The sequence below is a fragment of the Stenotrophomonas sp. PD6 genome, from assembly GCF_049199305.1.
GTDB lineage: Bacteria > Pseudomonadota > Gammaproteobacteria > Xanthomonadales > Xanthomonadaceae > Stenotrophomonas.
Map to the genome: position 1 here is coordinate 1 of NZ_JBLZQD010000005.1, position 57,350 is coordinate 57,350.

The 57,350-nt window shown below is 62.7% G+C and carries 51 protein-coding genes (1 of these 51 running past the window's edge); 33 read left to right on the top strand and 18 right to left on the bottom strand.

Annotated features, from left to right (window positions below; genetic code table 11):
• The first annotated feature begins 119 nt into the window (after window positions 1-119).
• The 7 genes from ACOZHM_RS09435 to hglS all read left to right on the top strand — a co-directional run bounded on the left by ACOZHM_RS09435 (window position 120) and on the right by hglS (window position 6,833).
• The gene (locus tag ACOZHM_RS09435; RefSeq protein WP_421568989.1) at window positions 120-1,748 is read left to right on the top strand and encodes a serine hydrolase; all 1,629 of its coding nucleotides are present in this window, start codon (window positions 120-122) and stop codon (window positions 1,746-1,748) included.
• Window positions 1,702-2,433, top strand: coding sequence for a M15 family metallopeptidase (locus tag ACOZHM_RS09440; protein WP_421568990.1), 732 nt, complete (start codon window positions 1,702-1,704; stop codon window positions 2,431-2,433). Before ACOZHM_RS09435 ends, ACOZHM_RS09440 begins: the two co-directional genes overlap by 47 nt.
• A gap of 66 nt (window positions 2,434-2,499) precedes the next feature.
• A complete protein-coding gene (locus ACOZHM_RS09445; RefSeq protein ID WP_421568991.1) occupies window positions 2,500-2,877 on the top strand; it encodes a hypothetical protein in 378 nt (125 codons plus the stop codon).
• Between the two features lie 220 nt (window positions 2,878-3,097).
• Window positions 3,098-3,517, top strand: coding sequence for an EF-hand domain-containing protein (locus tag ACOZHM_RS09450; protein ID WP_421568992.1), 420 nt, complete (start codon window positions 3,098-3,100; stop codon window positions 3,515-3,517).
• A 171-nt stretch (window positions 3,518-3,688) separates the two neighbouring features.
• On the top strand, window positions 3,689-4,438 hold the full coding sequence (locus tag ACOZHM_RS09455) for an HAD family hydrolase (RefSeq protein ID WP_421568993.1): 750 nt from the start codon (window positions 3,689-3,691) through the stop codon (window positions 4,436-4,438).
• A gap of 4 nt (window positions 4,439-4,442) precedes the next feature.
• Window positions 4,443-4,997: a hypothetical protein gene (locus tag ACOZHM_RS09460; RefSeq protein WP_421568994.1), complete on the top strand. Its 555-nt coding sequence runs from the start codon at window positions 4,443-4,445 to the stop codon at window positions 4,995-4,997.
• 471 nt (window positions 4,998-5,468) lie between these two features.
• Window positions 5,469-6,833: a 2-oxoadipate dioxygenase/decarboxylase HglS gene (hglS, locus tag ACOZHM_RS09465; protein WP_421568995.1), complete on the top strand. Its 1,365-nt coding sequence runs from the start codon at window positions 5,469-5,471 to the stop codon at window positions 6,831-6,833.
• A 67-nt stretch (window positions 6,834-6,900) separates the two neighbouring features.
• Here the strand turns inward: hglS and ACOZHM_RS09470 are convergent, their stop codons facing one another.
• Entirely contained in the window at window positions 6,901-8,415 is a 1,515-nt protein-coding gene (locus ACOZHM_RS09470) for an acetyl-CoA hydrolase/transferase family protein (protein WP_421568996.1), read from the bottom strand.
• 271 nt (window positions 8,416-8,686) lie between these two features.
• On the opposite strand from ACOZHM_RS09470, the gene glnE reads away from it, so the two are divergent.
• Entirely contained in the window at window positions 8,687-11,506 is a 2,820-nt protein-coding gene (gene glnE / locus ACOZHM_RS09475; RefSeq protein ID WP_421568997.1) for a bifunctional [glutamate--ammonia ligase]-adenylyl-L-tyrosine phosphorylase/[glutamate--ammonia-ligase] adenylyltransferase, read from the top strand.
• Between the two features lie 139 nt (window positions 11,507-11,645).
• Here glnE and ACOZHM_RS09480 read toward each other — a convergent pair whose 3' ends face one another.
• The 5 genes from ACOZHM_RS09480 to ACOZHM_RS09500 all read right to left on the bottom strand — a co-directional run bounded on the left by ACOZHM_RS09480 (window position 11,646) and on the right by ACOZHM_RS09500 (window position 15,183).
• Complete coding sequence (locus ACOZHM_RS09480) at window positions 11,646-12,200, bottom strand: queuosine precursor transporter (RefSeq protein ID WP_421568998.1); 555 nt, start codon at window positions 12,198-12,200, stop codon at window positions 11,646-11,648.
• 77 nt (window positions 12,201-12,277) lie between these two features.
• A complete protein-coding gene (locus ACOZHM_RS09485; protein ID WP_421568999.1) occupies window positions 12,278-12,793 on the bottom strand; it encodes a hypothetical protein in 516 nt (171 codons plus the stop codon).
• 31 nt (window positions 12,794-12,824) lie between these two features.
• Window positions 12,825-13,697 (bottom strand): DUF2145 domain-containing protein, encoded by an 873-nt coding sequence (locus ACOZHM_RS09490; protein WP_421569000.1) that lies wholly within the window; start codon window positions 13,695-13,697, stop codon window positions 12,825-12,827.
• Between the two features lie 226 nt (window positions 13,698-13,923).
• Window positions 13,924-14,142 carry a hypothetical protein gene (locus ACOZHM_RS09495; protein ID WP_421569001.1) on the bottom strand — a complete coding sequence of 73 codons (219 nt, stop codon included), beginning with the start codon at window positions 14,140-14,142 and terminating at the stop codon, window positions 13,924-13,926.
• Between the two features lie 69 nt (window positions 14,143-14,211).
• Window positions 14,212-15,183 (bottom strand): mitochondrial fission ELM1 family protein, encoded by a 972-nt coding sequence (locus tag ACOZHM_RS09500; RefSeq protein ID WP_421569002.1) that lies wholly within the window; start codon window positions 15,181-15,183, stop codon window positions 14,212-14,214.
• 142 nt (window positions 15,184-15,325) lie between these two features.
• Here ACOZHM_RS09500 and ACOZHM_RS09505 point away from each other — a divergent pair, with 142 nt between their 5' ends.
• The gene (locus ACOZHM_RS09505) at window positions 15,326-15,916 is read left to right on the top strand and encodes a malonic semialdehyde reductase (protein ID WP_421569003.1); all 591 of its coding nucleotides are present in this window, start codon (window positions 15,326-15,328) and stop codon (window positions 15,914-15,916) included.
• Between the two features lie 87 nt (window positions 15,917-16,003).
• Window positions 16,004-16,711: a YceI family protein gene (locus tag ACOZHM_RS09510; protein ID WP_421569004.1), complete on the top strand. Its 708-nt coding sequence runs from the start codon at window positions 16,004-16,006 to the stop codon at window positions 16,709-16,711.
• A gap of 155 nt (window positions 16,712-16,866) precedes the next feature.
• Here the strand turns inward: ACOZHM_RS09510 and ACOZHM_RS09515 are convergent, their stop codons facing one another.
• From ACOZHM_RS09515 to ACOZHM_RS09525, 3 genes are all read right to left on the bottom strand, one after another.
• On the bottom strand, window positions 16,867-17,295 hold the full coding sequence (locus tag ACOZHM_RS09515) for a hypothetical protein (RefSeq protein WP_421569005.1): 429 nt from the start codon (window positions 17,293-17,295) through the stop codon (window positions 16,867-16,869).
• Between the two features lie 88 nt (window positions 17,296-17,383).
• Window positions 17,384-18,178 carry a siderophore-interacting protein gene (locus tag ACOZHM_RS09520; RefSeq protein ID WP_421569006.1) on the bottom strand — a complete coding sequence of 265 codons (795 nt, stop codon included), beginning with the start codon at window positions 18,176-18,178 and terminating at the stop codon, window positions 17,384-17,386.
• A gap of 78 nt (window positions 18,179-18,256) precedes the next feature.
• On the bottom strand, window positions 18,257-18,769 hold the full coding sequence (locus ACOZHM_RS09525) for a helix-turn-helix transcriptional regulator (protein ID WP_421569007.1): 513 nt from the start codon (window positions 18,767-18,769) through the stop codon (window positions 18,257-18,259).
• 494 nt (window positions 18,770-19,263) lie between these two features.
• Here ACOZHM_RS09525 and aceE point away from each other — a divergent pair, with 494 nt between their 5' ends.
• From aceE to ACOZHM_RS09550, 5 genes are all read left to right on the top strand, one after another.
• On the top strand, window positions 19,264-21,951 hold the full coding sequence (aceE, locus tag ACOZHM_RS09530) for a pyruvate dehydrogenase (acetyl-transferring), homodimeric type (protein WP_421569008.1): 2,688 nt from the start codon (window positions 19,264-19,266) through the stop codon (window positions 21,949-21,951).
• Between the two features lie 336 nt (window positions 21,952-22,287).
• Window positions 22,288-23,331: a hypothetical protein gene (locus ACOZHM_RS09535; RefSeq protein ID WP_421569009.1), complete on the top strand. Its 1,044-nt coding sequence runs from the start codon at window positions 22,288-22,290 to the stop codon at window positions 23,329-23,331.
• On the top strand, window positions 23,328-28,526 hold the full coding sequence (locus tag ACOZHM_RS09540; protein ID WP_421569010.1) for a DEAD/DEAH box helicase: 5,199 nt from the start codon (window positions 23,328-23,330) through the stop codon (window positions 28,524-28,526). Before ACOZHM_RS09535 ends, ACOZHM_RS09540 begins: the two co-directional genes overlap by 4 nt.
• Before the next feature lie 53 nt (window positions 28,527-28,579).
• Window positions 28,580-29,734, top strand: a complete 1,155-nt coding sequence (locus ACOZHM_RS09545) for a Druantia anti-phage system protein DruA (RefSeq protein ID WP_421569011.1) — start codon at window positions 28,580-28,582, stop codon at window positions 29,732-29,734.
• Between the two features lie 1,451 nt (window positions 29,735-31,185).
• Window positions 31,186-33,735: a hypothetical protein gene (locus ACOZHM_RS09550; protein WP_421569012.1), complete on the top strand. Its 2,550-nt coding sequence runs from the start codon at window positions 31,186-31,188 to the stop codon at window positions 33,733-33,735.
• An 87-nt stretch (window positions 33,736-33,822) separates the two neighbouring features.
• On the opposite strand, the gene ACOZHM_RS09555 is transcribed toward ACOZHM_RS09550, so the two are convergent.
• Together ACOZHM_RS09555 and ACOZHM_RS09560 are read right to left on the bottom strand one after the other, a co-directional pair.
• Window positions 33,823-34,584: an HNH endonuclease gene (locus ACOZHM_RS09555; protein ID WP_421569013.1), complete on the bottom strand. Its 762-nt coding sequence runs from the start codon at window positions 34,582-34,584 to the stop codon at window positions 33,823-33,825.
• A gap of 101 nt (window positions 34,585-34,685) precedes the next feature.
• Entirely contained in the window at window positions 34,686-34,886 is a 201-nt protein-coding gene (locus ACOZHM_RS09560; RefSeq protein ID WP_421569014.1) for a hypothetical protein, read from the bottom strand.
• Between the two features lie 826 nt (window positions 34,887-35,712).
• On the opposite strand from ACOZHM_RS09560, the gene ACOZHM_RS09565 reads away from it, so the two are divergent.
• The 7 genes from ACOZHM_RS09565 (at window position 35,713) to ACOZHM_RS09595 (ending at window position 43,239) form a co-directional block, all read left to right on the top strand.
• Window positions 35,713-36,045 carry a hypothetical protein gene (locus tag ACOZHM_RS09565; RefSeq protein WP_421569015.1) on the top strand — a complete coding sequence of 111 codons (333 nt, stop codon included), beginning with the start codon at window positions 35,713-35,715 and terminating at the stop codon, window positions 36,043-36,045.
• Between the two features lie 247 nt (window positions 36,046-36,292).
• Window positions 36,293-37,894 (top strand): hypothetical protein, encoded by a 1,602-nt coding sequence (locus ACOZHM_RS09570; RefSeq protein WP_421569016.1) that lies wholly within the window; start codon window positions 36,293-36,295, stop codon window positions 37,892-37,894.
• Between the two features lie 262 nt (window positions 37,895-38,156).
• A complete protein-coding gene (locus ACOZHM_RS09575; protein ID WP_421569017.1) occupies window positions 38,157-38,657 on the top strand; it encodes a hypothetical protein in 501 nt (166 codons plus the stop codon).
• An 11-nt stretch (window positions 38,658-38,668) separates the two neighbouring features.
• Window positions 38,669-41,665, top strand: coding sequence for an XVIPCD domain-containing protein (locus ACOZHM_RS09580; RefSeq protein ID WP_421569018.1), 2,997 nt, complete (start codon window positions 38,669-38,671; stop codon window positions 41,663-41,665).
• A gap of 5 nt (window positions 41,666-41,670) precedes the next feature.
• Window positions 41,671-42,090, top strand: a complete 420-nt coding sequence (locus ACOZHM_RS09585; RefSeq protein ID WP_421569019.1) for a hypothetical protein — start codon at window positions 41,671-41,673, stop codon at window positions 42,088-42,090.
• Window positions 42,087-42,683, top strand: a complete 597-nt coding sequence (locus ACOZHM_RS09590; RefSeq protein ID WP_421569020.1) for a zeta toxin family protein — start codon at window positions 42,087-42,089, stop codon at window positions 42,681-42,683. Before ACOZHM_RS09585 ends, ACOZHM_RS09590 begins: the two co-directional genes overlap by 4 nt.
• A 190-nt stretch (window positions 42,684-42,873) precedes the next feature.
• Window positions 42,874-43,239, top strand: coding sequence for an XVIPCD domain-containing protein (locus ACOZHM_RS09595; RefSeq protein WP_421569021.1), 366 nt, complete (start codon window positions 42,874-42,876; stop codon window positions 43,237-43,239).
• 30 nt (window positions 43,240-43,269) lie between these two features.
• Here the strand turns inward: ACOZHM_RS09595 and ACOZHM_RS09600 are convergent, their stop codons facing one another.
• Window positions 43,270-43,485 (bottom strand): hypothetical protein, encoded by a 216-nt coding sequence (locus ACOZHM_RS09600; protein ID WP_421569022.1) that lies wholly within the window; start codon window positions 43,483-43,485, stop codon window positions 43,270-43,272.
• A 214-nt stretch (window positions 43,486-43,699) separates the two neighbouring features.
• Here ACOZHM_RS09600 and ACOZHM_RS09605 point away from each other — a divergent pair, with 214 nt between their 5' ends.
• From ACOZHM_RS09605 to ACOZHM_RS09620, 4 genes are all read left to right on the top strand, one after another.
• Complete coding sequence (locus ACOZHM_RS09605) at window positions 43,700-44,005, top strand: antitoxin VbhA family protein (protein WP_421569023.1); 306 nt, start codon at window positions 43,700-43,702, stop codon at window positions 44,003-44,005.
• Complete coding sequence (locus ACOZHM_RS09610) at window positions 43,998-44,642, top strand: Fic family protein (RefSeq protein WP_421569024.1); 645 nt, start codon at window positions 43,998-44,000, stop codon at window positions 44,640-44,642. Before ACOZHM_RS09605 ends, ACOZHM_RS09610 begins: the two co-directional genes overlap by 8 nt.
• 144 nt (window positions 44,643-44,786) lie before the next feature.
• Window positions 44,787-45,929 (top strand): YncE family protein, encoded by a 1,143-nt coding sequence (locus ACOZHM_RS09615; RefSeq protein WP_421569025.1) that lies wholly within the window; start codon window positions 44,787-44,789, stop codon window positions 45,927-45,929.
• Window positions 45,930-46,048: 119 nt separating this feature from the next.
• A complete protein-coding gene (locus tag ACOZHM_RS09620) occupies window positions 46,049-47,032 on the top strand; it encodes an HNH endonuclease (protein WP_421569026.1) in 984 nt (327 codons plus the stop codon).
• Here the strand turns inward: ACOZHM_RS09620 and ACOZHM_RS09625 are convergent.
• The 3 genes from ACOZHM_RS09625 to ACOZHM_RS09635 all read right to left on the bottom strand — a co-directional run bounded on the left by ACOZHM_RS09625 (window position 47,029) and on the right by ACOZHM_RS09635 (window position 50,023).
• On the bottom strand, window positions 47,029-47,889 hold the full coding sequence (locus ACOZHM_RS09625; protein WP_421569027.1) for a DUF6216 family protein: 861 nt from the start codon (window positions 47,887-47,889) through the stop codon (window positions 47,029-47,031). The genes ACOZHM_RS09620 and ACOZHM_RS09625 overlap by 4 nt on opposite strands.
• Before the next feature lie 52 nt (window positions 47,890-47,941).
• Entirely contained in the window at window positions 47,942-48,919 is a 978-nt protein-coding gene (locus ACOZHM_RS09630; protein ID WP_421569028.1) for a hypothetical protein, read from the bottom strand.
• A gap of 114 nt (window positions 48,920-49,033) precedes the next feature.
• Window positions 49,034-50,023, bottom strand: coding sequence for an MDR family oxidoreductase (locus ACOZHM_RS09635; RefSeq protein WP_421569200.1), 990 nt, complete (start codon window positions 50,021-50,023; stop codon window positions 49,034-49,036).
• A gap of 107 nt (window positions 50,024-50,130) precedes the next feature.
• Here ACOZHM_RS09635 and ACOZHM_RS09640 point away from each other — a divergent pair, with 107 nt between their 5' ends.
• The 5 genes from ACOZHM_RS09640 (at window position 50,131) to ACOZHM_RS09660 (ending at window position 53,407) form a co-directional block, all read left to right on the top strand.
• Window positions 50,131-50,478 carry a winged helix-turn-helix transcriptional regulator gene (locus tag ACOZHM_RS09640; protein ID WP_421569029.1) on the top strand — a complete coding sequence of 116 codons (348 nt, stop codon included), beginning with the start codon at window positions 50,131-50,133 and terminating at the stop codon, window positions 50,476-50,478.
• A gap of 116 nt (window positions 50,479-50,594) precedes the next feature.
• Window positions 50,595-51,248: a hypothetical protein gene (locus ACOZHM_RS09645; RefSeq protein WP_421569030.1), complete on the top strand. Its 654-nt coding sequence runs from the start codon at window positions 50,595-50,597 to the stop codon at window positions 51,246-51,248.
• Window positions 51,249-51,251: 3 nt separating this feature from the next.
• A complete protein-coding gene (locus ACOZHM_RS09650) occupies window positions 51,252-52,202 on the top strand; it encodes an XVIPCD domain-containing protein (protein ID WP_421569031.1) in 951 nt (316 codons plus the stop codon).
• Between the two features lie 146 nt (window positions 52,203-52,348).
• Window positions 52,349-53,161 carry an alpha/beta fold hydrolase gene (locus ACOZHM_RS09655; RefSeq protein WP_421569032.1) on the top strand — a complete coding sequence of 271 codons (813 nt, stop codon included), beginning with the start codon at window positions 52,349-52,351 and terminating at the stop codon, window positions 53,159-53,161.
• A gap of 69 nt (window positions 53,162-53,230) precedes the next feature.
• Window positions 53,231-53,407, top strand: a complete 177-nt coding sequence (locus ACOZHM_RS09660) for a hypothetical protein (RefSeq protein WP_421569033.1) — start codon at window positions 53,231-53,233, stop codon at window positions 53,405-53,407.
• 60 nt (window positions 53,408-53,467) lie between these two features.
• Here ACOZHM_RS09660 and ACOZHM_RS09665 read toward each other — a convergent pair whose 3' ends face one another.
• The 3 genes from ACOZHM_RS09665 to ACOZHM_RS09675 form a co-directional block, all read right to left on the bottom strand.
• Window positions 53,468-54,397, bottom strand: coding sequence for a GAF domain-containing protein (locus ACOZHM_RS09665; RefSeq protein WP_421569034.1), 930 nt, complete (start codon window positions 54,395-54,397; stop codon window positions 53,468-53,470).
• Window positions 54,398-54,513: 116 nt separating this feature from the next.
• Window positions 54,514-55,356, bottom strand: a complete 843-nt coding sequence (locus ACOZHM_RS09670) for a class I SAM-dependent methyltransferase (protein WP_421569035.1) — start codon at window positions 55,354-55,356, stop codon at window positions 54,514-54,516.
• An 85-nt stretch (window positions 55,357-55,441) separates the two neighbouring features.
• The gene (locus ACOZHM_RS09675) at window positions 55,442-55,825 is read right to left on the bottom strand and encodes a hypothetical protein (RefSeq protein WP_421569036.1); all 384 of its coding nucleotides are present in this window, start codon (window positions 55,823-55,825) and stop codon (window positions 55,442-55,444) included.
• Between the two features lie 149 nt (window positions 55,826-55,974).
• On the opposite strand from ACOZHM_RS09675, the gene ACOZHM_RS09680 reads away from it, so the two are divergent.
• Entirely contained in the window at window positions 55,975-56,790 is an 816-nt protein-coding gene (locus ACOZHM_RS09680) for a hypothetical protein (protein ID WP_421569037.1), read from the top strand.
• A gap of 115 nt (window positions 56,791-56,905) precedes the next feature.
• Window positions 56,906-57,350, top strand: the 5' portion of a protein-coding gene (locus tag ACOZHM_RS09685) for an REP-associated tyrosine transposase (RefSeq protein WP_421569038.1). 41 nt of this gene lie beyond the right edge of the window; only the first 445 of its 486 coding nucleotides appear in the window; its start codon is at window positions 56,906-56,908; its stop codon lies beyond the right edge, outside the window.

The window sequence follows — 57,350 nt, forward strand, 5'->3', positions numbered from 1 at the left end:
CCCCCCGCGGCGCTGCACATTTTCCGGCCCCCGCCCCCCCCGGCGCCGGGGGGGGGGGGGGGGGGGGGGGGGGGGGGGCCCCCCCCGCGCCCCCCCCCCCCGAGCCCGGCTTCCAGCCCATGTTCGACCAGGCCCGGCAGCACTACGCGCTGCCGGGCCTGGCGATGGCCGTGGTGGACGACGGCCGCGTGGTCTATACGCACACCGCCGGCGAACGCCGCGCGGGCAGCGGCGAACCCATCGACGCCGACACCCTCTTCAAGATCGCCTCCAACAGCAAGGCGATGACCGCCGCGGTATTGGCGCGCCTGGTCGACCGCGGCCTGCTGCGCTGGGACGACCCGGTCCGCAAGTTCCTGCCGCAGTTCCGCATGTACGACCCGTGGGTGGGCGAGCACATGCAGGTGCGCGACCTGCTCATCCACAACAGCGGGCTGGGTCTGGGCGCGGGCGATCTCATGCTCTGGCCGGAGCCCAACACCTTCAGCCGCGCCGACATCATCGCCGGCCTGGCCCACCTCAAACCCGTCACCAGCTTCCGCAGCGGCTACGCCTACGACAACCTCATGTACGTGGTGGCCGGGGAAGTGGCGGCGGCGGCCGGCGGCAAACCGTATGACCAGCTGCTGCGCGAGGAAGTCTTCCTCCCGCTCGGCATGAGCCGCTGCCAGGCCGGAACGTGGTCGGTGGCGCAGGTCGGCAATGTGGCCCAGCCGCATGCGCTGCAGGAAGGCCGCAACGTGGTGATCAATGCCGACGCCGCCACGGCTCCCGACCTGACTTCCATGGCAGCAGGCGGCATCCGCTGCAGCCTGCGCGACATGACCCGCTGGATGCAGGTGCTGCTGGACCCCGCCCTGGTCCCCGGTTGGCTGAGCGATACCCAGCGCCGCGCGCTGTGGACCGCGCACATGCCCATGCCGCTGGGTGAACGCCAACGCAGCTGGGACAACGCCCACTTCTCCGCGTATGGCTATGGCTGGCGTCTGTCGGACATGGACGGGCAGTGGAAGGTGGCCCACACCGGCACCTTGTCCGGCATGTATTCCTCACTCGCGCTGCTGCCGGACCGCAAGGTGGGCGTGGTGATCCTGATCAACGGTGAAGGCGAGGACGCACGCACCGTGCTGATGCAGACCGCGCTGAAGCACTACACGGCGCCGGAGCAACGGCAAACGGTTGCCGGCTACGCCGCGCAGCTGCAGGCCGAACGCACCCACCGCCGCACCGCCAACCCCGCGCTTGTCGATACGAAAGCGCGCACCCCGGTAACGACCGCACACAACCCGGTGACGACCGCACGCAAACCGGTAACCACCGCACGCAACCCGGTAACGCCCGCCCGCAACCCGGTAACGGCCGCACGCAAACCCGTAGAGCCACCCCATGGGTGGCTGAGCAGCGCCGACCACCCCGCATCCGCCCGACACCCCGCAGCCACCCATGGGGTGGCTCTACCGCCGCAGGGCCGCTACCGCGACCCTTGGCTTGGTGAGGCCACCCTCTGCCCGGCACACGGCGCCCTCCGCTTCAGCATAGAAAAATCCCCCACCCTGCGCGGCACCGTCATGCAGCTCGGTTCGCGCTGGCTGGTGCAGTGGGATACCCTCGGGGCGGATGCCGAGCCCTGGTTGCAGGTACAGCCGGGCACCCCGCCGACGCTCACCCTGAGCGCGATCGACCCGGATATCGACTTCAGCTATGACTACCAGGACCTGCAGTTTCGCCGTATCGGCGATTGCCCCTAGCCTGTTGGTGCTTGCACTGGCAGTATCACCCGCCCACGCGCAGGCCGTCACCGTCGTGCCGGTCGGCAGCCCCGAAGAGGCCGGCATGGTCGACGTGCGCACGCTGGCGCCGTCGATCGACCAGGACATCCGCTATGCCGGCAGCAACAACTTCACGGGCCGCCCGGTGCCGGGCTATGAGGCGGCCAAGTGCTACCTGCTCGCGCCGGCAGCGCAGGCACTGGCGAAGGTAGAGGCGCAACTGCGGGCAGACGGCTATGCCCTGCAGCTGTTCGACTGCTACCGCCCCGCGCAGTCGGTCCATGCATTCGTCGAGTGGGCCCATGACCCACGCGAACAATCGCGCAAGGTGCTGCAGTACCCGGACCTGGACAAGCCGCAGCTGCTGGGCGGCTACATCGCCGAAACCTCCGGCCACAGCCGCGGCGCCACCGTCGACCTGGGCCTGCTCAAGTGCAGCGGCGACACCTGCACCCCGCTCGACATGGGCACCGACTTCGACTATTTCGGCCCGCGCGCGAACACCGACGCGGCCGACATCACCCTCACCCAGTACCAGAACCGCCAGGTGCTGCTGCGGGCCATGGAGCGCGAGGGCTTCACCAACTACCCGCAGGAGTGGTGGCACTTCACCCTCACGCCCGAGCCCAGCCCCACCACCGCCTACGACGTCCCGGTGCGCTGAGCGGCCGGAGGCCGGCACAGGGCGCCGCGCAGCTACAATGCGCCCTCACCGAACCCACGGACCGCGATGAACCTGCCGCTGCACTTTGGATTGCTGGGCACGCTGGAGGCCGGGCTGATCGCCCTGCTCGTCGGCCTGCTGGTGTACGCGCTGTGGCACCGGGTGTGCCGCTGGGCAGGGTGGTCGGCGGGGTATGCGATCGGCTGGGCCTGCGTCATCGCCGTGGTCATCTCGGCCGGCATCGACGCGTGGAAGCTGTTCTACATGGGCATCATGCGGCTGGAATCGCCCCAGTTCGCGCGGATGTTCCTGGCCACCGTGCACGATCCCAACGAACTGGGCTCGCGTGTGGTGCTGGAAGTGGCCGGTGCGCTGGCCGGTGTTGCATTGGGCTGGCTGATATTCAGTTCGCGCTCAGGCGAAAAAAGCGCCAGCACCCCCTGAGTTTTCGTTCGCTTGCCGTTAAATGCGGCCTCGTTGAATGCGTGTCTTACCAATCGCTCACCTGCGCGTAACTGCACGGGTAATGCAGCGCTGCGCGCGGGTGGTTAAGACCGCGTGCGCACGTCGGTTGCGGCGCAAGATCGATTCACAAACGGGGTGGCAGTGTGGGGCCGTGCGGAAACAACGAACCGTGCAACACCCCAACAAGGAGACCACCCCAATGACTATTCGCAACCGCAAGCCCCTGATCGCCCTGATCGTCGCCGCAGGCAGTGTGCTGGCCATTCCGGCGATGGCCCAGACCGCAAAGCAGAGTGCAGCGCAGGCCCAGACCCAGGCCGCGCAGGCGCAGCAGGCGGCGGCACAGGCAGACCAGGCGGCAGACGCGGCAACCGGCGCGGCCGCCCAGGCCTCTTCGCAGGCGGGCGGTGGTGGCGGCCAGACCTGGGCCAGCGTGGATACTGACGGCGACGGCGCCATCAGCAAGACCGAGGCCCAGGTAAATGCGGGCCTCGCCCAGGTCTTCGACCAGGCTGACAGCAACAAAGACGGCAAGCTGACCCCGGACGAGTACAAGGCCTACGTGGCCGCCCAGCAGGGCGCCGCCGCCGGCGGTGGCAACGCCGCCCCGGGCCGCTAAATCGGCCGGATGCCCGACACCGACCGACTGGGTAGAGCCGACTGTTAGTCGGCTGCTCCACCCGGGAAGTACGTAAACCAGCACCACCCCAAAACCGCTGGACAACGGTAATGGGCAAGGAAGGGCGGCTTGGGCCGCCCTTCCTTTTTACCGGCTTGGTATCCTTGCCCGATGATGACCTCCATGCCCGCGCCCAAGGGCGCCATCGGCCTGGTCGGTTTTGACGGTGACGACACGCTGTGGAAGAGCGAGGACTATTACCGCAAGGCCGAGCAGGATTACCTCGACATCCTGTCGCGCTACATCGACGTGCACGACACCGCCACCGCGCGCCACCTGCTCGAAGTGCAGCAGCGCAACCTGGGCGTGTTCGGCTACGGCGTGAAGGGCATGACCCTCTCCATGCTCGAAGCGGCCATCGAGATCACCGAAAAGACCATCGCCGCTCGCGACCTGCAGCTGATCCTCGACATCGGCCATGACACCCTGCGCCACCCGGTCGAACTGATCGACGGCGTGCGTGAGTCCGTCGCCGAGATCGCCCGCGATTACCCGGTCGTGCTGATCACCAAGGGCGACCTGTTCCACCAGGAAGCCAAGATCAAGGTCGCCAACCTGCGCGATCTGTTCCCGCGCATCGAAATCGTGTCCGAGAAGGACCCGGAAACCTACGCGCGCGTGCTGGAAGAATTCGACCTGCCCATGCAGCGCTTCGTCATGGTGGGCAACTCGCTGCGCTCGGACATCGAGCCGGTGGTCACCCTCGGTGGCTGGGGCATCCACACCCCGTACGCCGTGACCTGGGCGCATGAAACCCAGCACGGCGTGGCGGCCGACGAACCGCGCATGGTCGAGGCGGCAACTGCTTTCGACTGGCCGCAGGCCCTGCGCGCCATCGAAGCCAAGGCGGCGGGCGGTTGAGGCGGTGAACCGACTTCTGCGCCCGCTGCTGTTCGTCCTGCTGCTGTGGCTGCCGCTGTTGGCCAGCGCGCAGCAGACGGCGGAGAAGTCCGAGGCGTACCGCGTGCATACCGGCGATGTGTGGGTGGACAGCCAGCTGCAGGACATCAACTACTACGCCGAGCGCTACCCGGACAGCTTTCTGGACGAAGTATCGCGCTATGCGGGCGTGTCGCGCGGCTACGTCGCCGCATTGATGTTTACCCATCAGTGGCAGGCCGGCGACATCTATTTCGCCTGCTTCTGGGCCAAGGCGACCGAACGCTCCTGCCGCGACGCCGTGCAGGCGTGGTCGCGCTTCGTGCCGGAGGAGGGCGAGGACAAGCGCTGGGCCGATGTCGTGGCGGAGATGCCGGTCACGCCCAGCAACCAGCACTGGCGCACCCTGCGCCATGCCATCGTGGCCAGCCACGACCATTGGGACCGCTCGATCACCCTGGACGCCACCCTCAAGCGCCAGCTGGGCGACCGCGCCCAGCGCGACCGCGCGGCGGCCAATCCGGCGCCTGCTGGGCGCTGACGGATCGCGCAGCCACGCATGGCGTGGCTCTACCGTGCTGCCTGCATCGCGCAGCCACGCATGGCGTGGCTCTACCGTGCCGCCTGCATCGCGCAGCCACGCATGGCGTGGCTCTACCGTGCGGCCTGCACCGCTCAGCCACGCATGGCGTGGCTCTACCGTGCGGCCTGCACCGCTCAGCCACGCATGGCGTGGCTCTACCGTGCTGCCTGCATCGCGCAGCCACGCATGGCGTGGCTCTACCGTGCTGCCCGCATCGCGCAGCCACGCATGGCGTGGCTCTACCGTGCCGCCTGCATCGCGCAGCCACGCATAGCGTGGCTCTACCGCGCCCGTAGAGCCACGCCATGCGTGGCTGCCGTGCGCCGGCCAACCTTCGGCCCCCAATGCTGCTATGCACCTCGCCGGCCACCGTTCGCCTGCGCGACAATAGGCGATTGCCTCCCCCCGTGATCCGTTGCCGAGTACGTAATGAGCGCCGACCGTTTCGTTTCACCCGACGATATCCGCAGCCTGTTCGCCCAGGCCATGTCCACCATGTACCGCACCGAAGTGCCGCTGTACGGCACCCTGGTCGACCTGGTGGCCGAGATCAACGACGCCGTGCTCACCGCCGACCCGGCGCTGGCCGCGCAGCTGGACCGCAATGACGAAACGGGCCGCCTCGCACAGGAACGCCACGGCGCCATCCGCGTCGGCACCGCCGAAGAACTGGCCACGCTGGGCCGCCTGTTCGCGGTCATGGACATGTACCCGATCGGGTACTACGACCTGTCCGTGGCCGGCGTGCCCGTGCATTCCACCGCCTTCCGGCCGCGCACCGCGCCGGCGCTGGCGGCCAACCCGTTCCGCGTGTTCACCTCCCTGCTGCGGCTGGAGCTTATCGACGATGAAGCCCTGCGCGAGGAATCCGCGCGCATCCTCGCCCGCCGTCGCATCTTCACCGACGAGGCGTTGGCCCTGATCGAGCAGGCCGAGCGCGATGGCGGCCTGGATGAAACCGACGCGCGCCGCTTCGTCCTGGCCAGCCTGGAAACCTTCCGCTGGCACAGCGACGCCACCGTGTCGCTGGCCACTTATCACGCCCTGCACAATGCGCACCGGCTGGTGGCCGACGTGGTCAGCTTCCGCGGCCCGCACATCAACCACCTCACCCCGCGCACCCTGGACATCGACGCCGCACAGGCCGCCATGCTCGCGCGCGGCATCGACGCCAAGGCCGTGGTCGAAGGCCCGCCGCCGCGCCGCTGCCCGATCCTGCTGCGCCAGACCAGCTTCAAGGCGCTGCAGGAAACCGTGAACTTCCCCACCGACGGCGGCGGCGACGCAGGCACCCATACCGCGCGCTTCGGTGAGATCGAGCAGCGTGGCCTCGCCCTCACGCCCAAGGGCCGCGCGCGGTACGACCAGCTGCTGGGCCAGGCGCGCGACGCCGGCGGCGATGGCAGCACCGGGCAGGATTATCCGACCCGCCTGGCGGCAGCGTTCGTGCAGTTCCCGGACGACCACGACACCCTGCGCCGCGAGGGCCTGGGCTATTACCGCTATGCCCTCACAGAAGCAGGCCGTGCCAACCCGGCCGCCGTCGGCGACCTGCCGGCTGAAGCGCTCGTGGCTGCGGGCCTGGCCAGTGCCGATCCCATCGTCTACGAGGATTTCCTGCCGGTCAGTGCGGCGGGCATCTTCCAGTCCAACCTGGGCGGGGAAGAACAGCGTGCCTACGCCGCGCATGCCAACCGCGATGCGTTCGAGCAGGCGCTGGGCATGAAGGTGGAAGACGAGTTCGTGATTTACGAACGCCTGCAGCAGGAATCGCTGGACAGCCTGCGACACTGAACTGGCCTGGCGATCAACGCCGCAAGAAAAAACGCCGGGAAATCCCGGCGTTTTTCGTTTCACCGCATCAGGCCTTCATCGTGCCCGTATCCAGCCAGCGCTGGTGCCACGACAACGCTTCCGGCAACAGATGCGGCGTGTGCTTGCCGTAGCTGTCGCGGCTGGCGCGCTCGAAATAATCGTTGAGCTGGTCGCGGAAATCCGGGTGGGCGCAGTTGTCGATCACCACCCGCGCACGCTTGCGCGGCGGCAGCCCGCGCAGGTCGGCCAGGCCCTGTTCGGTCACGATCACCGACACATCGTGCTCGGTGTGGTCCACGTGGCTCACCATCGGCACGATCGCCGAGATGGTGCCGTTCTTCGCCGTCGACGGGCTCAGGAAGGCCGACAGGAATCCGTTGCGCGCGAAATCGCCCGAACCGCCAATGCCGTTCATGATCCGCGTGCCCATCACATGCGTGGAATTGACGTTGCCGTACAGGTCCACCTCGATCATCCCGTTCATGCCGATGCAGCCGAGCCGGCGCACCAGTTCCGGGTGATTGGAGATCTCCTGCGTGCGCATGATGATGCGCTCGCGGTAGAAATCGATGTGCTCCTTGAACGTCTCGTTGGCCTGCGGGCTCAGCGCGAAACCGGTGCACGAGGCGTAGCTCAGCACCCCGTCGCGCAGCAGGTCCAGCATGCCGTCCTGGATCACCTCGGTGAACGCACTCAGGTCGCGGAAGCCGCTCTTGGCCAACCCGGCCAGCACCGCGTTGGGAATATTGCCCACGCCGCTCTGCAGCGGCAGCAGGTTGGCCGGCAGCCGGCCCTTGGCGACTTCGTGCTTCAGGAAGTCGATCAGGTACTCGGCGATCTGCTCGCTGCACGTATCGATCGGGCTGAACGGGCTGTTGCGGTCCGGGCCATTGGTGCGCACCACCGCCACGATCTTGTCCGGGTCGCAGCGCAGCGCCGTTTCACCGATGCGGTCGTTGGCATGCACCAGCGGAATCGGCTTGCGGTGCGGCGGCAGCGCCGTGCCGTAGTAGATGTCATGCATGCCGTCCACGCCGGCCGGCTGCCATTCGTTGACCTCGACAATCACCTTCTTGGCCAGGTCCAGCCAGGTCTTGTTGTTGCCCACCGAGGTGGAGGGCACCAGCGAGCCGTCTTCGCGGATCGCCGACACCTCGATCACCGCCGTGTCGATCTCACCATAGAAGCCGAACCACACATGCTGCGCCACGTGGCTGAGGTGGATGTCGATGTAGTCCAGCTTGCCCTCGTTGATGCGGTTGCGCGCATACGGGTCGCTCTGGAACGGCATGCGCATCGCGATGCCATCGGCCTTGGCCAGCGCACCGTCCAGCTCCGGCGCCGTGGAGGCACCGGTCATCAGGCTGATCTGGAAGGGCAGGTCCTGCGCGTGGAACGCCTCGATCCGCTGCGCCAGCGCCACCGGCACGGCCTTCGGGTAACCCGAGCCGGTGAAACCGCTCATGGCGACGGTTTCACCCGGTTGAATGAGGGCGGCGGCGGCTTCGGCCGACACCACGCGATCGCGCAGGCGCGCGTCGGCAATGCGATCTACGGACATGACGACTACGATTTTCTGGGGGGATATTCATTATCCGCCATTGCCACCCCCTCCCGGGTGCGACCAAGGTGGAATAGCGTTTCGGGCGGCAACGTATTCCTATTCAGGTAAATGAGGGCATCTGTACCCGTGAGTATTGTTTTGCAGTGCAGCGTGCAACTTGTTCGCCGAGCCTAGAAGATCGCCCTGCATCCCGACGTGGGGGAGGGAGCAGAGCCCGCTGGCAGTTCGCTGCAAGCGGGCTTTTTTATGTCCGATGCATAATCGCCCTATGCCGATTCCTGCCGATGCCGTCCCCGCCGCCCTCGTCCCCTTGGTCGACCGCGCGTTCGCCCGCCTTGCGCTCAGCCTGAACGACTCAGGCAGCTGGCCGCCGCCGGAACCCGTACTCGCCCAGCTGCGCCTGCTCGCCATCACCAGCGATTTCGCCATCGATACCCTGTGCCGGCAGCCCGGGCTCTTGTCGCAATTGACCCTGCCGGACTGCCCGCCGCTGCCGTTGCCGGTGCTCGACCGCCAGCAACCCACCGAATGGCCCGTGCGCCTGCGCCGTTACCGCACCGCCTGCTCCACCCGGCTGATCTGGCGCGACCTGGACGGCCTGGACGACGTTCCGGCCACCCTGGCCGGCGCCACCGTGCTGGCCGAGGAATGCATGGCGCTGGCCCTGGCCGCGCTGGAGCAGGAATTCGCCACCCGCCACGGCGTCGTCCGCGCCGCCGACGGCAGCGCCCAGCAACTGGTGGTGTTCGGCCTGGGCAAGCTTGGCGGTGGCGAACTCAACTTCAGTTCCGATGTCGACCTCGTCTACGCCTACCCGCAGGGCGGCGAATCCGACGGCGCCCGTCCGCTGGCCGCCGAGGAGTACTTCGCCCGGCTCGGCCAGCGCCTGGCGCGGCTGCTCGACGAAACCACCGTGGACGGCTTCAGTCACCGTGTCGACCTGCGCCTGCGCCCGTTCGGCAGCGCGGGCCGCGTGGCGCTGTCGTTCGCCGGCATGGACCAGTACTTCCAGCGCGAAGGCCGCGACTGGGAACGCTACGCATGGCTGAAGGCGCGCGCCGTGGCGGGCGACATCGCCGCCGGTGAAGCCTGGCTGCAGACCCTGCGCCCGTTCGTGTACCGGCGCTACCTCGACTTCACCGCGCTCGACGGCCTGCGTGAAATGAAGGCGGCCATCACCGCCGAGGTCTCGCGCCGCGACATGTTCGACGACATCAAGCGCGGCCCCGGCGGCATTCGCGAAATCGAATTCCTTTCCCAGGCGCTGCAGCTCATCCGCGGCGGCCGCGAGGCCTCCCTGCGCGAGCGCCGCCTGCTGCATGCCCTGCCGGCGCTGGTCGCGTGCGGGCAGATGGCCGCGCAGGATGGCGACGACCTGCTGCACGCGTACGCCTTCCTGCGCCGCGTGGAGAACCGCCTGCAGATGCTGCGCGACGCCCAGACCCACGCGCTGCCCACCGATCCCATCGACCGCCTGCGCATCGCGTGTGGGCTGGGCTATGCCGATTGGGAGGCACTGGTGGCCGCGTTGGATGTGCAGCGCGAGCGGGTCAGCACTGAATTCGCCGCCTTGCTCGCGCCCCGCGCCGGCCAGGCCGCGCCCGATGCCCTGGCCAGCTACTGGCGCGGCCTGCCCGACAACGGCAGCGCCGAGGTACTGGCCGACGCCGGCTTCCACGACCCGCAGGGCGCCGACCAGTCGCTGCGCGACTTCGCCCAATCGCTGGGCGTGAAGTCGCTGTCCGACAACGCCCGCGCGCGGCTCGACCGCGTGCTGCCGGCACTGCTGCATGCCGCCACCCGCTCGCCGCAGCCCGACGCCGCGCTCAAGCGCGTGCTCGGCCTGCTGCAGGCCATCCTGCGCCGCACCAGCTACCTGGCCCTGCTCGACGAACAGCCCAGTGCGCTCGCCCGGCTGGTCGACGTGCTGGCGCGCAGCGCGCTGCTGGCCGAGCGCCTGGCGGCCTACCCGCTGCTGCTCGACGAACTGCTCGACGTGCGCGTCTCCGGCCCCATTCCCGACGCCGCCGCCATGCAGGCCGAATGCGATGCCGCGCTGGCCGTCGACGATCCCGAGGCCGCACTGCGCCTGCTCAATGAAACCCGCCTCGCGCTCAGCTTCCGCATGGCACTGGCCACCCTGGACGGCCGCCAGCGCGCCGTGGACAGCACCCGCCAGCTGGCCCAGCTCGCCCAGGCCGTCGTGGTCAGCGCCTTGGCCATGGCCGACGCGGACATGCGCCGTGCCCACGGCGACGTGCCCGGCGGGCGCTTTGCCATCATCGGCTATGGCAGCCTGGGTGGGTTGGAACTGGGCTTCGGTTCGGATCTGGACCTGGTGTTCCTGCACGACCACCCGGCCGACCAGGACAGCAGCAACGGCGCGCGTCCGCTCGACCCCGGCCGCTGGTATGCGCGCCTGGCGCAGAAGGTCATGGCGCTGCTGGGCGCGGTCACCGCCGCCGGCCGCCTGTACGACATCGACGTGCGCCTGCGCCCGGACGGCGGCAAGGGCAGCCTGGTCTCCTCGCTGGCCAGCTACACCGAATACCAGCGCGAGCGTGCGTGGACCTGGGAACACCAGGCCCTCGTGCGCGCGCGCGGCATTGCCGGCGACGCCAGCCTGCTGGCCGATTTCGAAACGATCCGCGCGCAGACATTGGCCCGCCCGCGCGAGCGCGACGTGCTGTATGCCGACGTAGTGAAGATGCGTGGGCGCATGCGCGCCGAACTGGACCGCAGCGATGCAGGGCGCTGGGACCTGAAGCAGGGCGCCGGTGGCATCGTGGATCTGGAGTTTTTGCTGCAGACCGGCGTGCTCGACAGCGCCGGCGCGCACCCGCAGGTGCTGGAGCCGCGCGATACGCCGAGCCTGATCGACCAGTTGGCGGGCATCGCGTGGCTGCCGGGCGGCACGCGGGAGGCGTTGCATGAAGCGCATGCCGCGTTGCTGGATGTGGGGTTGGCGTGCACGTTGGATAGACGGCCACGGCTGGCCGTACTGACCCCGGCGCTGGAAGAAGCGCAGCGGGTGATTACTGCTGCATGCGAGGCAGCGGAGTTGCCCTTCAACGGCACACCGGGATAACGCGATACCGCGACAATGGGCGACGCGATAATTTCCGTAGAGCCACCCCATGGGTGGCTGCTATTTGCAATGTGCCGGGGGCACACCGCGCAGCCACCCATGGGGTGGCTCTACGGATCGCGCGCGTATTTCCCGTGGGTTACGCCACCCGCGGCGCCATCTTCCACAACAATGCCCGGAACGGCGCCAGCAGAAACACCCCAATGGCCAGCTTCACCGCCAGATCGCCCAGCGCCCAGCTCACCCACGGCAAACTGGAACCGGCGAACGCAATGCTCCAGAAAATCGTCGTATCCAGCGTCGCACTGCACGTGGTGGCCACCATCGGCGCACGCCACCAATGCCCGCGCCGCAGCCGGTCGAACACGGTGATATCCAGCAGCTGCGCCGCAATGAACGCCAGGCATGAGGCCACCGCAATGCGCGGCGTCGCGATCCAGATCGACAACAGCACCGCCAGCGCGAACCCGGCCCACGCCACCCGCCGTGCCGCCGCCGGACCAAACCGGCGGTTGATCAGGTTGCTCACCAGGAACGCCACCGGGTAGCTGAAGGCACCCCACGTCAACCAGTCGTTGATCGGGTACTGCACCAGCACGTTCGAGCCCAGCACCACCGCGCCCATGGCCAGCACCGCCAGCAGCAGCGAGCGCAGGGTCAACGGGGCAAACACAATGGCAGGGCGCGCGGACATGGCGAACCGGGGGGTAGACAGGGAAGCGGCGGATTATCCGGGCTTGGGGCGGCCACGGCCACCCCAGGCCGGTTCACTTACCAGCGTTCGCTCAGGTTGTTGGCGGCCGCATCGGGGGTGGGCAGGAACGCCACAGCCGTGCCATCTGCCCCGGCTACCGTCCAACCTGCGCCGGTCGGGGTAGGGGTCAGGTCCAGCACATCGCCCACCTTCAGTGTCTTGGCCGGGTTGTCATCGCGGGCTGGCCACTGCACCACGGCCAGGTCTTGAGGCGCCTGCGGATTCCTCAAGCTCACGTCCACCGCACCATTGGCCTTGGGCTCGATCTTCTCAACGGTGAGCGGCGGCAGTGGGCCGGCCTTCAGGCCATCGGCGCGCGCGCCCCGCTCACGGCGGTTGTTGGATTTTTCCTGCGACTCGTGCACCGCGCCCACCGTGAGCCAGACCGGAGAAGTCACCACGGCAAGGCTCATCAACCCGCCGAAGATCACCACGCTGCTGGCCCCCTGGCCCGGGGTGTAATCCTGTGCCGCAACCGGCGAACTGGTCACCACCAGGCTCAATGCCACCGCCAGACTCGAAAGACGTTTCATGACCACTCCTTAGTTTGAAAACCAGACAACGTCACGGCAGCGGCGGGCCCATGCCCGCCACCGGTACGTGCGCCACCGCCAGTTCCTGTACCAGCGCACCGTGCTGCCAGAAGAAATCGAACACCGATTCCACCGTCACCACCGAATAATTGCCGGAAATGCGCTCCGTCGCCGGGTGATCGGTCGTAGCGGCATTGGCCGCGAAGAATCGCGCGCCCAGTCGTTTGCCCACGCCGATGTGCAGCGTACTGGGCTTGTATTGATATGTTCGCAGCCACGCTTGTACCTGCGCGCGATCACGCACCGTGCGGCCGTAGTCCGCCTTCTGCACGGCGGCCATCATGACCTCCAGCACCCACTGGTTGGAATTCTGGTACTCCAGTGAGAAGGGAAACGCCACCGCACTGTAGCGTGGCTGGTGCAGCGCACGCGCCTGGGTGGCAGGCGGCGTCAGCATCGCCTTCAGCGCCGCGCGTACTGCGGGCGAAGGCACGCCAACGCGCAGGTCGGTATGCGTACCCGTCTCGCCGATGAAATTGCCCAACCCCTCGCGGAACAACGCGGACTCCGACGATTTGCATCGGTTGAGCAGATGCACCGCGCGCCAGCGGCCATCGTCCTCGCGCACCGCAAAGGCCACGTGGCTGTGGCGCAACCCATACTTGCTCAGGTCCTGGCCACCGCGCGCGATGATCACCACATCCACGTCGTCCAGCGCTTCCAGCGCTTCGTCGGCGCGTTGGGCCACATCGAACATCGATGCCAGCGCCGCCGGGGTGGGGTAGCGCTCCATGCATTCGGGTTGCTGGGATTGGGCCTGTGCGCAAGGTGCGGTGAGCCACAGCGCCGCACATAGCAGTGCGGGCACGGGCCAGCGAATTGAGCGGGGGTGGGGTGCATCCATTGCAGTTGTGTCTCCAGCGGTACGAGCCGCGCGGGACATCATAGCGGTGGTTTGGGGGTTATCGGGAAAGGGCCAGCCGACTAACAGTCGGCTCTACCCAGTCGGCGCTACCGTTGGTGCCGACGATGCGGCACAGGCGGGTAGTGACACCCCATGGGTGTCATCGCGATCCATGGGTGTCATAGCGGTCCACAGGTGTCATCGCGGTGCCAGACCACCACCGACATCAGCGGCTCAGTTCCCGCGCACAAGGTTCACTCACCGGCACCGGCGGTTCCTGCGGCCACCGCTCCTTCTTCTGCTGGTCGGTCAGCGGCGGCTGGTTGCGATACGCGGTGAGCTCCTTGTGGCAGCTCCACGACACCGCATCCTGCCCGGTGGGCATACTGGAACAGCCGGCAACCAACACGGCCATCAACCCCAACACCGCACTGCGCATACGCACGCTCCTTCCCTGGTGAACCTCGAATCTACCGGCAGCGCATCGCCATCGGTAGCCATTCGCCGCGCGCCGTTAAGCGGGGATATCCAATGCCGCCCGTACCTGCGCGGCAATGCGCCCGGTCTCGCGCAGCGGCTCGATCGGCCCGGGGTAGCCCCAATCCAGCCAGCGTTCCTGCAACCGCCCGCGCGCGCGCAGTGCCTGCTGGAATGTCACCATCCGCCCCTGCGCCTGGCCCTCCAGCGCCACCGCCACCGGCAGGCGCGTGCCGCAGGCCTCCGAAAGCAGGTTCACCGAATCGGGCGACACCACTATCCGGTCGGCCCAGCCCAGCAGCCCCGCATACGGGTTCACCCCGTCGCCGCCGTCGCCCCATATCACCCCGGGCACGTCCGCGAACGCGCTGCGCAGCGCACCCACCAGCGCCGGTGGCGTGCGCCGCGACGTCGTGGCCAGCAGGCTGCCGCCCTCCGCACGCAACTGGTCTGCCAGCTGGCGGAACACCAGCACCATGTCCGGTTCGTGCCAGGGTGCGTGCGGCGTCGGGCCGCCCACCAGCAACGCCGTGCGCGGGCCGGGCAGATCGCCGAAGCTGGCGAAGGCCGCGCGCCCCACCGTGAGCCAGTCGTCGTCCACCGGGTTCAGGCTGCCCAGCAGCGTGAGCACATTGCTGCCGCGCAGGCGGTCGTGTTCGGGCACCACCAGCAGGTCCCAGTGGCGTGTGCCCAGCCGCGGGTCCAGGATCTGCACCACCTTGCTGCCGCGGCGGCGCAGCTCGCGCAGCGCCCCGGCCGCCTGCCGCCCGCAGCCCACCGCCAGCTCGGGCGATTCCTTCGCCAGCGTGGCAAATGCGTCGCCGTAACCGTGGGCCGCTCCGGGCAACCAACACGGCGCCACCCATTTCCAAGGCGCGCGCGGCAGCAGTACCAGCGGCCGGTGTGCCCCCAGCTTCAATGCCGTGGCCAGGGCCACCGCCTGCCGCACATTGCCGGCACGGCCGTCAGTGATCGTCCAGGGCGGACTCCATCGTTTCACGTATGGCATTAATTCGTTTCAGTCAGGCTGGGTGTTGCAACAGTCGCGACACTCTACACTGCCAGCCTTCGCCGACCGCGCGGTGCCCCGTAAAGGTAGCGCAGGGCGTGCGGGATTCCTTCTATATCCAACGTGTTCTTCTGGAGGCTTCATGTCCAACGTGCTCAACGATGCTGCGCTCGACCAGTTGTTCCGTACCGCCCGCACCCAGAATGCCTTCCTCGACACCCCCGTCGAAGACAGCCAGCTGAAGGCCCTGTACGAACTGCTGAAGTGGGGCCCCACGGCCGCCAACGCGAGCCCGGCGCGTTTCGTGTTCGTGAAGTCGCCCGAAGCCAAGGCCAAGCTCGCCCCGGCGCTGTCCGAAGGCAACCACGACAAGACCTTGGCCGCCCCGGTCACCGTCATCATCGCCTTCGACGAAGACTTCCACGAAAAGCTGCCCTACCTGTTCCCGCATACCGATGCCAAGGCATGGTTCGACGGCCCGCGTGAAAACCGCCGTGAATCGGCCTTCCGCAACGGCAGCCTGCAGGGCGCCTACCTGATCCTGGCCGCCCGCGCGCTGGGCCTGGACGCGGGCCCGATGTCCGGCTTCGACCCGGCCAAGGTCGACGAGGCCTTCTTCAAGGGCACCACCCTGAAGTCGAACTTCCTGGTCAACTTGGGGTACGGTGATTCCTCGGGCCTGTTCCCGCGTCTGCCTCGCCTGTCGTTCGACGAAGCTGCCCGCATCGAATAAGTTTTTCCGCCGGCTGAGGCCCGTCCGTGCGGACGGGCTGTTGTACTACTTTTCCTTTTCCCAACGCATTCGAGAGAGAGACCTGACATGACCGTGACCCGCAAACTGCTCCTGCCGCTGGCCCTGACCCTGGCCATCGCCGCCTGCTCCAAGCCGGCTGAAGAAACCGCCGCCCCGGCCGCCGACGCGACCCCGGCTGCTGCCGCCACCGCCCCGGCCGACGCTGCTGCCACCCCGGCGGCTGCCCCGGCTGCCGAAGCCATCCAGATCGCTTCGGGCACCTACAAGCTCGACCCGAGCCACACCGACGTGCTGGTCCAGTGGAGCCACTTCGGCTTCTCGCACCCGACCGCCCACTTCGGCGCTGCCGAAGGCACCCTGGTGTACGACGCGGCCGACGTGACCAAGTCCACCGTCGAAGTGAAGCTGCCGCTGAGCGGCCTCAACAGCTTCACCGCCAAGTTCGACGAGCACCTGCGCAGCGCCGACTTCTTCGACGCCGCCAAGTTCCCGGCTGCCACCTTCAAGAGCACCAAGGTCGAAGCCGCGGGCACCAACAAGCTGACCGTCACCGGTGACCTGACCATCAAGGACATCACCAAGCCGGTCACCCTGGACGTCACCGTCAACGCCGGCGGCGAGCACCCGATGGCCAAGGTTCCGGCCGCCGGCTTCGACGCCACCACCACCATCAAGCGCAGCGATTTCGGCGTGGGCGCTTACGCTCCGAACGTCAGCGATGAAGTGAACATCCGCATCACCACCGAAGCCACCGGCGAAAAGCCGGCTGCGTAATCGGTAGCAATGCGAAACGCAAAAATCCCGCCGAAAGGCGGGATTTTTGTTTGTGGCAACGGCAAAGGACAGGTAGGTGAATCCGACCGGAAAAACCGACCGGAAAAACCGACCGGAAAAACCCAACGGAAGAACCGACGGGGTAGAGCTGACTGTTAGTCAGCTGCTCTGCCAGCAGCAATCTTCGCCAACCACCCACTCGCGAAATCCGTCGGCAACCGCCGCGCCGGTGCGGTCAACCCGCTCTCACGCAAAAACGCATGCGTGGCCTGCGCGAAATTCTGCCGCGCAATCAGCGCCGCCTGCTTCACCGCCGCCTGCTGCTTGCGCAGCTGCACGATCTGCAGGCTCGGCTTCCCCGGCAATGCGTACTTCTGGTAACGCCGCAGCTCGTCGGCCACCAGCGTGATATCGGTATTGGCCTGCACCAGCGCCAGCTGCGCGCGGGCCAGCGGCAGGTCCGCCTCGCGCATCGGCACCAGGGCGTTCGGCGCGGCCGTGGCCAGCGTGGCGTCCAACGCCGCATCGGCGCGCTCCAGGCGCGCGATCAGGTCGGCCAGGGCCGAAAGAGAAACTGCTTGCATCGAAAGCCACCGGCCCAAAACGTGATTGTCGCATGGAGGGTGCCCCGGCACCCTCCATATGCCGGAAGCGCCGGCCGTTGGCCGGCCCTCAATCCCCTTCGTACTCCGGGTGCGCCTTCCAATACCCCGTGGAACGAATCCACTCCTTCGGCACCCCCAAATGCCCCTCGATGTACTTGCGCATCATCCGCGCCCGGCGCGATTCGGTGGCAATCCAGTAGAACGTGTCGCCCTCCGGCTCCTCGAAGTCGGTGAACACGTCTTCCAGCAGCGTGCTCGTCGCCCCATCAAACCCGTTGCGCTCCAGCCAGTACACCCGAATGCGGTCATCCTCGGGCAGCTGCTGGCGGTCGTCCGCCTCCGGAATTTCGATGTACACCTCCGCACGCGCCTGCTCCGGCAGCGTCTCCAGCCAGCGGCTGATGGCCGGCAGCGCCGTCTCATCGCCAATCAGCACATAGGTGTCGTAGTCATCGGCCGTCATATGCGAGCCACGCGGGCCGCCCACCGCAATCGCATCACCCGGCTGCGCATTGGCCGCCCAGCTCGACGCCACCCCGTGCCCGTGCAGCACGAAGTCGATGGCCAGCTCCTTGGCCTCCAGGTCCCACCAGCGCGGCGTGTAATCGCGGGCGGGCGAGGGCGCCTGGCCTTCCGGGTAGCGCGGGCCTTCCGGCGTCATTGTCGGCACCACGAACTGGCCTTCCGCATTCGGGAAGAACAGCTTCACGTGGTCGTCGGGCGAAGGCGAATCGAAGCCTTCCAGCGCCTCACCGCCCACGATCACCCGGCGCATGCATGGGGTGATTTCCTCGGTGCGCAGCACCTGCAGCGGGCGGAACTTCACGGTATGACGCAGCAACCGGTTTTCATGCAAAGCCATGGGAAACACCTGTAATCAGTGCCGCACACGCGGCGTAGGGGGAAGGACCTGGCTGGCCGTAAGCGAGCTGGGTCTGAATCAATCGGGTCGGCGGCCGGGCGCGCGGATCTGCGCCGCGGCCTCGCGCAGCGCCTGCGCCACGGTGGCCGCGTTGTCGTCCTGCCAGCGGGCGTGGTGCAGGGCCAGCGCCTGTTTCACCTCGCGCAGCGCGTCGCGCACCACCGGCGGCAGGTTGGCCTTGGCGATCGAGCGCGCGCTGTGGCGCACCCGGTGCAGCGCCGCGTCCACCTCTTCGCGCTGCGCCGCCAGCTCGGCCTGGCCCAGCGCATTGAGCTGGTAGCGCTTGCGCCCACCGTCTTCCACCGCACTCACCCAGCCGGCGGTCTCGAACTGCGACAGCACCGGGTAGATGGAGCCTGCGCTGGGCGTATACACCCGCACGAACATCTCGCTGATGCACTGGATCAGCTCATAGCCGTGGCGCGGCTGCTGGCCCAGCAGCGACAGCACCAGCAGGCGCAGATCGCCGCGGCTGAGCGGCCGGGCAGGGGTAGCGCGGGCAGAACGTTCAAGGTCACGCGGAGCAGTCATTTCGATATATCGAATGAGGTGCGATAACGATATATCGAAATCATCGCCGGTGGTAGAGCGAGGCCCTGCCTCGCTAACGGAACGGTTCAGCATTCGACCAAGCCGCCCCTCACCAAAAGCGCCCTCCCACCAAACGCCCCCACGCGACGGTGCGTGCCCCAAGTAGAACGCTGGCCCACCCCCACCCATCCCAGCCATCCACGTTCCACGCCCCACCCCATGACAGCGCTAGCCAATCCCCCACACCCGAAACCAACCCCCACCAGCACCCCACTGTCCCCCTGCAGCACCAATGTCATCCCCATCAACCACCCTGAAACCGCGCGTGGAACCGCCAAACCCCACCCACCCCACTGTCGCGCCATGTCCCCCCAGACACCGCGCAGCGCTTCCATACGCACCCGTAGCGAAGTAAGCAAACCCATTGGTGCGCTACACTTTGCGGCTAGAAATCTAAAACAGTCGCGCGCGTGCGTGCGGTCATGGGAGCGCAAATGAACTGGTTGAACGAGGTGCTGAACAACGACCCGAATCCTGTGGAAACCCAGGAATGGATCGAGTCGCTGAAGGCCGTTATTGATGTCGAGGGCCCTGAGCGCGCGCATCAACTGTTGGAAGGCATGGTGGAACTGACCCGTCGTTCGGGTGCTTACCTGCCGTTCTCTCCCACCACCGAGTACGTGAACACCATCGCGCCGACCCTGGAGGCCAAGAGCCCGGGCAACGCCGAACTGGAATGGCGCATTCGTTCCATCATCCGTTGGAACGCCATGGCAACCGTCGTGCGCGCCAACCGCAAGCCGGGCGACCTGGGCGGCCACATCGCCAGCTTCGCCTCCGGTGCCACCCTGTACGACGTGGGCTTCAACCACTTCTGGCGCGCCCCCAGCGACAACCACCCGGGCGACCTGCTCTTCATCCAGGGCCACAGCGCCCCGGGCATCTATGCGCGTTCCTTCCTGGAAGGCCGCATCGATGAGCAGCAGCTCGACAAATTCCGCATGGAAGTCGACGGCGGCGGCCTTTCCAGCTACCCGCACCCGTGGCTGATGCCGGACTACTGGCAGACCCCCACCGTCTCCATGGGCCTGGGCCCGCTGGCGGCCATCTACCAGGCGCAGTTCCTGCGTTACCTGGAAAACCGTGGCCTCATCGAAAAGAGCGACCGCAAGGTGTGGTGCTTCATCGGCGACGGCGAGAGCGACGAGCCGGAAACCCTGGGCGCCATCGCGCTGGCCGGCCGTGAAGGCCTGGACAACCTGATCTTCGTGGTGAACTGCAACCTGCAGCGCCTCGACGGCCCGGTGCGCGGCAACGGCAAGATCATCCAGGAACTGGAAGGCGTGTTCCGTGGCGGCGGCTGGAATGTCATCAAGCTGCTGTGGGGCGGTTACTGGGATGCCCTGCTGGCCAAGGACACCAACGGTGTGCTGCGCAAGCTCATGATGGAAACCGTCGACGGCGAATACCAGAACTGCAAGGCCTTCGGCGGCGCCTACACGCGCGAGCATTTCTTCGGCAAGTACCCGGAAACCGCCGCCATGGTGGCCGGTCTTTCCGACGACGACATCTGGCGCCTCAACCGTGGTGGCCACGACCCGCACAAGGTGTACGCCGCCTACCACCAGGCCGTGAACACCAAGGGCATGCCCACCGTCATCCTGGCCAAGACCGTCAAGGGCTATGGCATGGGCAGCGCCGGTGAGGCGCTCAACCCGACCCACCAGACCAAGAAGCTGGACGACGAAGCCGTCAAGCACTTCCGCGACCGCTTCAACATTCCGGTGACGGATGCGCAGCTGGCCGACGGCCAGGTGCCGTTCTACCACCCGGGCCCGGATTCGCCGGAAGTGAAGTACCTGCAGGAGCGCCGCGCCGCACTGGGCGGTTACCTGCCGCAGCGCCGCCGCAAGGCCACCAAGAGCTTCAACGCACCGAAGCTGGAAACCTACGAGCGCCTGCTCAAGAGCAGCGGCGAGCGCAGCTACTCCACCACCATGGCCTTCGTGCAGAGCCTGAACATCACCCTGCGCGACAAGGAACTGGGCCCGCACATCGTGCCGATCGTGGCCGACGAAGCCCGTACCTTCGGTATGGAAGGCCTGTTCCGCCAGATCGGCATCTACGCGCCGTTCGGCCAGAAGTACAAGCCGGTCGACGCCGACCAGCTCATGTTCTACCGCGAAGACCAGAGCGGCCAGGTGCTGCAGCAGGGCATCAGCGAGCCGGGCGCCATCAGCTCCTGGATGGCTGCCGGTACCAGCTACTCGGTGTCCAACGTGCCGATGCTGCCGTTCTACATCTACTACAGCATGTTCGGCTTCCAGCGCGTGGGCGACATTGCCTGGCAGGCCGCCGACATGCGTACCCGCGGCTTCCTGCTCGGCGGCACCGCCGGCCGCACCACGCTCAACGGTGAAGGCCTGCAGCACGAAGATGGCCACAGCCATCTGGCGGCGGGCGGCATTCCGAACGTGCGCAGCTACGACCCCACCTTCGGCTTCGAAGTGACCGTCATCCTCCAGCACGGCACCAAGGCCATGATGGAAGACCAGATTGATGAGTACTACTACATCACTCTGATGAACGAGAACTACACCCACCCGGAAATGCCGGAAGGCGCGGCCGAAGGCATCGTCAAGGGCATGTACCTGCTCACCGACGCCGGCAAGCCGAAGAAGAACGAGCTGCGCGTGCAGCTGCTGGGTTCGGGCACCATCCTGCGCGAGGCCATTGAAGCGGCTGCGCTGCTGGAGAAGGACTTCGGCGTTACCGCCGACATCTGGAGCTGCCCCAGCTTCAACGAACTGCGCCGCGATGGTTTCGACGCCGAGCGTTGGAACCGCCTGCACCCGGAAGACACCCAGCGCAAGGCCTACGTGACCGAGCTGCTGGAAGACCGCCAGGGCCCGGTGATTGCTGCCACGGACTACGTGCGTGCGTATGCGGACCAGATCCGCGCGTTCGTGCCGGGTACGTTCACCGTGCTGGGTACCGATGGCTTCGGCCGTTCCGACACCCGTGCCAACCTGCGTCGCTTCTTCGAAGTTGACCGGTACTACATCGCGCATGCCGCGATTGCGGCGCTGGCCAAGGACGGGAAGATGACCGGGAAGGATGTGGCCCGGGCTATCAAGCAGTACAAGATTGATCCTGAGAAGGGTAATCCTGTCGGGGTTTGATTGACACTTCTTTGAATGGAGGAGGGGCGAAAGCCCCTCCTTTTTTTTTGGAAATTGAGCCGATCGTCCTGCCGGGGCACGCTTTTGTGCATTGCAACTGGGTGCTCAAGCATTCCTGTTCCGAGTACAGCGCCCGCTGTATGCACCCAAACGCATGGCACTTATGGTGTGGTGCGTTTAAGGACTGTTCCCTCCGGGGGCATTGGCCCACGAGAAATCCCGCGGCGCCCGCGAGTTTGTCCAACCGCCTGGCGACCTAGACGGCCAGACGAGCGCACGGCAAATGGGCCCCTGAGCCCTTGCACGCATTAATAATGTGCGTGAAGATTGGCGTGCATGGCCGAGAAGCGTTGCTGGAGCCAATGGGGCAAACGGCGGCTGCGGAGATGCAAACTACTTGCCAATATGCACACGGACGAGCGACTCGGCTACAACCAGTCAATACCCTATGAGTGGCTGCAGGCGCCCTCAGAAAGGGACAGGGCTTTCCTCCTTGAATTCACGCGCGGAGCGCTCTATGCCCTCGCGCGTGATGAACGCGGGGCAATTTGTGAGGTCCATGTATCACGCATCCAGCACGCCTTTAGGAGGCTCGGGTCGCCTGCAATGTACAAGGTGGGATTAAAGCTCATGCGGCTAATGAGAGAAGTCGAGCGGCTCTCTCACGGCTACTGGCTTCTAACACCATTTCGCGTGATTGAAATCGAGAAGAAATACCATTTCGTTGGCGCCCTTCCTATCGCGCACGGCGCCCTCGGTGAAGTCGAAGAAAGTGCACTTTGTAGATTCGTATCGGCAGAAGTGGCCACCAGCTTTCCAATGCAAACTTTGGATTGCTGGTTGGGCTCCGCGCAGATCCAGTCGGAGAGCGTGATATCTGGAGTTGTCCGCGACCATGCCCGCTCAGCTCAGCGAACGGCTGATCTCGCTGACGTGCAATATCTCTCTTTCGTGAAGAACGGCGGCGGGGAGGCTCGCTTCGGCTGGAGCGATGTCCCATCAACGATTCTTAAGGAAGAAAAGATCGCCATTTGCAGGCAGCATGTGAGTGGTCTTCCGAGATACTTCTCAGCAAAGCTTTCTAACAAGCGACTGGCAAGCGAATGTCCCCTCACGGTACAGCTGTCCGAGCTGATCTTCGCTATTGCTCGCAACCTTGGCGCGCCTATCAGAGCTACCCTTAGGAAAAATGCTGTAGGTGTGACTCTCATTGAAGTTGATCAAAGGCTTCCCATCAATGAGTTTCGCCTCGCGCTGCTACTGGCAACCGATATTGCTAAGGATGCTGCAAGGGTGACGTACACCATTCCGTCCGATCTAGCGGCGGCTTTCACTCGTCGTCTCATTTCCCTTGGCTGCAAGGTGGAGTGTCAGGAATGACCGTCTCAAACTACTCCGTTCACTCCGTTTACAAGAGCATCCTTGATTCCTTTCATCAGTACCTAAGTGCTCAGTACCATATTTGGGATGAGCACCTCATTGCGGAGCGAGAGCGGATATTTGCCGAAGTTGGGAACACGGCGCAAGAGCCTAGGCTTGAGGCGACCCCACAGTACGCATCAGGCAAGTCGTATTCCGAGCTTGAAATACCAAGGGAGGCCATCTCGATCCTTAACTGCGCTGCGGCAGATGGCACAACTGGTATACCGCAGATCGCCTACACGCATCAGTGTCGGGCAGTGGAGCAATTCTTCGCGGGCAAGGAACTGATCGTCGCTACGGGTACCGGCTCAGGAAAGACTGAAAGTTTCCTAATTCCAATTCTATCAAGTCTTGCGACGGAATCCGCGCAAAGATCGAATTCCTGGCGGACGCCGGGTGTGCGCGCGATACTTCTCTATCCTATGAATGCGCTGGTAAACGACCAGCTCTCGAGGCTGAGGCGCCTGCTTGGGAATGAAAAAGTTCTAGCTCAGTTCGGACAGGGCCAGCGCAGGGTTGCGACCTTCGGAATGTACACGAGCAGATCGCCCTACCCTGGGCGCCGGACGTCGCGAAAGGATAAGGAGCGTGTCGTAGGGGAGATAAATAAACTCTACATCGAAGGAATGACGACCGAGTACCGAGGCCTGTTGAAGGAGGAGGGTAAGTGGCCGGCAAAGGATCTAGAAGCCTTCGTTAATTCTGGCCTAAACACGGGCTTGATGGACGCTGAGCTCATGACGCGCCACGAGATGCAGCACAGTGCGCCAGACATACTTGTTACCAATTACTCAATGCTTGAGTACATGATGCTCCGTCCGCTCGAAGCACCGATCTTCGAGCAAACGGCTGCGTGGCTCGCAGCGGATGCTCAGAATCGCTTGACCATCGTTATTGACGAAGCCCACATGTACCGCGGATCCGGTGGAGCGGAGGTCGCATATCTACTAAGGAGGCTCCAGGCACGGCTCTGCGTGCCAAGGGAACGGCTTAGGTTCATTCTTACTAGCGCGAGTTTAGGCGCTTCCGAAAGTGCAGAGAAAGACATCAAGGAGTTTGCCGAAAAGCTTACTGGCGGGAAGGTTAGCAACTTTGAGCTAATCAAAGGAGATCTGAACATAAGGTCAGGGGGAGCGATTGGCGGGGTATGTACTTCCAGGGTGCTTGCCTCATTTGATAGAACCGCCATCTTGGGGGCGTTCGACGATCTGGGAAAGTCGCACGCTTCCCTCTGTGCACTGGGTGATCAGCTAGGTACTGCTGTTCCTCGGCCCGACATGGAGCGTGGAAGTCTCCAGCACTACGTCTACGCAGTGCTGGAATCCCTTCCGGTGGCATCATTGGTCGCAGAGATGCTCACCCACAAGCCAATGGCAATATCGGATTGCGCGAAAATTGCCTTTCCGAATTCCCATGACTCAGCTGAAGCCCTCGAGTCGCTGCTGGCGTTGATGGCCTTCGGTTATGACCAGGCAAATAGACGTCCCTTCTGCCCGGTACGATCCCACCTGTTCTTCCGCGGACTACCAGGTCTTTATGTGTGCACAAACTCAAATTGTGGCTCATCCGGACCAGAAGGTGTGCGCACGCTTGGCAAGCTCCACGCCGCCGAAAGGCTTAGGTGTGATTGCGGCTCGCGTGTTTACGAGTTGTTGACGCACAGGTCTTGCGGCGCAAGCTATCTCCGTGCATATACAAAGGGGGTTGATGGCGACTTTCTCTGGCACCAGTCCTCAAATGGCACTTGGACGGAGACTCGGCTGGTCGAAGCGCAGTTCTACGTAATCCCCGATGCGCAAGCCGAAGACATCAAAGGAACCATCGTTTGGCTGCATGCCCCGACTGGGAAGCTCCTTTCAACGCAGCCGGCATCGGGGACACCTGGGCCTTTTCTACGCCTATTGCGGCCTGACAGTATCTGTGGCGACAGGGGGCGGGATGTAATTAGTCTAAAAAACGAATGCCCCGCATGCGGCCAGCGACCGCAGCCCGAATCGCCTGTGGCGATGGATCTTGCGACCAAGGGAGAGGCGCCCTTCGCACACATCGTTCGATCGCAGGTGAGCAGTCAGCCGGCCGTGAAGCGCCAAACGCGCCGGACGCCCAACGGTGGCCGTAAGACAATTATATTTTCCGATGGTCGACAGAAGGCGGCGAGGCTAGCTCGAGAAATACCTCGGGAACTGGAGTTGGATGTATTTCGGCAGGCAATATTCATGGCAGCGCAGTCTATGGAGGAGCTTGGGCGCGATCCCCGACTGAATGAGCAGCTGTATGTTGCGTTCCTCAAGTGCATGCTCGATCACAACCTATGCTTCTTCGATGGCAATGATCGTGCCACCCTAGAGCGCCATGTTGACGATTTTCAGAATTTCTATGATGGAGATTTAAGGGCTCAGTTGGAAGACGGCAGCGTAATGCCGCCGCCAAGCTATTGGGCGATCCTACTTAAGCAACTCGGAGCTCCTTTCTATTCAATCAGTTCACTTACCCTTGGCTACGCTGCACCCGTCCGGAAGGCTGTGTCGCAGAAGATCTACAGGGAGCTTCCGGGCATGCATGCAGGTGAGGTGGATGCAATGGCAGCAGCTTGGATTCAGCGTTTGCTCACTCGATTTGCTTTCGCGGCTGATGTTCCGGATGGTGTTAGGAGCAGCGCATCTCGATACCCAGTCAAGACATCGGTGGCGCGCGACGGCTTCTCAAAGGTGCATAGGCAGATTCTTGCGAAAAATGGTGTAGATACGGACGCGATCGAGAGCTGTTTCGCCAGAAACCTTTGCGACACTAAGCAAGATGGATCAATCTACCTAAAGCCGTCGCACATCATGCTCCGCTCTGCACTTACCGAAGAATGGGTCCAGTGCTCAACTTGTAGATCGGTTTCGCCCTCTCTCATATTTGGTTCCTGTCCGAGCTGCGGAAGCGCGAGCGCGATGCTCGTAGATCCTGAAAGTAGTGGCTATTTGAGGGCGAGAAAGGGGTTCTGGCGCGATCCGGTTGCGATGGCAACCCGGCGGAAGGCAGTGCCACTGAGCCTTGACGTTCAGGAGCACAGCGCCCAGCTTTCGTACAAAGACGCAGATAACCCGTCACCGACTACGGAGATATTTGAGCGACGATTTAGGGACATCCTAAAGGCAGGAGAGCGCGCTGTGGACGTGCTCAGTTGCACCACAACAATGGAAGTGGGTATCGATATCGGTTCCCTGATCGCGGTATCAATGCGTAACGTTCCGCCGATGCGACAGAACTACCAACAAAGAGCAGGGCGCTCAGGTCGCCGGGGGGCAGCAGTGTCAACCGTCGTGACATATGCTCAAGCGGGTGCTCATGATTCTTACTATTTTCAAAATCCAGACAAGATCCTGGCAGGCGAGCCTCCTAAGCCCGTATTAGATACTTCAAATGCGCGGATCACTGACCGACACGTGCTTTCCCAACTGCTTCAAGACTTCTTCCGCCCTCTTGCAGCCGGCTCGTCATCAAGCGACATCTACACGGTGTTGGGCGATACGTGGGATTTCTATCATGGGGAATCGCCTAGTGGCTTGGCGGCCTTTGTAGAATGGGTTTGGAACTCAGGTGATGGGAAGGGGTCTCTCGAACGGGCGCAAGCGTGGTTGCCCAATGGTCAGTCCGCGGAGAGAGTTGCTCGAAGCATGATTGATGAACTATTGGAGAAGAGGCCTTCGACAGAGGAGGGGCTAGAATCGAGGCTGATCGACTATCTGTTTGCCCGTGGCCTCCTGCCGTCATACGCATTCCCTGTCGACTTGTGCGCGCTTCAAATCCAGGAAAGGGTTGCTTCTGGTGGATACAGAGTAGTGGAGCAGGCTCAGCAGGGATTGAACATCGCGCTCTCTGAGTACGCTCCGGGCCGACTTGTAGTGGTAGACAAGAAGACGTACCGAATCGGCACCGTTGCATCCTCTGGGCCAGAAAGCGAGCTGGACCGAGGGGCGGCGCTATTCTCGAGGAGCAAGGTGTACCGTCACTGTGAGCAGTGCTCATACACTGCGGGATTCATAGGCATGGACGATGGTGAGCAAACGTGCCCCCAGTGTGCAGCCGTGACATTGCGGACGATGACTGTGATCCGGCCAGAGGTGGTCTTTCCAAGTGGCAAGACCGACATTAGCGATTTTGAAGATCAAGTCTACAGCCGAGTCACCAAAGCTCAGTTGCCACTTCCCGAAAAGGATAGGAAGTTGGCAACCGAACGCTTTGGGCAGCGATCTGGAATCGCGTACATGCCGAAGCAGCGTCTAATCGTAGTCAACGAGGGCGACCCGGGTGCTGTCGAGGTGGGTTTTCGTGTCTGCGAGAAATGTGGAAAAGTGCTAGCGCAGGGCGATGCAGAGGCTCCTCACGCACGAGACTACTTTACGAGTGGCTACGATCGCTCTCGATCTAAGCGTTGCGACGGAGAGTTTCGTCAGGTATTTTTGGGCTACGAGTTCACATCGGACGTGCTGCTCGTGCGGATCGATGTTGTAGAGCCAGTGCGGTTCGACCTGCACAAGAGGCGGGACCGAAAGCCGCTTGAAGATGCGCTTCAAACTCTGTGCGAAGCTCTGACGCTGTCGATTTCGAGGGTGTTGGACATAGATGTCCGCGAGGTGAGCGCAGGCTTCAGGTTTGGGAGCGACGGGGAGTCAAAGTTCGCCGACATATTTGTCTACGACAACCTGTCCGGTGGAGCAGGCTACGCGTTGGAAGCGGGGCAGTCCTTCGATAAGATCTTCCAAGATACAAGGCGGTTATTGGCAGATTGCAACTGCAGTGCCTCATGCGAGAACTGTTTGCGCCAGTACGCTAACCGTTTCAATCATGCGGACTTGGATCGGAACCTAGCGCTAGATCTAGCGAATTACATTGAAAGTGGATCGCTTCCAAGTCCGTTGGCCGCGGATGCGCAGGTGGGTACGCTCGAGCCGCTGATCGAGATGTTGAGGCTCGCAGGTGGAGTGGTTGAGGTTGGCACTGATGGAGTGTTGGCATCTTACGCCGGAAAGTCATATCAACTTGAGGTCTGTCCTTCTCTTCGATCCTGCGTTCATAGGGAGGCGCGAAATGGCGTAATCAGACTGGTATTCTCGCCCTACGAGATACAGCGCGATCTCCCAAGTGCCTTTGCAGAGATGAAATGAAAATGGGAAGTGTAGTTGAGTTGGGCGCGCGCGAGGCTTCGTTGAAGCGAACGGTGCGTAAGCACCTTCAGGACCTTGGTTTTGTGCGTGACTGCGAGGGCAGACTACAACCGCCAAGCTTGGAGAAAGAGGCATACAGGCGCTTTCATAAAGGTCAGCGTGAGGAGAAGCTTGCGGCAAACATGACATGGCTAGAGGCCCGCCAGAGCAAGCTGTTGAAGTGGTTCGCTAACGGGTGCGATGTGATCCCGAAAGACATACGGCCGGAGCTTGAGCTCATCAAAAGCAGGACTTGGCAGTCCGATCTATTTAGGATGGCGGCCCTACATTGGCAGGTTCCCGTTTCAGAGGGGTATGGGCGGCGGATGAGATTCCTGGTGTGGGATCGCTCCAATTCGAAATTGATTGGCATCATTGCGCTAGGGGACGCCGTTTTCAATCAGGCTGCCCGCGATGTCACAATTGGATGGGATCACAAGCGGAGATCGACAGCCCTGGTTAACATCATGGACGCCTACGTGCTCGGTGCTGTGCCGCCGTATAATCAGCTTCTGGGCGGAAAGCTAGTTGCTTCTCTAATTCGGACTCGAGAGGTGGCCCAAGCATTCGCATCGCGGTACGGCGAATCAGTTGGCCTTATCTCAAATGACAAGAAGAATGCCCGACTGTTGGCGGTGACTACGACCTCGGCTCTTGGGCGCTCATCTGTCTATAATAGATTGAAGCTAAATGGCACAAGCATATTCGAGTCCATTGGATACACTTCAGGCTGGGGTCACTTCCACTTTTCCGGAAAAGTATTTGAGGAACTGAGGGCGTATCTTCAGTTCGTTGGGGACGATTATGCTCAAGGCTTTGAGTACGGGTCGGGGCCCAATTGGAAGATTCGCGTCATCCGTCGGGCGCTTGAGCGTCTTGGTTTGGACACATCTCTTGCGCGACATGGTTTTGTCCGAGAGGTTTTCATCTGTAGGATCGCGACCAACGCGGAGGCAGTGCTTCGGGGCGACAAGAAGAGGGCGCTGTATGGAGGTCTTCCCAGTGTGAGGGAGGTAGGCGCCGCGGCGATGGCGAGATGGGTCGTGCCGCGCTCTGAACGGGATTCAAGTTATCGATCCTGGCGTGCTGCCGGTATCCTAGACTCGATCTACGGTGTCTTGCCACAGGAAGTGGCGCATCAGGCAGAGGTTCATGGACTGGGCGATTAATTCTGCTGGCGTACTGGTCATGCCGGGCACGCAGGATGCGTATGCACAACTGCTTCGTTGCCCGGTTTGTCATGCGAAGGTCTACCATAGAGGTGGCGCCCTCAATCGTCCTCACTTTGCGCACTACAGCGGCAATTTTAGTCGCGATTGCGAGCTATATACGCCCGGTACGGGCGCCGGGACAATCCAGTACCCGCAGCTGCAATCCATTCCTGCAAAGGAGCAGCGCCCTGTAATAGTGTGGCGCAGCGCTGGTTCTATCGCTCTTAGCCTATGGCTGAGATTGCCGCCGGATTTTGGTCGCGATTCGAGGTCAATTTCTATTGTTTCAAGTTTGGGGACGTACCTACGAGGCTCCGAACAGACTCGTTCGTCGTTTTCTCGTCTTCCTTTCAGAGTACCTCCGGCCACTGCCAAGATTAACCCCCATGACGAGCGGGTGGAATTGATGTTCGACGTCGCCCTGAGCCAGTTCCAACTTTCAGGGAACTTCTTCAGGGCAACGGTCACGGGCGGCATTCTGGAGGATCGCGATGTACCACTGGAGCTGGGACAAGACTACATCTATGTATCGCAGCGGCCGTTAGCGGAGCCATACCCAGTGGGACTTGCTCTGTCCCAACCCCCTACGCTTCACCAGAGCTGGAGCGTTTACCACATTAATCTGCGCGATGTTCCGGAAGCTCGCCTTCCGACCATCTCTGGGTTGTCTAGCTACTTTGAACGCGAGGTTGTTCCTCCGAGGCCAAAACTTGAGATCCTTTGGCCGCCGCCAAACAAGTACGACATGGACGGGACAGCGGTCTACCCCGCAGGCAGTAATCAAATCGTCTTGAGGTCCATTTCGGTTCTTCCCAAGTTCGAGTCCTGGGAAGGCACTGAGTCTGATGTTCGAGAGCTCGCTCAAGGCCTATTTCTAATTACGTGGAGTGGTGCTCCCAAAGAGGCTGCGGTGTGGGCGCATGGTGCTACTGCGCAGCGACTCAGATTCGAGTCGGACGTTACGTCAGTGCCGGACGGTGTCGTCATCGAGTGTGGCGACGCGAAGGTAGATCTTAGCGATAGTGGGTTGGAGTCGATCGATCTTAGTTCCGGTCCAATTCGGATCGAAGTCCCCAATAGCCGCGTTTGGTTGAGCGTCAAGATAGATGGGCAACGGCCAAGCCCCTTGCCGGATGGTCTTTCACTTTGCGTTCCCGGTGGTGTGGCATGCATTTCGGCCGGTGCGTTTGGGGTATGGGCCGAACGAGACTCGGCAGGAGGGATGGAATTCCCCCAATCTCGGTTCAGTGAAAATCTTGAGGCCCTCGTTACTGGCCTAGCAGGGAAGTTGGCCCTGAGCGAGATGCGTCTATTGGAGTCACGAGAGCATGCGCTTAGGTGGGCTTTGAGACACAATTGCCAAGAAGTACTTCCAATAATTCTCGCAAAATTGCCATTCGAGGTCGACCGTGGCTTATCTTGATCTTAGTCCCAAGCGTCTTTCATTCTTGCTTGCACAGGGGACGCACGAAGGAGAGCTAAAGAAGTTCTTCACGGAGTGCAAGACTCAGCTGCTGTTGCGTGGGGCAAAAGTTCAGAACATTCCGCATGGGAGAGAAGAGAGAATCCGCGCGATATGCGAGAGGCTATCACGTAGAACGGACGATACCTTGCAAGCATGGTTTAGTCAGAATATCAATCTGGCAGTGCGCGAGGAGCTAGATGATGTGCTCCTCTACCTGGAGGCACACTTCTCTGGAACCGACGAACTATCTAGAGCTCAAGCGAGAGATATTTGTAGGTCTGCGCTGACATACATTTTTGAGGCCGAACCGAACGTTGCGCTTCTAGGCCTTCTCAAGGGCCAAGAATCCAAAGCAGAAACCCAGTCTGAGCTAGTTGCTGGCGATTCAAGATCCCGCGAGCTGGTAGACGTGGCGGGAGAGACGGATGGGGCCGCGTATCAACATACGGCGGTGCTAGCTTCTGAGGCGTACCCGCTGTCGGAGCTAATTGCATCTCTCATAGCAGGCGACGAGAAGGGGTTGGAGGTTGCGCTGTCGCAGTTCAGTCAAAAGACCAGGTCGCTAACTACTGCCCTCATAGCGCTTCGTGGAGGCGATATCGCTACCGCGGAGAGCCAACTGCCGTCGATAGGAACCTCTGGGCCTGAATGGGAAGTCTTCGAGAACGCTTTGTCTAGAGCGAGGCATCAGCCGGAAGGCGCCCCCAGGCAAGCCGGGGCGCGGGTGAACGTTCCTGCCTTCATGACGAATCTGGTTATAGAGGACACGCAAGAGATTATTGGGGTGCTAACTAACGAATCTGAGACGGGAGCTGTCTTTGTGCAGCCTGTGCTTCTCTTCTTTGAAGGGAGTCCAGTTCAACTGGCCAAGGATCATTGCCTCCAACTCTTTCCGGAGAGCGGTTCTGTCATGACTCATCGATCCGCGCTTAGGCGATCCCCAAGAGTGCGAGACCTTGTGAGATGGGGCGTGACTGAGCGCGACCGGCCTGACGGGCGGACGCGGTTCCACATGGATAGTGAGAAGGCTTCTCCGATTCGTGTCGTACAACTTCCCGTTCCTAGCCGGGATCCCGATGAAGTCAGAGCTCAGATACGCGCCTATGCAGCAGCCACCGGATGGGGCATGGGAGAGCAATGCATCTTCTTGCTGCTAGATGGACTCGCGGTCATCTCGCCAAAGAATGTGGATGTCACTCGAGACGAGCCGTTTCATAGTCCTTGGCAGGTGTGGACGTCGCTCGATACATGGATAATTGAGGGGCATCAGTACTGCCTTGAGCTTCCACTTGAAACGCCGTCATTGCTCGATCTATCTCCCATAGGAATCGCGTTCAGTCGCCTTTTGAAAGGCCTCGATGCCCATGGACGTTTTGCCACAAGCAAGGCACAACGGAAGGAGCTTGTGGAGCTTCTTGAGCGAGACGAGGGGAGGGAGATTTCCGGCCGCATCAGGCGCATTGCAGGATCAGTGCGGCAGATGTCCATCGACGAGGAGCAAGTCGAGCTGCTTCTTGATCTACTGAGATCTCACGACGACGTGAAGAGGCGCATCGAAGAGCTTGTCTCGCAGGGTGTAGAGGCGAGGCAGCGAGAGAAGATTGGATTGAGCGAAGAGATCATCGCTCTCCGTAGGAAAAAGTCTGAGCTGGAGACTGAAGGGCGCGATATTGAGCGGCGCAATCGTGCTCGCGCTGAGTCTGTAGGTGTTTCTGTGAAAGGCGCTTTTGACGCGGCTATAGAGCAAGGAGCAGCGTCGCTCGCGTCCGCGGAGATAATGAGAATGTTGGGTGGCAGAAGTGGATCGTCTCGCGGTCAAGAGCTGGGTGAGGTGCCTAGGAAGGAAGTAAGGTCCTGGGTGGTGAGTGAGTCTCTGACACCTGAATCATTGCGGGAACGACTACACGTAATAGGAATCAACGCCCGGCAGGTTGCTGTCCTTTCCGCGCTTGTAGCCATCGCCGAGCGCGCCGGTGCGGCTGTTCTCATAAAGGGATGCGTTGCCAGGCAGTGCGTTCAAGCGGTGGCAGTCAGCGATAGAGTGCCGGTCAACTTCATTGATATTCCTATGGGCCTGACGTCGAGCTCGGTCATACAGCCATTGCTTGACCGATTTGGTGAATCCGAGAGAATGGCGTTCCTCGGTGCTGACCTATCTCCATTGGACGTTTACGCTACCGGATTGCTTGACCGTGTCATGGCGCAATGTGTTCGGGAGCGAGAGAGATGGTTGATCATCGGTGCATGCGTTGGTGGTGAGTTGAGCTTGCCGGTGCCCGCGTCATGGCGGAAGGTTGCGTTGGTCATCAATTTGGATTCTAACTGGGACGGGGAGTGTCCCGGGCTGGACGAGGTTGACGATGAATCAATCATGCTGCTGCGCGTCATTCGCGACCGACTCGCGGAGGAGCTATTCGCAGTTGATGAGAGGCTGAGGCATCACCTAGAGTTCGCGGTCGTCCGGGCGATTATTGGCGGTGCGAGTCTTGCATAGCGGCAGTGCGTTCAGTCTCGAGCGGGCAACGCGTCGGCGAAAGCCTCCAATAGCGGAAATTGAGCCGCTCCAGGAAATAAGTGTGCATTACCAGTCACATAGCGCTCGATGCTTCTCAAGCTGAAGTCTATCCACATCGCATCCTTTGACTATGGGCCTCGCTAACGATTTACCAATAAGATCTTGGTAGCTGGAGCCTGCAAGGGTTGGCGCGACGCAAATCCGCATGGTGGTTGTGTCGACGCCGATCAGGTTTAGGTCAAAAAGGGTGTGCAGGTCTGACCGGAGAAGAAGGCCGTTAGAGACCACGTTTGTCTCTCTGCCCAGGTAGCGGTGGATATGAGCTGCCTCAAGGACATCAACCACCCCACAGCCAGTCATAGCACACCTGCCGCCATAGGCCTCCAGAAGGGCGGCCCGAAACTCTCTTTGGCCCTGACGCTGCACGATCGACCTTAGGACCCGGGCTCTTTGATCCTCGACGTTCTCTGGAAGGTAGTACCCCGAGTCACTCACGATCTGGCGCTGCTGCTCAAGCCGGGTCAAGGTGGCAGGGGATACGGCAGTGGGGGGGGCAACCTTCAGCAGCTTGATAAGTACACCGGTGACCTCCGTACCAACGTTCTTCGCCGGCTTCAGGCCATCTATCCATTCTTGATCGAGCTGCTCCAGGACATGCGAGATGTTTTGCATGCGGTACTCCCAGGCTTTGGCAGTACGTCCGTACTTGAGGGCGAGCTCTCGGTAGAGCTGCGTCTTATTGAAGCTGAAGCCGTCTGCTGCACGTTGCTGCATCCAGCGGTACGTCTCAACGGCAGCAGCAAGCTGCTCGTGGGTCCAATCGTCCATGCCACCTTCCTCTCGCCCTGTGTGAATCGCCGATTCCATAGGGTGAAAGTATGCCGTAGGCGACCACTAGTGGCGCAACCGGCCCGCTAGGCGGTGCAGCTCTATCCAGGACTCGGCCAGAACGTGTCAACCCGGCACAGATCGAAGTCTCGCCCGTAAGCCAGCGCAGCATCATTCGCGGGGAGATCTGCGTACCAGCTCAGTTCAATCTCATGCATGCCGGCCTCTGCGTGGTCAATGGCAAAGAAGCCACGCATCGCCTCATCGAACTCCCGCAACCAGGCGGAATCAATCTGGGTCATCTACTGCTCTCCTCTGAATGGCAGTAGATTGCGTGCGTCCCGTCCCAGATCCTGCGACCGCAACAAGCCAGTTGCGCCAATGATTAGGCAGCACCAACCAAGCCGCGCAGATCAACAGTAACAAGCGATTTCCCATCCCCCTACTGATCCCGCATGGTGCACATCGGAGCGTAGAAACTCTTCTAGCAAGACAATGTTGGACGTCCCACGTCGGGAGGGTGGCTAATACAACACCCCCTGTGGAAATACGCCCGCCGGTTCTTGCTAGACGGTTTCTAACCTCCCGACTCCCTTGCCGTCCCGGCGAGGGACCTTCCTGCCGGAGGTCCAACATGCTGCTTACGACGCCGCACAGCCCGTTCGGGTTAGTGCCAACTATCCCCAAGCCATACGCCCGCCCACCTTGCAGCCCCCAAGGTCGCGTGGCGGCGCGTTCCACCCATGCGCAGCACATCGCCGTCGAGATTGTGCCTCACCTTCGATTGCCCAGCCGCTGGCTTGACCGCTTGGGGCTGGTCACAGACGTATCTCAGAATCGAGCCCACGCCCGGTGGCGTCACGCTGACGATCAGCCGAACGCCAATGGCAGTCCACGCGTACAGCCCAATGAAGCATCAGCGGAAATCCCGCTGAGCTGATTGGCCCTGCGTGGTGGGCCCAGCCTGTCGGCACCCGGCACACCCTACAGAGCGCTCGAAGCTTGGCGACATTGAACGCCAAGCCTTCGTAGACCCGCGCTCTGAACCTCACCAACGAGCATGCCATTGCACCGCAGGTGCGGTGCGTACGCGCATGCCCGCTCAACCCGAAGCACCAGGAGGAAGTCATGAAGAAGAGTGTCTTGATCCAGCTGGAGATCGATGAAGCGCTGCTCATCAAGTTCGAGGCAGCCACGGCAACCGAAAACCTCACCGGAGCGCAGGTGCTCCGGCAGCTGATGCGGGAGTACGTGTACATGCACTGTCGCACGGAGGCGCTCAACGAGGCGAAGCGCCTGGAATCGGCCAAGCGTGTCTCGGCGATTGTCGCCCTGGATGCGCTCATGGCGTCCAACCACGTGCCAGATGCGGTGGCCCGGTTCGCGGACGATGACCGGGACGTGGATGAGATGGGGCGGCGGCAGCATGGGTGGGGCAGCTCACCAGCGGGCATGGATTGAGCTGTCGCTATCTCGGAAGACCCTGTTGAAGTCGAGGTGGTGAGTTCACTCGATCTGTGAACTTGCCTCCCTTACGCCGTCTAGACCCGTCTGGCTCTGGGGTTGGAAGGCAGGTTTGGCCGTGTGGCCGTGGGCCGCGAGTTGGCAATTGGGTGCGTCCCTTGGCCCATTGTGGCCCCCACTCGGCGAGGGATAGGATTGGCCCTGACGAGGGCATGTGCCTTCGACGTCAGCCAAGGAGAGGTTCATGGAAGAACGAATCGCGCGCCTGAAGACTTCGCAGGACGCCCGCAAATTCGCGGCAAATGCTCAGCGCCTGGGCCACGCAGACCTTGAGACCCAAGCGCTGGAGCGGGCTCTGGAGCTCCAGGCGGTAGAGGAGGGGTACTCCACCCCCGCTCAGCAGGCCATTGCGGCCGCGCTGTATGCCTACGAAGAGCAGCAAAGCCAGGTCAAAGGGCGAGTGTTTCGGGCGAACCGTACCCGCCAGATGTTCGCAAAGCATGGAACACTGGCCGCAGCCGAGCGCATGGTCCTAAGCCGAAAGCCTTCAAAGGGCTACGAGGTCCTGGAAGGTGCCGGGCTCCAAGAGCTGAGCTTCGAGGCAATCATTGATCGGTTCCCCGAGGAGTTCTCGGAAGCGGCACTGGAGGCCTCACGCGCGCGGCTTGAGGGACGGCCCCGGGCGGTAGCTACGCCGGAAAGGCCCGGCTTGCCGCCTCCGCCAGACGACGGCGAGGCGGGTGATCCTGCCGAACCGGCACCGGCACCGGCACCGGCACCGATGGCGCTGGACGCCGAGGCGCTTGCATTCATCGATGGGTTCCTTGATCCCACCACATGGTTCCTGAGCCGATGGCTGCCCCGTTATCGCGAGTCGATCCAGGCCATTGAGGACGCACTGGCGGACGATCGGCCAGAAGATATCTTCGAGTTGCTGTGGAAGCGCGCCGAGAATCACATCAGCAACGCTGGGCAAGGCATCCTCAAGTTTGAGCACGTGGACGAGTTGCGGGATGAGCTGATCCAGGTGATTCGCGACATCCAAGCAGACGGGAGTCCTTCGAGCTTCGAGCGCATCGTGGATCGCTTCAGAGGATGGAAGTCGTCCGGCCGAATCTCCAAGCTTCCCGAGCTGATGATCGCCCGCGCGTTCGCTGGCGTGCACCCTTCGAGATATCACACCACCGTTGACTCAAGCAGCCAAGATGAAGCCATCAAGTGGTTCGTCGATCACACAGGCCTCTTGATTCCCAAGGGGCTTAACTGGGCCGAACGTGCCCAGGCGCTGACTGCCCATCTGGACCGCATCGGCGCACTTGCAGGGGATGAGCTGGTGCGCAACATCTTCCCGTGGTTTGTGGTGGAGCAGGTTCGGGTGCGCACCGCTCCTGCTGGCATCAAGCCCGGCCATACGCCACGTCCCCTGTCGGCGTCTGCTGATCTCCCTGCAGCCCGCCGACATATCGAACTCCGGCATAACGCGCTGCAGACAGCCCTTTTCCATCGACTCGTCGAGGAGTTTGGAAAAGAATCGGTGTGGACCGAGTACCCCACCGGAACTGGGGGCTACGCCGATGCCATTGTTCGCCCGAAGGACGGTCGTTGCCAGCTGTACGAGATCAAGATCGCGGCAACCGCGAGCGCTGTCGTCCGTCAGGCCATGGGGCAGCTGCTGGAGTACGGATACCGCACGGGTGGCCTTGAGCCTGCGGCGCTCTTCATCGTTGGGGAGCCGGAGGTCGATGAAGCTACCGTTCGCTTCATCGCAAGATTGAACGCCGAGTTCAATTTGAAGATCGACTACATGAGGATTGTGCTTCCAGACAAGGCTGAGGGCGGCGCCTGACTCAGCCCAGTCGGATTCCTGCACGTAAGAGTTTACTGATAGTCCGATACCGTTAACTGTGACAGTCTTTGGCGTTGTTCCCGGCAGGAAGGCCGTAGGATGGGGCGTTCGACGGATGCCAGCGGCATCCGCGCTGGAACGTGTGACGCGCTCCTTGGCACTCCGTTCGATGTCTGAAGCGCAGGCCAAGCCGTGAAGACCGGGGCGGCAGTAGTCAGCAGAATCGACAGGCTCAACAGTTGACAATTGTTTAGGAAGAATGATGCCTCTTAGTTTCCAGCCCCGCTCCCACTCCTCGTACGAACCGGTCAGCGACGTCTCGATTCCGCGACCAAGAGTTCTCCCCGCGACACTCTCCAGTGGCGGGAAGGGCACTGAGTACCAGTACTCGTTCTATCGCGGCGACGACCGGATTGGTGGGCTGGGCTTCGATGGACCAGATGAGATCGTTGTGATCGATGGATCCCGGGAATGGGTGTTCACGTTTGACCTCGGTCGGGAAGCCATCATCAAGTCCATGCTCCGATACAAGCCGGACTTTGGAGAGACGGATGATGACTTCACTTTCCTGCGCGGGCTTGCGCAAGGTCTTGTGCTCGCATATGCAGGTCGTACTGACAACGATGACAACCTCCGCTATGTCGCCGTGACCAACCTTGAAGCGCTTGAGCGTGCTGGGGTTCGTATGACTGCCGAAAGCGTCGCCTTGTCAGACGGAATAGTTGTCCTGGCTGAGGTCGCAGTTCCAGCTCACGTCGACTGAGGGCGGACAAAGTGACCGCTTTCCAGTTTGATGATTTCGCCCGCACCACGCTGGGCGGCGCAAGCAACTTGGCCGACGAGAGTGCGCTTTCCGCACGGCAGGTAGAAGAAGTAATTGACTACCTGAAGTCTCCTGGCTCAGGGCCGGATGCGTCTACGAGCTATGCCGAATACGTTCGGAACAAGTTGCAGGCGCTCCCGCCCGAGTTGCCGGTAGGAATGGACTACGTTGGGTTCTCAGGCAAGGATCGTTGGGGGAACTACAACTTTCAGAATGCGACCGACTACTCCAAGGACCTTGGTGGACGTGCGGGCCTGATTGGCGATACTCCGTGGGGCAAGTTCGTCGACGGGCTGCAGAAAAACGCTGCGCAGCACCCCGAGTTCCAAGTCATGGAAAGTGGCCTCAAGGACTTCATGAATTCAAGGGGTATCAAGCCTTGGAACAAGGACTACGCTGGCGCGCTTCAAGACATGATGTGGAACGCAGGAAGTCCTGAGTACTTCAGGAACGCCCTTGCGACAGGGAAGCCCATCGTAGCGTTCGTGGACAATGCCCCACCAAATCGAGGCTTCAGCAACTTCGAGCTCACTACGGCGCTCGAGCACCCCACAGCTCGAATCAATGGCTATCCCGTCAGCGCCTTCGGGCCGGATCCGCTTGCGTTCGTCCGGAATTCGGCCGCTGAGTATCAAGCGCTGGAGGTCACGCTCGCCGAGGCAGCCACCCTCAACAGTGGTCAGTCCGTCACCGTCGCCGAGGTTCGTCTTCAGCTCAAGCCCATCGATGGCTATGACGCGGTGAATCAGATCCTGTTTGATCGACCAATCCACGAATTCAAGTCCTTCAACCTCACCGAGATGGCCGCCACCCGTGCGGACTGGCATGCATCCCGCGCCAGCCTTGGCACGAGTCCCAGGCTCCATGCCGAGGCGCCCGAACACACACCGCACGCGGCGACCCCACCCGGTGGCGCACGTGCGCCCCCTGGCGGTGCTGCAGGTATCGCGGAGGTGGCAGCAGAGTCCGCGCCCCACGGCGTACACGCGGGCATGAACCCCGGCATGAAGGTCGCCGGCGTTGCCGGCGTGGCGCTGCTGGCCCATGACTTCGCCACCTCAGGCCACAAGTGGGTGGAGCTGTATTCCCAAGGCAACGCGGCAGGCGCTGACTCCACCGCTGCCCACTTTGTGGGCCGCAATGTTGGCGGTGGGTTGGGTGGCTTCGCTGCTGGCGCAGGCGTTGGCCTGGCGACCGGTTCATGGACCGGCCCCGGTGCGATCGCCGCCGGCATTGGCGGCGGTGTGCTTGGCGCCTATCTGGGCGAGCGATGGGCCGATCAGCGGGACATCGACCACATCTACAAGCAGGAAGACACCATGGGGCGCGTGTGGACGCGCTCTCCGACCGACCCAGATGCGCGCTGGCTGCGTGCGTCGCACCAGCAACAGGTACAGAGCGGCGATCTCGGAACCGGCGTGGAAGTGCGCCCGGTGCAGACTGCCCTTGGTGAGGACGTCACGGTCCGCACCCACTACGTGGCCACCGGCACGCTGGAGCGGCAGCTGGACTGGAAGGCGGCCAAGGCCTCCTACGAGCTGGGCCTGACCAACCCACCGCCGGCGCAGGACCCGTACCGCCTGAGGGCGAGGGACGATCAAGGTCCAGCACCGGGTCCATTCGAGACCGGGCGCGCCTTTGTGCGCGACCCCGCGTCCCGGGAATGGGAGCTGGAAATCAAGCAGATGGTCGACGGCCATGTGCCCATCACGCGAACGGCCCCGGTTTCCCCTGAGCAGTCGCTGCAACTGGACGAGCAGTCGCGCGCAGTGATCGCCCAGAACGCCGCCAATACGCCCGCTGCCATGGCCGCACGCTATATGGTGGCGTACGAGCAGGGGCGCTGGAGCGACTTTGGCGACGCGAAGGAACCCTCCATTCCGCTGGCCATCCAGAACGCACGGGACAGCGCGGACACGCTGCGCGCAAGTGACGGCAACCGCTACACCCGGGATGAGGAAGGGCAGTGGGTCAGTAACGGACTGGTCCTCGACAGCGCTGCCAACCGCAACGTAAGCGAAGAGCTGGAAGTTACCTGGCAAAGCCAGCAGGCCGGCGTGGCGGGCTTGAAGGGCATGGCGGAGGAGATCAAGGCCAACGTACACCTGGCGCCGGAGGGAATCCGCGGGCAGGTGGATGCGTTGTACCAGCAGCACGGCATTGTGCGCACGGAAGAACAGCTGGCGGCAACGGCGGCGGCAGTGGAGCAGAGCCTGGCCAGCAATGCAAGGCAGGGCGACCTGGTGCTGGAGCTCTTGCCCGACCCGCGCACCCACGCGCCCAGCCCCGAGAGCGCCATTGCGGCGTTCGGCGACGCCGGTGGCCGCATGGTACTCACGGCCACCACCACCATGGAGGACGTGGCGAAGATCCAGTCGCTGAATCAGCAGCCGTCGGCAACGCCGCGTGGTGGCCACGAGCCCCACGTTCCCACCCTGGACCCGGTGACCGTGACCGCGCCAGTGCATGCGACCCCTACGCCGCCGCCGGCCGCTGAGGTGCCGCGCGTCGAGGCTGCGCCTTGGACGCCTGTGAACCCCGGTCATCCGGATCACGCGATGTACCAGCAGATCCGCGAACAGGTCACCGCGCTCGATGCATCACATGGTCGCAGCTACGACCAGACCAGCGAACGCCTCACCGGCAGCCTGCTGGTGCTGGCCAAGGGCAGGGGGATGGACCAGGTGGACCATGTTGTACTGAGCCGCGCCACAGCGGAGCAACCTGCCGGGCAGCACGTCTTCGTGGTGCAGGGGGAGTTGAACGACCCGGGCCACCTCCGTGCGGGCATGTCCACCCAGCAGGCGGTGACGGCGCCGTTCGAGCAGTCGATGGCGAAGTTTGACGCGGTTGCACAAGAGCAGGCGCAGGCGCAGCAGCTGAACAACCAGCGTGAGACGGCAGACCGCCAGCAAGAGACGCAGCGGTCTGCCATGAGAATGGGGTAGCGGTCATGAAGCAACTTCTTCGCAAACTCTTTGATCGTGCTACCCCGACGGCGGACGCGCCGGCATCCGAGGCTCCTGCACGGGGCGCCTCGCCAACAGTGCCGGCCAATCTACGCGAGCGACTCCGCAAGCATCCGGCGCATATCGAACGCCTGCAGCAGGCTCTGGACGGCGTCACTATCGCCGGGAGGGAAGGTATCCCACGGTTCGAGCTCGCGGTATGGGCGCTGGAAGGTCGTATGGGAACCTTCCTCTCGGAAGCAAGGGACGAACTCGATGCCGCACGCGCTGCTGGCGATAGGAAGGAAGTAAAGCGGGCAGAGGCGAATGTCCGGCTGATGTCCGAGATACGCCTGAAACAGGTATGGATTGGCGATACCGCCTTGTGGAACCACTTTGGAAAGCCGGAAGGGAGCGCACCATGACCGACATCGACTGTCAGCTTTCCCGGCAGGAAAGCGACCTCATTTTGGTTGAGCAGATCATTCCCGACTATCGGCTTGACGACATCATTGCGTACGACCGGCCCAAGGTGATCATTGTGGCTGGCCAACCGGGGGCATGCGCCGCGAAGCTGGTGCGGGAACTGTTTGTGGAGCTGCAAGGCGATGCTGTCCTGATTGATCCCGAGGATCTCGCGGACTACCACCCACTGGTGAGGAGGTTGCGGCGAGATCACCCCCATGCGTGGACGGCACACACAGCGACGGATGCACTGATCTGGGCCATCAGGCTGATGTACCACACTGCCAGCCTGATGAAGCATGTGATCCTGGACCTCTCCTTCACGGATGGCTCGCTCGTTTCTCGTGACCTCGTCAAAGCCATGAAAGACCGTGGGTACGCGGTGGAGGTACGCGCCGTAGCGGCGCACCGATTGGAAAGCGAGATTGCCTTGCATGTGCGCTTCGTAGACGGCATGGCCAATGAAGGTTACGGCCGCTACATCTCGAAGGCCGTTCATGACAGCGCCTATGAGCTTCTTCCGGAACGACTGAACGCGATTCAAGGCCGGTAGCTGGTGTGCTTCGCGCAACCGGGCCACTGCCGGCCAGCGGATCACCAAACAGAGCGCGGCCGCTGGGTCCGGCCTACGGAGCGATGCGTGACGCATCCGCCGCGTATGCGGAAGTGCCCGTGATAATCTGGACCCCAAGCGGTTCGGCAGGCACAGCAAACCGATACGAGTCTCGGGAGGACTTTGGAACGTGAAGGAACACAACGGAGCTGACACCGCCGATCTGGCGCTCTACCAGCAGATTCGCCGCGAAGTGGTCGCACTCGACACCGCCCACGGCCGCACCTACGACAAGACCAGCGAGCGCCTCACCGGCAGCCTGCTTGCCTTGGCCAAGGACCACGGTCTGAAGCGGGTAGACCACGTGGTGCTCAGCGACCCCACTGCAGACCAGCCTGGCGCACACAACGTATTCGTGGTGCAGGGCGAGCTGGACAACCCCGGCCACCTGCGCGCAGGTATGTGCACCGTACTTGCGGTGCAACCCCGCCCTGAAGAGTTGCTGGAGCAGCTCGACGCAGCCGCGCAGGCACCGCACGGCCGCGAGGAAGAGTAAGCATTCCATCGAGTGCTTGGCCGCCTTGGCTCAGCTGTTCAACGCAAGCCCTGCCGGCGGCCACAACGGATCGGCCCGATCCAGATCGTAGTCATTGCCAAACGCCAACGCCGCCTCACGCGGCTCCAGGTCGTAGTAGCTCACCAGCAGCTGCTCATCCATGCCGGCGTCGCTGTGGTTGATGGCAAACAGGCCAAGCATGGCCTGGTCGAATTCTTCCAGCCAGTCAGTGTCGATCTTGTTCATGTGGATCCTCCGAAGCGGAGGGCAGGATCGCGCATGGGCGTCTCACAGATTGGGACCGTGTTGAATCCACAGGCCCAGCGCCCGGACACAGGGATCAGTTGGACCATTCGCAGAACGCCCGTTATTCGGCCAATCGATAGATAACGTCACTACATTGACACTACAATGTAGTTATGGAATAATTCCAGAGCCCGAAATTGTGGAGTCTCTTAACGTGAGCAAAGACGTGTTCATGCAACTGCGCATAGAGCCGGAGCTTCGTGCGAACTTCCAAGAAGCAGTGGCGCTTGAGCACCGCCCCGCTGCGCAGGTCATTCGGGAGTTCATGCGCGAATACGTGGCGGCCAGGCTGCGTCCGGAACCCGCCAACCAAGAAAAGCGAATGGAAGCGGTGCGGTTCGCAGCGGCATCGGTCGCCTTGGAGGGACTCAGTGTGAGCTCCGAAGCAGAGGCGCAGGCAAGAAGGTTTGTGAATGGTGAGATCAGTCTGGACGAACTGGTAGCCGCAAAGAATGGGTGAACGTGCAGATCACACGGCGCAGTTTGAAGCCGATCGCACGTTCTTACGCTCTATTGAACTCGATCTGCGCCCGGTTGCCGGACAGTATGATCGGCAGCACCTGCAGCAGATCCACCAACGGCTCTTTCAGGATCTACCCGCGTTCAATCCGGGCGTGTTTCGAAAACCAACGCCGAAAGGCAGAGACTGGGTGAAGCGAAGGACGATCGAGGGGAGCCACTTCCTGGTCGCCTATTCGTCGTTGGACAACAAGGCGCTGGACGACATGGATGCAGCACTTGCTGCGCATTCCTCCAGCATCCTCAGCGGTGTTCCCGCCGAAACGTTGCCCGCGCACATGGCGCAACTGTATTCGGCAATCGACTACGCCCACCCGTTCAATGACGGGAACAGCAGAGCCCTCCGGGTGTTTACGCGCCAGCTGGCGCGAGAGGCTGGTTACACGTTGAGTTGGGACGCGCTTGGCCAGAGCAGCGTCGCACAGGCGCGCTTGTACGTTGCGCGAGATCTGGCGGTGAACACGCTCGCCCTTCCAAACATTCGCTCCGATGCCAATCGCCGTGACGTGCTGTTCGCGCTGGATGTTCTCGCGGAAAACCCCACCTTGGCGCAGCTGCTCAAGCGGGCATTTCAGTGACCGGGCCGTAGCTGATGGTCCTGCGTCTCTCCTGTTAAGATGTCAGCGCCAGCCAGCCTTCCCACGTCGTACGACTGTGTGGTTGGCCGCTTCCAGCGGCCACGCGAGCCAGGATTCTTCCTATGCCCTTACAAGGACGCTCGCATGCACCCTCGTACCCTGTTCCGTTCGGCCGCCCTGGCGCTGGCCGTCAGCCTGACCCTCGGCGCCCCGTCCGCCTTCGCCGCCGATAAGGCCGGCACCACCGCAGCCGCTACGGCCGTCCAGCGCACCGCCGTTGCGCAGGGCCTGTATGAGCTGGCCTTCAGCCCCACCCATAACGCGCTGTTCGTGGCCTCCTCGGGCGGCTTCGGCGATGCCGCCGGCCCGGCCCAGGTGCTACGCCTGAATCCGGATTCGCTGGCCGTTGAGGCCAAGATCCCACTGGAGCGCAAAGCATTCGGCGTGGTGCTCGACGACGCCCACAACCGCCTGTACGTGGGCAACACCGTGGACACCTCGGTGACCGTGGTCGACACCGCCTCCAACAAGGCCGTCGGTATCGTGCAGCTGATGGAAAAGAAGGTGGGCAAGGACGGCAAGGCCGGCTACACCCACGACCTGCGCGAGCTGGTGGTCGATTCCCCGAACAACCGCCTGTACGTCACCGGTCACTCCGGCGAAGGCAGCGTGCTGTTCGTGGTGGACACGCAGTCGCTGAAGCTCATCAACACCATTCCCGGCCTGGGCAACGCCAAGGCGCCGGGCCTTACGCTGGATGCGGCCAACAAGCGCGTGCTCACTTCGAACCTGCTGGGCGAAGTGGTCACGGTGGGCACCGAGAGCGGCAAGGTGGAGCAGCGCTTCAAAGTCAGCGCCGAGCAGCCGATGAACCTGGCACTGGACCCGAGCGGCAAGCGCCTGTTCGTGACCGACCAGGGCCTGGAGATGATCCGCAAGTACCAGGGCAGCAGCATCCCGGGCTTCGTCTCCAAGCACCCGGGCCAGCGCGTGCTGGTGCTGGACCCCACCACCGGCAAGGAACTGGCCAGCATCGCCACCGACGCCGGCCCGCTGGGCCTGCTGCTGGACGCGCCGCGCAAGCGCCTGTACGTGACCAACCGCGAGGCGGGCACGGTGACGGCGTATGACAGCGAGAGCTACAAGAAGGTGGGCACGTATGACGTGCCCACGCACCCGAACAGCCTGGCGCTGGATGCGAAGAAGAACGTCCTGTACGTGACCATCAAGAATGGCGACAAGGACGAGAAAGATAGCGAGGAGTCTGTGGCGCGGATTGCGCTGTAAGGCTGAGTAGTGCAACAACCCGGTCGCCAGCGAGGGGCCGGGCTGCATACCAAGCAGTAGGCTGGAGCAATCGCTAGTCTAGGATTAATATCGATCACCTATCACCGGTGATCGTAGCTGTGACCAAGATCAAGGAAAGCATCGACTTGAGGGGCTTCGCGGTTGGCGAGGCCTATGGCAAGGAAGATATCGTCAAGATCGGCATGGTTTCGGCGCCCCAAAGCTACCGCGCCGGAAGCTGGGCTACGGGGATCCTGCCGTTCGGCAATGCGGTGCTATTGCTCGTCACGCTTGATAAGGACGAAGAGGGCTACAACGACTACTTCGATGGTGGCGAGATCCACTGGCAGAGTCAGTACAGACACAGCCAGAATTCCGCACTCATTCAGCAGCTTGCATCCGGCCAATCCCAAGCCCACCTCTTCGCCCGCCTGCGCAGCAAGATGAAGGGGAAGACTCAGAAGTTCATTTACTGTGGCGGGCTGGCTTGGCTTTCAATGGAGCGCCAATACCCTGTTGATTGTCGGTTCCAGCTGTTGGATCGCCCTTCGGTGCCAAACCCAGCGCTGCAAGCATTGTTCTCGTGGAGACCAACGTTTCCCGGCGAAGAGCTCGGGCAATCAATCGTTGAAGCAACTATTGCCGCCGGGAAGCAGATGGCGGCAGTGGATACAGAGAAAGATGCACGTGATCTAGTCCAGCGGGCAATTGCAATTCGTCGTGGGCAGAAGGGGTTTCGAACCAAACTTCTGAAGGCCTACGGGAATCGGTGCGCTGTAACCGGGTGCGCCGTGGTAGATATCCTGGAAGCTGCTCACATCGTTCCCTATAAGGGGGAACACACTCATCGTGTGGACAATGGTCTGCTGCTCCGCGCTGACATTCACACCCTCTTCGACCTCGGACTAATCTGGATTAGTCCCCAGCGAACGCTCCAGCTAGACATGAAGCTTCGCAACGGGGAGTACGGCAATCTTCACGGCGAAATGCTCCGCGCACCCGCAAAAGCAGAGGATCATCCCCGGCTTGAGCATCTGGCGCACCACGCCAAACTGGCTGCGGAGCATCGTGCCGGCAAGTCTAGACTCGGGTCCAGGACCTAGTTCTTTGACGACTTCTTCAGCCCGATTCGTCGAAGCCTTTTAGTTGGTCGGGATGCTTTTCCTGGGACCAGCAGCCGGTTAAGACGGATCGCTGCTGCCCAATGTCGGATCGTTGCGACGAGGAAGAGGAAGGCAATGCCAAGGAAAGCGATGGCGACTATAGCCGCCCTGCGTTGCTTCGGAACCTCGCTTTCCAGATAGGTTTTAAGCAATGGGTCACTCCAAACCTTGCACAGGATCTCCGAATCTCTCTGGTTGAACCCCTCCGGTAATGAGGGGCTCTCAGAGGCGCGCTTGCATGAATCGATAGATACCTGCGCTCTCTCGCTAAAGAAGGGCGGAAATGCCAATGAAGCTTGGGAATCTGAGATGAAAATCCAGGTGTCTGTCTTCTTCAAAGAGACGAGGAGGTTGTCGCTTGCTGCTAGCAATCCAAGCCCGCAGATGAGGACCCAAACCGCCAGAGTAAGAACCATCGGAATCGGGAGCATCCACTTCGAGGGCACTTTGGTTTGAACCATCGACAGCGTGGATACATCAAATGTATCGCCAGCCCTCCCAACGAGGTGCAGAGAAATATTCTTCTCATTGCCGAAATTCGCAAGCTTACGGGCGTCAGAGATGGTCTCGACCTTGATCCCATGTGTCATGCGAAAGCTCGAAAGCGCGGCTTGATCTGCAAGGCTCTGCCGTATGACGGCATCCTCAACTTCGTCTCGGCTAATGAACAATCGAAGCAGCCTGGTATTGATCGGATGAATCGAGCCGGTGCGCCAAACCACGAGTGCCCCGGCGGTGATCGCAATGATGGCTGAGATCAGTGAGGCATTTCCCGCTACGGTAGTTATCCAATCCATTTACATCGCTTCCTGGCGTGTGGGTCGTCGGCGATCCTAGCCGACAATTGGCCTACTCTGTCCAGCGTTGAGCAAAGGCAGACTCTAGTTCTTCCATTGCGATCTGTACCCGCTCATCTTCTTCGCCCTCAAGGCTTGAGATCAATGACAGCGGATCCACGATGGACCCGCCATCTAGAAGTGATGGGGCGTAGCACCAAATTTGCAAGCTAAAGGTGTTGACATCGGCGAAAGGATGGACGGTGAAGTTCGATTTCGAGGCGCGCCAGAGATCTCGATGAATGGCGTAAACAGCCTCCTGGGGATCAATTAGAAGTGTGAGCGCAGCCAGCGCGCTCTCCCCCGCGAGCATCAGGCCCTCAGTTGGTCCAGTCACATGAAGCTGCTTGGTGACCGGAGAGCGCATAAGTGGCTTCGCTTGCTGCCACGCTGTGAAATGGTTGTGCGCCAACGTGATGAGTGATTTGGAGCCGATCCTGCTGGCCTTGGCTAGGCCCGCCGCCTCCAGCTCCCGAATGATGCGGCTGGCAGTCATGGGCGAGTAGCCAAGACTTCGCGCAGTGGCCAGTGGTTGGACAGAGTCCTTGTCACTGAGCAACAAGGTCAGCAGCACCGCTTGGGTAGCAGGAGCCAGCACTAGCACCTCGGATAAAGGTGGAGAAGTTGCGGTGTTTTCCCGGAGGTTGATCGCGAGGCTTGGCGCAAACAGTTGGCTGCCAGGAACAACGAACTCCACGCGTTCCGCGAGTAGCCGCTTGCGTTCGTAAGCGCTCAGGTGGCCGGCGACATACAGCACCCTGCAGCCGGCGATGCCGCTTATTCGCCGAAGCATCCTATGGAGGATCTGTTGGGAAATGGCAGCTTTGCTCGCCGCTAGAATCACCTGATGTCGGTGGACCCTTAGTTGGACGAGATCAAATGAGTCGAGCAGGAAGTAAGGCAGAGGGGAGGACTTCCAATGCTCGATGCGTGACACATCACCCGGTAAGAGCTCCGCAAGGTAGCGCCTGGCGTTGAGCAAGAGGGCCATGAACGGTCACCATGTAACGTCGAACCGCACCGTAACATCCGTGAATGTTAGGGTGCGAATCGATGTTACGAATGCTAATAGTGCCTTCCAAAGCAACAGGCTATGTCTAGGCCGTCAGGCATTCACATCCACCACCAACCGCCCACGCACCTTGCCTTCCAGGAACGCCGGGAACACCTCCAGCACGTCCTTCAGGCCAATCACTTCGACGGTGCTCGCCAGCTTGCCCAGATCCAGATCGGTCGCAAGCCGCTTCCACGCTTCAATGCGCACGCTGCGCGGCGCCTGCACCGAATCGATACCGGCCAGGGTCACGTTGCGCAGGATGAAAGGCAGCACCGAGGTGGTGAGGTCATCGCCCTGCGCCAGCCCGGCGGCGGACACCACGCCACGGTACTTGGTCTGCGCCAGCGCATTGGCCAGCGTGTGGCTGCCGGCCACATCCACCACGCCCGCCCAGCGCTCGGCGTCGAGCCCGCGGGTGCGCGGCGCGGCCAGGGTGGTGCGGTCGATGAGTTCGGCAGCCCCCAGATCCTTCAGGTACTGCGCGTGTTCCGGCCGCCCGGTGGACGCCACCACGCGGTAGCCCAGCTTGGAGAGGATCGCCACGGCGATGGAGCCCACGCCGCCGTTGGCACCGGTGACCAGGATGTCGCCGTGCTCGGGCTTCACGCCGCCATGTTCGAGCGCCAGCACGCACAGCATGGCGGTATAGCCGGCCGTGCCGATGGCCATGGCGTCTTTGCTGCTGATGCCGTCGGGCAGCTTCACCAGCCACTCGCCGGGTACGCGCGCGCGCTGGGCAAGGCCGCCGTGGTGGGTCTGGCTGAGGCCGTAGCCGTTGAGCACCACGCGGTCGCCGGCGCGGAACTCGGCGTGGCTGGATTCCACCACGGTGCCGGCCAGGTCGATGCCGGGAATCATCGGGAAGGTGCGGATGATCGGCGAGCGGTTGGTCATCGCCAGCGAGTCTTTGTAGTTCAGGGTGGAGTAGTCCACCTGCACCAGTACATCGCCGTCGTGCAGATCGGCGTCGTCGAAGCTCACCAGCTTGGTGGAGACCTGGCCGTCTTCTTTCGTGGCCAGCAGGGCATTGAACTTCATGGCGTTGATCACCTTGGGGGACATGAGCTGCATGCTATGGTCGTACCGTGGTTGCCACAAGAACTATGCTTTTCCATAGGTACTATGGTTTTCAGGAGTATCCCGTAATGGCACGGCGCGTATATGGCAAAACCGGCTGCAGCGTAGAGGCTACGCTTTCGGTCATGGGCGGCACGTGGAAGCCGGTGATCCTGTTCTATCTGGTGTCCGGCACCAAGCGTTTCATGGAGCTGACCCGGCTGATCCCCAACGCCACGCAATCGATGTTGACCAGCCAGCTCCGCGAGCTGGAGGCCGACGGCGTGGTGGTGCGGCACGTGTACCCCGAGGTGCCGCCGAAGGTGGAGTACCGGCTTTCGGAACTGGGCCAGACGCTGGTGCCGGTGTTGCTGGCGATGCGCGATTGGGGGAGTGCTTACAAGAAGAAGAATCGGGAGCAGGCAGGTGAGCTCTGAGAAGCGCATGCAAGTGCGGCGGATGCCGCAGCGTGCTTAAGACTTTTCCTATATGTCACTCGTGCAGGTTCCGCCACACTACGCACGCGCTACGATCGCCCGTATCAGGAAGAGACGTGACCATGACGCTGAAGGCCTATAGATCAATTGTGTTGGGTGCTGCGTGCGTGATCGCGATAGCGGCCCTGGCCGGGTGCAGTCGCGGAGCAGAGACCGCGCAACCCAATGTGGAGGTCAACAAGGAGAACGCTGAGATGCGGACTGTAGTTCCTCTTACTCGGCCGATTGCGTTGGACAAGGCGGGCGAGGTGATCAACCTTGAGTTTGAAGTCCCGCCGCCCGGGCCCAATGCGGTGCCTTACCTCATGCTGGGTTTGCGACTGGCCAGGCCGGACGCAGCGTCTGGAACTGCGCTTTCCATGAGATTGGTCGAAGCAAAAATGGCGGCCAATGTACAGCTGCTCCGCGTCGAAGAAGGCGCCGTCACAATGGTGCCTCTCATGAGGAATACGCCAGACCTGCGTGATCGAGTCACGGTTCCTGTAGACGGCAGCGTGCCAGGTCTAACCACGACCAGCGTTGATACATCGTTACTAGAAGATGCCGGACTTCTCGACGCCACTCTGTTCTATGACGTCCTTCAATTCGCATCTGCAGAGAACATCCAGCCGGGGCACTACCGCTTGAGCATTGAACTTTCGGCGGATCACCCAGAGTTCCAGCGCGACAAAGCTGAGTTGCTTGTTGCGTACTTCAAAAAGGCGAAATGATTCATGGGCAAGGACGCACCCTATACCGTCACCGTTTACGTAGCTGCCCCCGGCACACCGCTAGCCCGGGGTGGTACATCGGCCGCAGGCCATATGTACTTGTCGGTCGAACACGGGATCTTCTCGCAGAGCCTCGGGTTCGCGCCAATCAAACATGGCGCTACGAGCGGGCCGGGAGCTGTAACAGGCTTGGACGAGGCAGACTACATAAATCCCTTCTATGCACGGAAGATGGAGATCACGAAGGATCAGTTCGATCGCATCATTGAATTTGGCAAAGACCCTGCCAAGCATGGATTCAACATGCAATACGGTGGCTTCAACAACAGCTGCATCGACTTCACTTGGGGTGCGCTGAACCATGCCGGGCTACACCGTCAGTCCAAGTCGGGTCAGGATAAAGACTACGAGGGTGCTGTCAGACCTCTGGAAAACAAGCGGGAAATTCAGAAGATTCCCGATCCAATTCCGGGGAGCAAGCTGAACACCGAACACGACAACCCGATGCCCAAGCAAACAATCTTTCAGAAGTGGATCTCTGAAAACGGGCCGTATGAAGGTGTGGAAGGTGACCCGATGATGGCCCAGATTCGCGGCAAGGTCGCAGAGCTTGATGCCGCCAACGGGCGTACGTTCGACCCCACCAGCGAGCGCATCAGCGCCAGCCTGTTCGTGCTGGCCAAGGAAAACGGCCTGTCGCGCGTTGACCACGTGATGCTCAGCGAGCGCACTGCGCAGTCGCCCGCCGCCGAGAACATCTTCGTGGTGCAGGGCGAGCGTGGCGACCCGGGGCATCTGCGCGCGGCGATGGCAACTGCCCAGGCGGCGCAGACGCCGGTTGACGTTTCGATGGAACGCGGTGAGCAGCTTGCGAACAACACCCAGCTGGCGCAGCAGCAGAACGACCAGGTGCAATCGCAGGAGCGTGAGGCGACCGGCCGCAGAATGGGATGACCGTTCGCCTGTGTGTCGCTTACAAGTCAGAACGGTTGCACCCGCCTGGCTGTGCACGCGATGTCATTGCGGCCGCGAATTCCTTCACGGGTGGTGTGTGGCGGGTTGTCTAAGGTCAACGCTTCATTCGTACCGAAGGACATCCCATGACGGCATCGCGCGTTCGACTGCATGTTGAAGACACCGGCGGTACTGGCCGCCCTGTAGTGCTGATCCACGGCTGGCCGTTGTCCGCCGAGTCCTGGAAGGCACAGGTGCCTGTGCTGAAAGACGCGGGCTACCGGGTGGTGGCCTACGACCGCCGCGGCTTCGGCCGTTCGGACAAGCCCGCCGATGGCTACGAATACGACACGCTGGCCGATGACCTGGCCGGGGTACTGGAAGACCTGGACCTGCGCGACGTTACGCTGGTGGGCTTCTCGATGGGCGGCGGCGAGGTGGCGCGCTACATCGCGCGGCATGGTGAGCAGCGTCTGCGGAGCGTGGTGTTCGCCTCGGCGGTGCCGCCGTACATGTTGAAGACCGCTGACAACCCCGAAGGCCCGCTGACCGAAGAAAAGGCCGAGCAGATGCGCCTGGGCCTGCAGAATCATCGCGACACCTTCTTCGATGGCTTCACCAAGGACTTCTTCAGCGCCAAGGGTGAGCTGAAGGTCAGCGAGAAGCAGCGGCAGGAGGCGATTGCGCTGTGTGAGCAGTCTGACCAGACGGCCGCGCTGGGTTGCATGAAGGCCTTCGGTACGACCGACTTCCGCGAGGATCTGAAGAAGGTGACGGTGCCTACGTTGGTGTTGCACGGTGACAGCGACGGCACGGTGCCGTTTGAAGGCTCTGGCAAGCGTACGCATGCCGCGATTGCAGGCAGTGAGGTGGTGGTATTGGAGGATGCGCCGCATGGGTGCAATGCCAGTCACCCCGAGCAGTTCAATGCGGCGTTGGTGGCGTTTCTGGCAAAGTAGGCGGGCGGCTTCGGTCAGCCACGCATGGCGTGGCTCTACCGCCACGCAACTGGAACGATGAGAACTTGCATGCGTAAGACGGTTACCCCGCCCTGGAAGAAGCCCAACCCGAAGAAAGCCGGGAAGGGGCAGCCGTTGTCGCAGGTGCAGAAGGATGCGGCGCGTCAGCGTGCCGAGGAAAACGGCAGGGCCTACCCGAATCTCGTGGACAACATGTGGGCTGCGAAACTGCCGCGCGGCGACTGAGCCTCACGGCGATGCGGTGGTTGCTTCACCGCATCGCCTTCTGAACGTGTCAATGCGCGATCAGCGCAGGGCGTCCTTGGCGGCGCTCAGCGCCTTGTCCGCACGCAGGAAGACGGCGGTGGTGGCTTCCGCCGTATGGGTCGAGGCCGCGCCCAGCAGCAGTGCCACGCCCAGACTCTGCTGGGTGTCGCGTGCCACCTGTTCGAGCTTGGCGAGGGTGTCGCTCGCATCGGCGCTGCCCAGCACTGCGATGAACTCGCCGCTGCCAGTGACACGGTTGATGCTGTCGCCGCGTTCGGGCTGCAGGCACTGCTCAAGCGACTGATCCAACTGCTGCAGCTGGCGGTCCAGCCCGCGCTCGCCAAGACGCTGTGCCGCTGCGGAAAGGTCCTGCAGCTCCAGAATCACCACCGTGTAGGAACCCGCCGCATCCGGTGCGGCAGCGGTCTCTTCGGCAACGCCGTGCGCCAGGATGGCGGCCACCTGCTGGTCGCGCTCGCGGCTGCGGCCTTCCATCAAATTCATGGTGATGCGCGCCAGGGCCTGCAGGGCCTCGCGCTGGGTGGCGTTGAGCTGGCGCGGGTTGAGGTCCACCACGCAGACGCTGCCGACGGCCGCGCCATCCTCGGTGACCAGCGGCATGCCAGCGTAGAAGCGGGCGCCGATGTCCTTCAGCACCGGGTTGTCGGCGAAGCGCGCGTCCTGGGTGAGGTCGCCGACTTCCATCAGTTCGGTCGGCTGGCGAATGGCGTGGTCGCACACCGCAACATTGCGCTCGGTCTGTACGCCCTCCAGCCCGGTGCGGGCCTTGAACCACTGCCGGTCGCGATCGATCAGGGTCACCAGCGCCATCGGGGTGCCGCAGACGGCGGCCGCCACTTTGACGATATCGTCGTAAGCCGGCTCGGGCAGGCTGCCCACGATATGCAGCGCATCCAGGGCGCGCTGGCGTTCGGTTTCATCGAAGACGGCGGTGGTGCTTTGGGTCATGCAGTTACCTGTCAGGCGTGGGGCACGGCAATAGCCTAGGTCAGCCGCCACGCGTTCAGGTTAAGCCCGGGTGGACGCGCGGTGACTGGTTCATCTGCGCGTGCAGTTCCTGCGTATCAGCGCTTGACGGCCAGCACGCCATCGAGCGCCAGCTCGGCCTTGAAGCCGGCCTTCTCCAGCCGCTTGGCCACTTCACGCGGCACGTCGCGGCCGCTGGTGAGTTTGTTGGGGGCGCCGGTGTAATGGAACATGCGGCCACCCGGGCGGATCACCCGCGCCAGCTGGTCGTAGAACACCTGCGAGTACAGTTCGCCGGCAATGCCGAAGCGGGGCGGGTCGTGCAGGATGGCATCCACGGAGCTGGTCTCAAGCCCGGGGATGGCCTCCGATACGTCGCCTTGGGTAAGCGACAGACGGCCACCGCTGCTGGCGGCGTCCGGGTCCGGCGACCACGGGTTGAGGGTGCGCAGCCACAGCACGTCGGGGTTCTTCTCGAACGACTGGATGCGGGTCACGCCGGCCTCCAGGCAGCAGGCGGCGAAGTAGCCCAGCCCGCCGCAGGTATCCAGCACGGTCTTGCCGGCCGGTGCCACCAAGGCCACCTTGCGGCGCGCGTCCTCGAACGGCGACACCTGCGCGCTGGGCAGCATCTTGATGCCATCGATCTCGAAGGTGGGCGCATTCCACTCGGTGGGTACCAGCTTGATCAGCGCCGAGCCGAACCGCGACACCGCCAGGAATTCCTCGCCGTCCCAGTAATACAGGGTGCGGTCCTTGGTCTTGCCCGGGTAGGCATAGGTCTCACCCTTCCACTGCCAGCTGTCGGCGCCCAGCACGGCGGTGCCGGTGGAGCGGGCCAGGTCGAGCGAGCCGGTCCATTCGGTGGCACCGGCGTCGCGGGCGCGGACCAGGGCTTCGGCAAGGGGGCGGGTGAGCAGGGGGCCGGTGTAGTGGGGCACGGGATCGGGGCGGCCGCGCTGCGGGGCAGCCGGCTTGGAAGAAGGGAAGGGGTGGAATCGTACCCGAGATAGGCGGCGGGCTGGTTCAGGGCGGCTCGGTCGGAGGGCCAAGTGCCTGCGGCCTGGGGGGCAACAGCGTGTCACTGAAGCAAGCCCAGCCGCCGTAGGTACCCGAGCCGCTGATGACCAGGTCTTCCTCGGGCGGGTACATCTGGCTGAAGGCGCAGTAGGTGGCGTGGTACATGCGCGTGGCTCGGGATTGGCGTGCGTACTGATAGGTGAACGACCCGTCCTCGTTGGGAATGAGGACCTGCTCCACGGCGGCCTGCCCGCCGTTGAAGTCGTCCCACAGCCCGGTGCGGACGATCACGTGGATACCGTCCTCTGCGTCACCGGGGCGGTCGTGGTAGCCGGGTGGGAACGGCTCTGGCGTGGCGGTCGTGAGCAGGAACAGCAGGAGGAAAGGCATGGGATACACGCGGCGCGTCGGGGTTCATTCCAGTCTGTTCGAGGCGAAAGGTGCAGCGCCGTGCGGTGTGTCCCACCTGTGGGACAAAGGTCGATTGAAAGATGCGGAACTGAGCCGTGCGTCGCGTACCCGCAGGTCTAGAATGCGGGATGCCTACCTTCCTCCATGCCGCGTTGCGCTTCCTGGGCTGCGTGCCCGCCCTGCTGCTGGTCGCGTGCGCCGGGCCGGCAGGTGCACCGGCTGCGGTGACGATCCACAACGTCCGCTCGGTGGAGATCCAGTACCAGCACGACGGCTGGGAGCGTGCCGATGAGGTGCACCGGCTGCAGCGCGGTACGGGCCAGCGCGCCTTCACCCGCACGTCCAGGGTGGAAGCGGCCGACGGCATCACGACCACACGCGGCAACGTACCCGCACAACGGGTGGGCGAACTGCTGTGGGCGCTGTCGGCACCGCCGTGGCCCCGCGAGCGCGCCGTGCAGGTGGTGGCACGGCACGTTTCGCCGGTGTGGATGATGGAGAACGCCCTGGTGGCCCCGCGTGCCGATGTGCCCGGCTGCACCGCCAGGGAAATTCGCGACCGCATGTACGCCCATCTGAAGGGGGCGCAGCTGCGCTCGCAGGTGGATGCGTACTACCAGGACATGCCATGGACCGACGACGATCCGGCGATGCGCGTCGTGATCACCTTCAGCGATGGGCCCGACCGGGTGATTTCCTCGCGCGAGCGGACGCTGCACATGCTGCCATGGACGCTGGGCGAGCAGCCCACGTCGGGCACTGCGGCCGCGCCGCGCAGCTGGTCGGTGCCGGTCAGCGACGCGCTGCGCCGGCTGCTGCCGCCCGATTCGCAGGCAGCCCAGCGGCTTGCCAACAACGGCGATGTGCATCTTGCTACGCGGATTGGACGCGTGGCCGAGCACGAATGTGTGGAGGCGCTAGGCGCGGCGCGCGCTGCGCCCTGAGGGCAACTGCCGATGAGCGTTGCCGCGTGTCTGACCCTGCACAGGGCAGCACGCTGACGCGGGCGCAGGTACTGGGCTGATCGTTTGCGCCCGCGCAGATTTGCACACTGCGGCCATGGGCACTCACAACCACCCTTGGCAACCCGGCAGCGCGTACTTCTTCAGTGCGCACCTGCGTGACCGTTACAGCCACCTGCTGGTGGAGCACGCACAGGTGCTGCGCCTCGCGTTTCGGGTAGCACAGCAGGCCCGGCCGTTCCGGGTCAACGCCATTGTGATACTGCCCGACCACCTGCACGGCGTGTGGACGCTGCCGGCGGGTGATGAAGAAGGCCACCGGCGCTGGCTGCAGATCCAGGCCGTGTTCGACCGGCAGCTGCCCGGCCACCCGCCACGTGCGATGGTGCGCCGTGATCGCTGCGTGCGCCCGCTGTGGCATACCGATTTCCGCGAGCACCGGCTGGTGGATGCCGACGATGTGCAGCGCCACATCGCCTACGTGCACGACAACCCGGTCAAGCACGGGTTGGTGCGCGAGGCCTGTGAGTGGCCCTACAGCT

Bases quoted from the DNA above. Each gene is read 5' to 3' on its own strand.
- ACOZHM_RS09435 (WP_421568989.1), top strand. From the start codon at position 120: ATGTTCGACCAGGCCCGGCAGCACTACGCGCTGCCGGGCCTGGCGATG.
- ACOZHM_RS09440 (WP_421568990.1), top strand. From the start codon at position 1,702: ATGACTACCAGGACCTGCAGTTTCGCCGTATCGGCGATTGCCCCTAGC.
- ACOZHM_RS09445 (WP_421568991.1), top strand. From the start codon at position 2,500: ATGAACCTGCCGCTGCACTTTGGATTGCTGGGCACGCTGGAGGCCGGG.
- ACOZHM_RS09450 (WP_421568992.1), top strand. From the start codon at position 3,098: ATGACTATTCGCAACCGCAAGCCCCTGATCGCCCTGATCGTCGCCGCA.
- ACOZHM_RS09455 (WP_421568993.1), top strand. From the start codon at position 3,689: ATGATGACCTCCATGCCCGCGCCCAAGGGCGCCATCGGCCTGGTCGGT.
- hglS (WP_421568995.1), top strand. From the start codon at position 5,469: ATGAGCGCCGACCGTTTCGTTTCACCCGACGATATCCGCAGCCTGTTC.
- ACOZHM_RS09470 (WP_421568996.1), bottom strand. From the start codon at position 8,415: ATGTCCGTAGATCGCATTGCCGACGCGCGCCTGCGCGATCGCGTGGTG.
- glnE (WP_421568997.1), top strand. From the start codon at position 8,687: ATGCCGATTCCTGCCGATGCCGTCCCCGCCGCCCTCGTCCCCTTGGTC.
- ACOZHM_RS09480 (WP_421568998.1), bottom strand. From the start codon at position 12,200: ATGTCCGCGCGCCCTGCCATTGTGTTTGCCCCGTTGACCCTGCGCTCG.
- ACOZHM_RS09485 (WP_421568999.1), bottom strand. From the start codon at position 12,793: ATGAAACGTCTTTCGAGTCTGGCGGTGGCATTGAGCCTGGTGGTGACC.
- ACOZHM_RS09490 (WP_421569000.1), bottom strand. From the start codon at position 13,697: ATGGATGCACCCCACCCCCGCTCAATTCGCTGGCCCGTGCCCGCACTG.
- ACOZHM_RS09500 (WP_421569002.1), bottom strand. From the start codon at position 15,183: ATGCCATACGTGAAACGATGGAGTCCGCCCTGGACGATCACTGACGGC.
- ACOZHM_RS09505 (WP_421569003.1), top strand. From the start codon at position 15,326: ATGTCCAACGTGCTCAACGATGCTGCGCTCGACCAGTTGTTCCGTACC.
- ACOZHM_RS09510 (WP_421569004.1), top strand. From the start codon at position 16,004: ATGACCGTGACCCGCAAACTGCTCCTGCCGCTGGCCCTGACCCTGGCC.
- ACOZHM_RS09515 (WP_421569005.1), bottom strand. From the start codon at position 17,295: ATGCAAGCAGTTTCTCTTTCGGCCCTGGCCGACCTGATCGCGCGCCTG.
- ACOZHM_RS09520 (WP_421569006.1), bottom strand. From the start codon at position 18,178: ATGGCTTTGCATGAAAACCGGTTGCTGCGTCATACCGTGAAGTTCCGC.
- ACOZHM_RS09525 (WP_421569007.1), bottom strand. From the start codon at position 18,769: ATGACTGCTCCGCGTGACCTTGAACGTTCTGCCCGCGCTACCCCTGCC.
- aceE (WP_421569008.1), top strand. From the start codon at position 19,264: ATGAACTGGTTGAACGAGGTGCTGAACAACGACCCGAATCCTGTGGAA.
- ACOZHM_RS09535 (WP_421569009.1), top strand. From the start codon at position 22,288: ATGGCCGAGAAGCGTTGCTGGAGCCAATGGGGCAAACGGCGGCTGCGG.
- ACOZHM_RS09540 (WP_421569010.1), top strand. From the start codon at position 23,328: ATGACCGTCTCAAACTACTCCGTTCACTCCGTTTACAAGAGCATCCTT.
- ACOZHM_RS09555 (WP_421569013.1), bottom strand. From the start codon at position 34,584: ATGGACGATTGGACCCACGAGCAGCTTGCTGCTGCCGTTGAGACGTAC.
- ACOZHM_RS09560 (WP_421569014.1), bottom strand. From the start codon at position 34,886: ATGACCCAGATTGATTCCGCCTGGTTGCGGGAGTTCGATGAGGCGATG.
- ACOZHM_RS09565 (WP_421569015.1), top strand. From the start codon at position 35,713: ATGAAGAAGAGTGTCTTGATCCAGCTGGAGATCGATGAAGCGCTGCTC.
- ACOZHM_RS09570 (WP_421569016.1), top strand. From the start codon at position 36,293: ATGGAAGAACGAATCGCGCGCCTGAAGACTTCGCAGGACGCCCGCAAA.
- ACOZHM_RS09575 (WP_421569017.1), top strand. From the start codon at position 38,157: ATGCCTCTTAGTTTCCAGCCCCGCTCCCACTCCTCGTACGAACCGGTC.
- ACOZHM_RS09585 (WP_421569019.1), top strand. From the start codon at position 41,671: ATGAAGCAACTTCTTCGCAAACTCTTTGATCGTGCTACCCCGACGGCG.
- ACOZHM_RS09590 (WP_421569020.1), top strand. From the start codon at position 42,087: ATGACCGACATCGACTGTCAGCTTTCCCGGCAGGAAAGCGACCTCATT.
- ACOZHM_RS09600 (WP_421569022.1), bottom strand. From the start codon at position 43,485: ATGAACAAGATCGACACTGACTGGCTGGAAGAATTCGACCAGGCCATG.
- ACOZHM_RS09610 (WP_421569024.1), top strand. From the start codon at position 43,998: ATGGGTGAACGTGCAGATCACACGGCGCAGTTTGAAGCCGATCGCACG.
- ACOZHM_RS09615 (WP_421569025.1), top strand. From the start codon at position 44,787: ATGCACCCTCGTACCCTGTTCCGTTCGGCCGCCCTGGCGCTGGCCGTC.
- ACOZHM_RS09625 (WP_421569027.1), bottom strand. From the start codon at position 47,889: ATGGATTGGATAACTACCGTAGCGGGAAATGCCTCACTGATCTCAGCC.
- ACOZHM_RS09630 (WP_421569028.1), bottom strand. From the start codon at position 48,919: ATGGCCCTCTTGCTCAACGCCAGGCGCTACCTTGCGGAGCTCTTACCG.
- ACOZHM_RS09635 (WP_421569200.1), bottom strand. From the start codon at position 50,023: ATGAAGTTCAATGCCCTGCTGGCCACGAAAGAAGACGGCCAGGTCTCC.
- ACOZHM_RS09640 (WP_421569029.1), top strand. From the start codon at position 50,131: ATGGCACGGCGCGTATATGGCAAAACCGGCTGCAGCGTAGAGGCTACG.
- ACOZHM_RS09650 (WP_421569031.1), top strand. From the start codon at position 51,252: ATGGGCAAGGACGCACCCTATACCGTCACCGTTTACGTAGCTGCCCCC.
- ACOZHM_RS09655 (WP_421569032.1), top strand. From the start codon at position 52,349: ATGACGGCATCGCGCGTTCGACTGCATGTTGAAGACACCGGCGGTACT.
- ACOZHM_RS09660 (WP_421569033.1), top strand. From the start codon at position 53,231: ATGCGTAAGACGGTTACCCCGCCCTGGAAGAAGCCCAACCCGAAGAAA.
- ACOZHM_RS09665 (WP_421569034.1), bottom strand. From the start codon at position 54,397: ATGACCCAAAGCACCACCGCCGTCTTCGATGAAACCGAACGCCAGCGC.
- ACOZHM_RS09675 (WP_421569036.1), bottom strand. From the start codon at position 55,825: ATGCCTTTCCTCCTGCTGTTCCTGCTCACGACCGCCACGCCAGAGCCG.
- ACOZHM_RS09680 (WP_421569037.1), top strand. From the start codon at position 55,975: ATGCCTACCTTCCTCCATGCCGCGTTGCGCTTCCTGGGCTGCGTGCCC.